Annotated in this window: 38 protein-coding genes, 3 tRNA genes and 1 pseudogene; 12 read left to right on the forward strand and 30 right to left on the reverse strand. The window is 72.1% G+C overall.

From position 1 onward, the window contains the following. Positions 1 to 93, forward strand: a pseudogene (locus ACZ6Z8_RS37430) (IS982 family transposase); the annotation flags it as partial. Between the two features lie 20 nt (positions 94 to 113). Here the strand turns inward: ACZ6Z8_RS37430 and ACZ6Z8_RS37435 are convergent. The 4 genes from ACZ6Z8_RS37435 to ACZ6Z8_RS37450 all read right to left on the reverse strand — a co-directional run bounded on the left by ACZ6Z8_RS37435 (position 114) and on the right by ACZ6Z8_RS37450 (position 4554). Continuing rightward, positions 114 to 1421 carry a serpin family protein gene (locus tag ACZ6Z8_RS37435; protein WP_465614439.1) on the reverse strand — a complete coding sequence of 436 codons (1308 nt, stop codon included), beginning with the start codon at positions 1419 to 1421 and terminating at the stop codon, positions 114 to 116. A gap of 51 nt (positions 1422 to 1472) precedes the next feature. Beyond that, entirely contained in the window at positions 1473 to 2471 is a 999-nt protein-coding gene (locus ACZ6Z8_RS37440; protein ID WP_465614440.1) for an ADP-ribosylglycohydrolase family protein, read from the reverse strand. A 28-nt stretch (positions 2472 to 2499) separates the two neighbouring features. Then, positions 2500 to 3711, reverse strand: a complete 1212-nt coding sequence (locus tag ACZ6Z8_RS37445) for a cytochrome P450 (RefSeq protein ID WP_465614441.1) — start codon at positions 3709 to 3711, stop codon at positions 2500 to 2502. A gap of 102 nt (positions 3712 to 3813) precedes the next feature. Further along, positions 3814 to 4554, reverse strand: coding sequence for an SIR2 family NAD-dependent protein deacylase (locus tag ACZ6Z8_RS37450; RefSeq protein ID WP_465614442.1), 741 nt, complete (start codon positions 4552 to 4554; stop codon positions 3814 to 3816). Between the two features lie 112 nt (positions 4555 to 4666). On the opposite strand from ACZ6Z8_RS37450, the gene ACZ6Z8_RS37455 reads away from it, so the two are divergent. After that, the gene (locus ACZ6Z8_RS37455; RefSeq protein WP_465614443.1) at positions 4667 to 5731 is read left to right on the forward strand and encodes an ATP-binding protein; all 1065 of its coding nucleotides are present in this window, start codon (positions 4667 to 4669) and stop codon (positions 5729 to 5731) included. Next, positions 5728 to 7521 (forward strand): vWA domain-containing protein, encoded by a 1794-nt coding sequence (locus tag ACZ6Z8_RS37460; protein WP_465614444.1) that lies wholly within the window; start codon positions 5728 to 5730, stop codon positions 7519 to 7521. Before ACZ6Z8_RS37455 ends, ACZ6Z8_RS37460 begins: the two co-directional genes overlap by 4 nt. A 61-nt stretch (positions 7522 to 7582) precedes the next feature. Here ACZ6Z8_RS37460 and ACZ6Z8_RS37465 read toward each other — a convergent pair whose 3' ends face one another. The 4 genes from ACZ6Z8_RS37465 to ACZ6Z8_RS37480 all read right to left on the reverse strand — a co-directional run bounded on the left by ACZ6Z8_RS37465 (position 7583) and on the right by ACZ6Z8_RS37480 (position 10966). Further along, positions 7583 to 8194 (reverse strand): hypothetical protein, encoded by a 612-nt coding sequence (locus ACZ6Z8_RS37465; protein ID WP_465614445.1) that lies wholly within the window; start codon positions 8192 to 8194, stop codon positions 7583 to 7585. A 153-nt stretch (positions 8195 to 8347) separates the two neighbouring features. After that, on the reverse strand, positions 8348 to 9028 hold the full coding sequence (locus ACZ6Z8_RS37470) for a response regulator (protein WP_465614446.1): 681 nt from the start codon (positions 9026 to 9028) through the stop codon (positions 8348 to 8350). Next, positions 9025 to 10161, reverse strand: a complete 1137-nt coding sequence (locus ACZ6Z8_RS37475; RefSeq protein WP_465614447.1) for a sensor histidine kinase — start codon at positions 10159 to 10161, stop codon at positions 9025 to 9027. The genes ACZ6Z8_RS37470 and ACZ6Z8_RS37475 overlap by 4 nt, the downstream gene beginning before the upstream one ends. A 130-nt stretch (positions 10162 to 10291) precedes the next feature. Beyond that, complete coding sequence (locus tag ACZ6Z8_RS37480) at positions 10292 to 10966, reverse strand: DUF4097 family beta strand repeat-containing protein (RefSeq protein ID WP_465614448.1); 675 nt, start codon at positions 10964 to 10966, stop codon at positions 10292 to 10294. A gap of 240 nt (positions 10967 to 11206) precedes the next feature. On the opposite strand from ACZ6Z8_RS37480, the gene ACZ6Z8_RS37485 reads away from it, so the two are divergent. The 6 genes from ACZ6Z8_RS37485 to ACZ6Z8_RS37510 all read left to right on the forward strand — a co-directional run bounded on the left by ACZ6Z8_RS37485 (position 11207) and on the right by ACZ6Z8_RS37510 (position 18069). After that, positions 11207 to 11926: a Crp/Fnr family transcriptional regulator gene (locus ACZ6Z8_RS37485; RefSeq protein ID WP_465614449.1), complete on the forward strand. Its 720-nt coding sequence runs from the start codon at positions 11207 to 11209 to the stop codon at positions 11924 to 11926. Between the two features lie 111 nt (positions 11927 to 12037). Further along, positions 12038 to 12838, forward strand: a complete 801-nt coding sequence (locus tag ACZ6Z8_RS37490) for a hypothetical protein (protein WP_465614450.1) — start codon at positions 12038 to 12040, stop codon at positions 12836 to 12838. Continuing rightward, the gene (locus ACZ6Z8_RS37495) at positions 12835 to 15045 is read left to right on the forward strand and encodes a hypothetical protein (RefSeq protein WP_465614451.1); all 2211 of its coding nucleotides are present in this window, start codon (positions 12835 to 12837) and stop codon (positions 15043 to 15045) included. The genes ACZ6Z8_RS37490 and ACZ6Z8_RS37495 overlap by 4 nt, the downstream gene beginning before the upstream one ends. Positions 15046 to 15088: 43 nt before the next feature. After that, positions 15089 to 16054, forward strand: a complete 966-nt coding sequence (locus tag ACZ6Z8_RS37500; RefSeq protein ID WP_465614452.1) for a hypothetical protein — start codon at positions 15089 to 15091, stop codon at positions 16052 to 16054. Positions 16055 to 16071: 17 nt separating this feature from the next. Next, positions 16072 to 16602, forward strand: a complete 531-nt coding sequence (locus ACZ6Z8_RS37505) for a Pycsar system effector family protein (protein WP_465614453.1) — start codon at positions 16072 to 16074, stop codon at positions 16600 to 16602. 111 nt (positions 16603 to 16713) lie between these two features. Next, positions 16714 to 18069, forward strand: coding sequence for a M48 family metalloprotease (locus ACZ6Z8_RS37510; protein WP_465614454.1), 1356 nt, complete (start codon positions 16714 to 16716; stop codon positions 18067 to 18069). 92 nt (positions 18070 to 18161) lie between these two features. On the opposite strand, the gene ACZ6Z8_RS37515 is transcribed toward ACZ6Z8_RS37510, so the two are convergent. From ACZ6Z8_RS37515 to ACZ6Z8_RS37575, 13 genes are all read right to left on the reverse strand, one after another. Continuing rightward, positions 18162 to 22055 carry a DNA-directed RNA polymerase subunit beta' gene (locus ACZ6Z8_RS37515; protein WP_465614455.1) on the reverse strand — a complete coding sequence of 1298 codons (3894 nt, stop codon included), beginning with the start codon at positions 22053 to 22055 and terminating at the stop codon, positions 18162 to 18164. 114 nt (positions 22056 to 22169) lie between these two features. Then, positions 22170 to 25646 (reverse strand): DNA-directed RNA polymerase subunit beta, encoded by a 3477-nt coding sequence (gene rpoB / locus ACZ6Z8_RS37520; protein ID WP_396242211.1) that lies wholly within the window; start codon positions 25644 to 25646, stop codon positions 22170 to 22172. Between the two features lie 660 nt (positions 25647 to 26306). Next, positions 26307 to 26690: a 50S ribosomal protein L7/L12 gene (gene rplL / locus ACZ6Z8_RS37525; protein ID WP_402812533.1), complete on the reverse strand. Its 384-nt coding sequence runs from the start codon at positions 26688 to 26690 to the stop codon at positions 26307 to 26309. Positions 26691 to 26780: 90 nt separating this feature from the next. After that, positions 26781 to 27344: a 50S ribosomal protein L10 gene (gene rplJ / locus ACZ6Z8_RS37530; protein ID WP_030290437.1), complete on the reverse strand. Its 564-nt coding sequence runs from the start codon at positions 27342 to 27344 to the stop codon at positions 26781 to 26783. Positions 27345 to 27700: 356 nt separating this feature from the next. Continuing rightward, on the reverse strand, positions 27701 to 28579 hold the full coding sequence (locus ACZ6Z8_RS37535) for an SCO4651 family lipoprotein (protein WP_465614456.1): 879 nt from the start codon (positions 28577 to 28579) through the stop codon (positions 27701 to 27703). Positions 28580 to 28710: 131 nt separating this feature from the next. Continuing rightward, positions 28711 to 29652, reverse strand: coding sequence for an SCO4651 family lipoprotein (locus tag ACZ6Z8_RS37540; RefSeq protein ID WP_465614457.1), 942 nt, complete (start codon positions 29650 to 29652; stop codon positions 28711 to 28713). 107 nt (positions 29653 to 29759) lie between these two features. Further along, positions 29760 to 30593 carry an SCO4651 family lipoprotein gene (locus ACZ6Z8_RS37545; protein ID WP_465614458.1) on the reverse strand — a complete coding sequence of 278 codons (834 nt, stop codon included), beginning with the start codon at positions 30591 to 30593 and terminating at the stop codon, positions 29760 to 29762. A gap of 103 nt (positions 30594 to 30696) precedes the next feature. Further along, on the reverse strand, positions 30697 to 31482 hold the full coding sequence (locus tag ACZ6Z8_RS37550; RefSeq protein ID WP_465614459.1) for a hypothetical protein: 786 nt from the start codon (positions 31480 to 31482) through the stop codon (positions 30697 to 30699). Between the two features lie 242 nt (positions 31483 to 31724). Beyond that, the gene (gene rplA, locus ACZ6Z8_RS37555; RefSeq protein WP_030290441.1) at positions 31725 to 32447 is read right to left on the reverse strand and encodes a 50S ribosomal protein L1; all 723 of its coding nucleotides are present in this window, start codon (positions 32445 to 32447) and stop codon (positions 31725 to 31727) included. A 104-nt stretch (positions 32448 to 32551) separates the two neighbouring features. Beyond that, positions 32552 to 32986: a 50S ribosomal protein L11 gene (rplK, locus tag ACZ6Z8_RS37560; protein ID WP_030290442.1), complete on the reverse strand. Its 435-nt coding sequence runs from the start codon at positions 32984 to 32986 to the stop codon at positions 32552 to 32554. 167 nt (positions 32987 to 33153) lie between these two features. Next, on the reverse strand, positions 33154 to 34035 hold the full coding sequence (nusG, locus tag ACZ6Z8_RS37565) for a transcription termination/antitermination protein NusG (protein WP_465614460.1): 882 nt from the start codon (positions 34033 to 34035) through the stop codon (positions 33154 to 33156). A 206-nt stretch (positions 34036 to 34241) separates the two neighbouring features. Continuing rightward, positions 34242 to 34568, reverse strand: a complete 327-nt coding sequence (gene secE, locus ACZ6Z8_RS37570) for a preprotein translocase subunit SecE (RefSeq protein ID WP_465614461.1) — start codon at positions 34566 to 34568, stop codon at positions 34242 to 34244. 150 nt (positions 34569 to 34718) lie between these two features. Continuing rightward, positions 34719 to 34791, reverse strand: a tRNA-Trp gene (locus tag ACZ6Z8_RS37575). 286 nt (positions 34792 to 35077) lie between these two features. On the opposite strand from ACZ6Z8_RS37575, the gene ACZ6Z8_RS37580 reads away from it, so the two are divergent. Together ACZ6Z8_RS37580 and ACZ6Z8_RS37585 are read left to right on the forward strand one after the other, a co-directional pair. Next, entirely contained in the window at positions 35078 to 36325 is a 1248-nt protein-coding gene (locus ACZ6Z8_RS37580; protein WP_465614462.1) for a pyridoxal phosphate-dependent aminotransferase, read from the forward strand. A 109-nt stretch (positions 36326 to 36434) separates the two neighbouring features. Continuing rightward, positions 36435 to 37481 (forward strand): adenosine deaminase, encoded by a 1047-nt coding sequence (locus ACZ6Z8_RS37585; RefSeq protein WP_465614463.1) that lies wholly within the window; start codon positions 36435 to 36437, stop codon positions 37479 to 37481. Here the strand turns inward: ACZ6Z8_RS37585 and ACZ6Z8_RS37590 are convergent. The 8 genes from ACZ6Z8_RS37590 to ACZ6Z8_RS37625 all read right to left on the reverse strand — a co-directional run bounded on the left by ACZ6Z8_RS37590 (position 37471) and on the right by ACZ6Z8_RS37625 (position 42360). Beyond that, positions 37471 to 38514 (reverse strand): UDP-N-acetylmuramate dehydrogenase, encoded by a 1044-nt coding sequence (locus ACZ6Z8_RS37590; protein ID WP_402812507.1) that lies wholly within the window; start codon positions 38512 to 38514, stop codon positions 37471 to 37473. The two genes, ACZ6Z8_RS37585 and ACZ6Z8_RS37590, sit on opposite strands and share 11 nt — an antisense overlap. 64 nt (positions 38515 to 38578) lie before the next feature. Then, on the reverse strand, positions 38579 to 40126 hold the full coding sequence (locus tag ACZ6Z8_RS37595; RefSeq protein ID WP_465614464.1) for an MFS transporter: 1548 nt from the start codon (positions 40124 to 40126) through the stop codon (positions 38579 to 38581). A gap of 93 nt (positions 40127 to 40219) precedes the next feature. Continuing rightward, the gene (locus ACZ6Z8_RS37600) at positions 40220 to 40756 is read right to left on the reverse strand and encodes a TetR/AcrR family transcriptional regulator (RefSeq protein ID WP_465614468.1); all 537 of its coding nucleotides are present in this window, start codon (positions 40754 to 40756) and stop codon (positions 40220 to 40222) included. 149 nt (positions 40757 to 40905) lie between these two features. Continuing rightward, a complete protein-coding gene (locus ACZ6Z8_RS37605; protein ID WP_465614465.1) occupies positions 40906 to 41328 on the reverse strand; it encodes a MaoC family dehydratase in 423 nt (140 codons plus the stop codon). A gap of 5 nt (positions 41329 to 41333) precedes the next feature. Then, the gene (locus ACZ6Z8_RS37610; protein ID WP_402812500.1) at positions 41334 to 41792 is read right to left on the reverse strand and encodes an FAS1-like dehydratase domain-containing protein; all 459 of its coding nucleotides are present in this window, start codon (positions 41790 to 41792) and stop codon (positions 41334 to 41336) included. A gap of 131 nt (positions 41793 to 41923) precedes the next feature. Then, entirely contained in the window at positions 41924 to 42088 is a 165-nt protein-coding gene (gene rpmG / locus ACZ6Z8_RS37615; RefSeq protein WP_006604855.1) for a 50S ribosomal protein L33, read from the reverse strand. Positions 42089 to 42171: 83 nt separating this feature from the next. Then, positions 42172 to 42244 (reverse strand) — tRNA-Met (locus ACZ6Z8_RS37620). A 43-nt stretch (positions 42245 to 42287) separates the two neighbouring features. Further along, positions 42288 to 42360 (reverse strand) — tRNA-Thr (locus tag ACZ6Z8_RS37625). Positions 42361 to 42587: 227 nt separating this feature from the next. Here ACZ6Z8_RS37625 and ACZ6Z8_RS37630 point away from each other — a divergent pair. Beyond that, positions 42588 to 43856, forward strand: coding sequence for an amidohydrolase family protein (locus tag ACZ6Z8_RS37630; RefSeq protein ID WP_465614466.1), 1269 nt, complete (start codon positions 42588 to 42590; stop codon positions 43854 to 43856). Positions 43857 to 44131: 275 nt separating this feature from the next. Here the strand turns inward: ACZ6Z8_RS37630 and ACZ6Z8_RS37635 are convergent, their stop codons facing one another. Beyond that, on the reverse strand, positions 44132 to 44806 hold the full coding sequence (locus ACZ6Z8_RS37635) for a response regulator (RefSeq protein ID WP_465614467.1): 675 nt from the start codon (positions 44804 to 44806) through the stop codon (positions 44132 to 44134). Positions 44807 to 44970 lie beyond the last annotated feature (164 nt).

A 44970-nucleotide genomic window follows, 5' to 3' on the forward strand; every position in this document is an offset into this window, starting at 1 on the left:
GGCCAGCGGCTACTGGCGATGACCTGCGCGATCTGGCACAACCGGACCACAGGCCAGCCCGTGACCCGCTCACTGATCGCCTACGACCACTGACCCACTTCGGAACTACTCGTCTAGTTCGCCTGCGGGTCGGTGACCTGGCCGAGGAACAGCGGCCGGCCGGTGGAGGTGTCCCGGATCAGGAACAGGAACGGCCGGTCGATGTGCAGCTGGGCGGGGTCGCGCGGAGCGGGCGCCGCCCCGGCGACGATCCCGACGCCGCTGCCGGCCGCCGCGACCGTGCCCTCCTCGTCGACCTGGACGGTGGCCTTCTGGACGACCATGTTGACGGCGAGCGGCTCCTTGGCGATGCCACTGAGGTCGGCGTTGTCGAAGACCGAGTGGACGCCGAGCGAACGCAGCGCGGGGGTGAGCTCGTTGGACGTGTCGAAGTGGAAGCGCGGCAGCTGCAGGTCGACGGGCCGCTCGGCGAGGGCGCCGAGGATCCGGTCGAGCTGGGGCTGGTCCAGTCCCTTGGTGAAGGCCGCGAAGCCGCCCTGCGCGGGGACGATCAGGTCCATCGCCAGGTTGCCGTCCGCGTAGGGGAGTTCGACGGCCTGCCAGGGCTCTCCGACGATCCCGCCGGAGCCGTCGGCGTACTTGAACTCGCCGGTCTGGCTCATCGTGGAGACGTTCGGGGCGGTGCCGTCCAGCTTGTGGAACGGGCGGTCGGCGGTGTGCCCGGGCTTGAACTCGGAGGCCCACTTGGCCTTGAGGTAGAGCGCGTCGGTGAGGACCAGCCGGGTGTCCGGGTTGATCGTCTTCGGGGCGAACAGGTCCTTGATCCGCCCCTCGGTGGCCTTCTCCACGGCCGCGTTGACCGCCTTGCGGCTGCCCTCGGGATCCTTCGTGAAGTCGGTGGTGTGCACCCCGGCGTCGAAGGCGGCCGCCAGCGCGGCCAGGTAGTCGGGCTCGACCGGGAAGCCCTGCTGCGTCCAGACCTCGTCGGCCTGGTGCAGGGTGAGCTGGTCCCCGTTCTTCGTCCGCTGGTCGAGCGCGCCGACGGCGAGCGCGTACTGCTTCGGGTCGAGTCCGGTGTGCAGGGCCTTGGCGAGTTCGTCGGCGGTCGCGCCGCGCGCCCCGGGCATCAGCATCCCGAGCACGGTGGCCAGCCCGACGGGCGAGACCACCGTGTTGCGGCCCGCGCCGTCCGGCGTCGTGGTGAGAGCGTGCAGGAGGTCGAGCCCGAAGGCGTCGGTGGCCTTGGCGGTAGCGGCCACCTGGGCCGGGTCCACGGCGGGCCGACTGGCCGGCGCGGCGGCTCGCAGCTCCGTGCCGGTGGCGGCGCCGGTGCTGCCGCAGCCGCCGAGCAGCGGCGCGGCGAGCACGGCGGCGAGAAGCAGGGCGGCGCGACGACGGTTTCCGGTGCGGCTGTTCGTCATGGCCCTTCGACGCGCCGCCCCGCGATCGGGTTCCGGTGCCGCCCCCGGCTCTCAGTCCCAGAGGGCGCCGAACTCCAGCAGCTCGTCCCGGTGCTCGATCCGCTCGACCCACTCCGCCGGCCAGACCGCCTCGCCGTGGTACGCGCCGGCGAAGGCGCCGGTCAGGCAAGCGAGGGAGTCGGAGTCGCCGGAGCTGTACGCGGCCCGGCGGACGGCGGCGACCGGGTCGTCCGGCAGCAGCAGGAAGCAGAGCAGGCCGGTGCCGAAGGCCTCCTCGGCGACCCAGCCCTCGCCGGTGGCCAGGCAGGGATCGGCCTCGACGTCGGGTGCGGCGAGCGCGGCCTGCAGCTGGTCGAGGACCTTGAGGCAGTCGTCCCAGCCGCGGGCGAGGACGGCCTGCGGGGACGAGCCGTACCAGCGGTCGGCGAGGTCGCCGAGCCAGAACTCGTCGTAGCGCTCGCGGCTCGCCAGCGCGTACGCCCGCAACACCGCGGGCAATCCGGCGGGCGGGACGCCCTCGGCGAGCTTGCGGACGGCGTAGGCGGTGAGGTCGCTGGCGGCGAGGGCGGTCGGGTGGCCGTGGGTGAGGGCGGACTGCAGCTGGGCGGCGCCGGAGAGCTGCCGGGCGTCCAGCTCGCGGATCAGCCCGACCGGGGCGACCCGCATGTTGGCGCCGCAGCCCTTGGAGCCGACGTCGCTGGCCTGCTGCCAGCGGTACTTGTCGTGGCTGAGCCGCTCGCAGGCGCGCAGGCAGGTCATGCCGGGGGCGCGGTTGTTCTGCGGGGAGCGCCACCAGTCGACGAACTCCTCGCGGACCGGCCGCTCCAGGCGCAGCGGGGTCAGGGTCCCGCGCGAGAGGGCGGTGCGCAGGCCGCGGGCGAGGGCGAGCGTCATCTGGGTGTCGTCGGTGACCAACGCCTTCTTCGGCAGCGGGAGCCGCCGCCAGTCCGGCTCGTCGGCGGCGATCTCCTCGACGCTCCTGAACTCGGTCACCCGGCCGATCGCGTCGCCGATCGCCAGCCCCAGCAGTGCCCCCGTAGCCTTGCCCACGGCCTTCTCCCCCCTCGGTCCTCGGTCCTCAGACCTCGACCAGCAGTTCCTTGAGCCCTCGGATCACGTAGCCCGGGTTCCACTCGGGCTCACGGACCAGCCGCAGGCCCGGGGCCCGGCGCAGCAGCGTGCCGTAGGACTCGGTGAGCTCCAGTCTGGCAAGCGGCGCGCCCAGACAGAAGTGGATTCCGGCGCCGAAGGTGATGTGCGGGTTGTCGGTGCGGCCGAGGTCGAGCCGGTCGGGGTCGGCGAAGCGCTCCGGGTCGCGGTTGGCGGAGCCGAAGAGCAGGGCGATCTCGGCGCCGCGCGGGACGGTGACGCCGCGGACCTCGATGTCCTCCAGCACCCAGCGCTCGAACATCTGCAGCGGGGTGTCCCAGCGCATCAGTTCCTCGACGGCGGTGGGCAGCAGCCCCTGCACGTCGGCGCGCAGCCGGGCGAGTTCGCCGGGGTTGCGGAACAGCGCCCACCAGCCGTTGCCGGTGGTGTTCACGGTCGCCTCGTGACCGGCGTTGAGCAGCAGCACGCAGGTGGAGACCATCTCCTGCTCGGTGAGCGCGTCGGAGCCCTCCTGGGCCTGGATGAGCGCGCTGATCAGGTCCGCACCCGGGTTCGCCCGGCGCTCGCGGATCAGGGCGCGCAGGTAGTCGGAGAACTCGATGCTCGCGGTGACGGCCCGGCGGGCGGTCTCCTCGCTCGGGTTGAGCTCGAACATTCCGGTGATGTCGGCCGACCAGGGGCGCAGCAGGTGCCGGTCCCCCTCCGGCACGCCGAGCACCTCGGCGATCACGGCGACCGGCAGCGGCTCGGCGACGGCGGCGACCAGGTCCCCGCCGCCGGCCGCGAGCAACCCGTCGACCAGTTCGCCCGCGAGGCGCCGGACGGTGGGCCGCAGCCCCTCGACCATGCGCGGGGTGAAGGCCTTGGAGACCAGGCGGCGGATCCGGGTGTGGTCGGGCGCCTCCAGGTCGAGCAGCCCGTGGTCGTTGAGGGTGTGGAAGGGCTCGTGCGCCGGGTCGGGTTCGGGGCGGCCGAACTCCTGGTGGCTGAACCGGTGGGTGTAGGTGCGGCCGAGCCGCCGGTCACGCAGCAGGGCGCTGACGTCCTCGTGGCGCGAGACGAGCCACTGGTTCGTCGGCTCGTGGTACGTCACCGGCGCGTGCTCGCGCAGTTCGGCGTACGCGTCGTACGGGTGGGCCACGAACTCGGCCGACCAGGGGTCGAACTTCGCCGTCGTCATCGCTCGATCACTCCAGGCCGTGAGGGGGAGCCGGAAGGATCATCGTATGCAGGCGGTGCGTCCCTTTCTCAGCCTGCCCGCCCTTCCAGGCCTGCTCGCCTTCTAGGCCTGCTCGGCGAGCAACTTCCGCACCAGCGCCGGGAGCGCCACCGAGATCGGCTCCCGGATCACCTCGTCCGCGGCCTCGTCGAAGGCGGTGGGCTCACCGTTCACGACGACCAGCCGGGCACCGCCCTCCAGCGCGATCTGCGGCAGCGAGGCCACCGGGTAGACCTGGAGGCTCGTCCCCACCGCGACGAAGAGGTCGCAGGCCTTGGCGATCGCGTCGGCCTGCTGGAGCACCACCGGGTCCAGCGCCTCCCCGAACATCACCGTGCGCGGCCTGAGGATCCCGCCGCAGTCCCGGCACGCCGGGTCCGGCTCGCCCGCCTCGACCCGCGCCAGCGCCTCCGCCATCGACCCGACCACCCGGCAGCGCATGCACTGCACCTCCCGTGCGGTGCCGTGCAGTTCGAGCACCTTGCGGGCGGGCAGGCCGGCCCGCTGGTGCAGCCCGTCCACGTTCTGGGTCAGCACCCGCACCGGCAGCCCGGAGCGCTCCAGGTCGACCAGCGCCCGGTGCCCGGCGTTGGGCTCGGCGGCCAGCGCGCCGGCGTCGCGGCGCAGCAGCCAGGCCCGCTTCCGCACCTCCGGGTCGGCCAGATAGGGCCCGATGGTCACGAGCTTCTGGGCCGACGGATCCCGCTGCCAAAGCCCCTGCGGGCCGCGGTAGTCGGGGATGCCGGAGTCGGTCGAGATGCCCGCGCCGGTGAGCACGGCGATCAGGGGTCGCTTGGCGTTCATGCCCCGGACGGTACGGCCGCCGACCGGCCCCCGGCCACCGAAAATCCGGTGCGCCCGGGCAACTCCCACCGCACACTGAGCCGGTAACGCACCGTTGTCACGAAGGAGCCCCGTGCAGGGAGCAGTCAGCGTCTCGCCCGCCCAGGTCCCCGAGCTTCTGCTCGGCCTGGCCACCGTCCGCCCGGTGTTCCTCTGGGGGGCACCCGGGATCGGGAAGTCCTCCCTGGTCAGGGCGTTCGCCGAGTCGCTGGGCCTGGAGTGCGTGAGCCTGGTCGGCACCCAGCTCGCCCCGGAGGACCTGATCGGCGTCCCGCAGCTCACCCCCGAGGGCCGCTCCCGGTTCTGCCCGCCCGAGCAGATCGCCCGCGACGAGCCGTACTGCCTGTTCCTGGACGAGCTCAACGCCGCCTCGCCGGACGTCCAGAAGGCCTTCTACTCGCTGATCCTGGACCGCCGGATCGGCTCGTACGAGCTGCCGCCCGGCTCGATCGTGATCGGCGCCGGGAACCGCGCCACCGACGGCGCGCTCGCCCGCCCGATGGCGTCCGCGCTGGTCAACCGCATGATCCACGTCCACCTGCGGGCCAGCTCCGAGGACTGGCTGCGCTGGGCGGCCGAAGCCGGCATCCACCCCTGGATCCTCGACCACCTCACCGACCGGCCCGACCACCTGTGGTCCGCCCCGCCGAAGACCGAGGAGCCGTTCTCCACCCCGCGCGCCTGGCACATGCTCTCCGACGCGCTGCACTCCTTCGGCCCCACCCTGGACGAGGAGACCCTCAAGGTGGTCGCGCACGGGCTGCTCACCCCGCAGCACGCGATCGCCTTCTGCGGCTACGCGAAGATCGTCCGCAACTCCTTCGGCCTGGAGGCGATCCTCAAGGGCGACGCCCGCTGGCCGCACCGGCCGGAGGACCGCGACCTGCTCTACTACCTGGCCGACTCCTTCCGCGGCCGGCTGGTCAAGGAGCTGCCCGCCAGCAAGGAGCACGCCTCCGGGGCGCAGCGGCAGACCGCGTTCCGGGCCAAGTCGCTGCTGGTGCAGCTGGCCGAGATCTCGGTGGAGGTCGCCCAGACGGTGATCGCCGACGGCGCGGACGGCAACCCGGTGCTGCCCTCCTGGTTCCTGATCGAGGCCGCCCGGGACATGCCCCGGCTGGTCGAGGCCCGCCGGTGAAGCGCGCGCCGGCCGACCGGAAGAAGCCCGACCCGGGCGCCGAGGCCTTCGCCGAGGGCGTCCGGCTGCTGCGCCTCAACCCGGCCTTCGCCGCCCTGCGGGCCGACGTCTGCCGCACCGAGGACTGCGCCACCGCCCCGCCGGACGGCTGGGCCGTGGTGGACTCCAACGGCACCCTGCACGTCAACCCGCGCCGCCGGGCCGACCCCGAGGAGTGGGCCTGGGTGCTGGCGCACGGCCTGCTGCACCTCGGCTTCGGCCACCTCCCGGCCGCCCGCGGCGCCCGGACCCAGCCCGACCCGTACCAGGCCGCCGCCCGCTGCGCCGTGGTCAACCGCTTCCTGGCCACCTTCCCGGTCGGCCGCGCCCCGGTCGCACTCCCCCAGGAGTACCCGGGCGGCGACGAGGAGGAGCTGGCCACCCGCTGGCGCCGCGACGGCCTGCCCGCGGCCGGGACCGCCGGGACGGCCGGCACCGCCGCGCGCGACCAGCTGCTGGTCGAGTGGCAGGGCCGCGCCCAGGCCCCCGAGGACTGGCAGACGGCCTTCGCGGCCGCGCTCACCCGCGCCATGTCCGCCGCCATGGACCGGGCCGGCGGCCGGGTCGACGCCGACACCGGCGAACGCCTGCCCTCGCGGCCCTGGACCAGGGCGCTCGGCTGGTTCGTCTCCTCGTACCCCCTGCTCGGCGGCATCGCGGCCGGCCTCACCGTCGTGGCCGACGCCGAACTCGCCCGGGCGCACGACATCGCCGTCGCCGCGGTCGACGCCGAGGCCGGCGAGATCTACGTCAACCCGCTGCGCCAACACTCCGACGAGGAGTGGCGGTTCATCCTCGGCCACGAGATCCTGCACGCCGCCCTGCGGCACGGCGAGCGCCGCGGCGGGCGGGACCCGTTCCTGTTCAACGTCGCCGCCGACTACGTCATCAACGGCTGGCTGCTGGAGATGGGCGTCGGCGAGATGCCCGAAGGTCTGCTGCACGACCCGCAGTTGAAGGGCCTGTCGGCCGAGGAGGTGTACGACCGGATCGCCCGCGACCAGCGCCGGATCCGCCGCCTCGCCACCCTGGCCGGGAAGAACCGCCCCGACATCCTCGGCGAGCCGCTGGGGCCGCGCCGGGACTACGTGGACCTGGACGACTTCTACCGGCGCGGCCTCCAGCAGGGTTTCGAAATGCACCAGCGCGGACGCGGCCTGCTCCCGGCCGGGCTGGTCGAGGAGATCCGCGCGCTCGCCCACCCCCCGCTGCCCTGGGACGCCCTGTTGGCGCGCTGGTTCGACGAGTTCGTGCCGAGCCCGGAGCCGCTGCGCAGCTACTCCCGCCCGGCCCGCCGGCAGTCCGCCACCCCGGACATCCCCCGGGCCGGCCGCTACCGCCCCGAGGAGGAGGTCCCGCGCTGCACCTTCGGCGTCGTCCTGGACACCTCGGGCTCGATGGACCGGACACTGCTCGGCAAGGCGCTCGGCGCGATCGCCTCGTACGCCGCCGCCCGGGACGTCCCGGCCGCCCGGGTGGTGCACTGCGACGCCGCCCCGCACGACGCCGGGTACCTCCCGGTCGAGGAGATCGCCGGGCGGCTGCGGGTGCACGGGCGGGGCGGCACCGTCCTCCAGCCGGGCATCGACCTGCTGGAGCGGGCCGAGGACTTCCCGCCCGGGGCGCCGGTCCTGGTGATCACCGACGGCGAGTGCGACGTGCTGCGGGTGCGCCGCGAGCACGCCTTCCTCGTCCCGCGCGGGGCCGCGCTGCCGTTCACCCCGCGCGGGCCGGTGTTCCGGATGAGCTGACCGCCCACCGACCGGTCGGGCCGCCGGCGGTCGGCCCACCGCCCGGTCGGGCCGCTGCCGGTCAGACCAGCGCCGGGCGCAGGGCGGTGGCCGGGCGGGTCAGCGGGGCGAGGGCGCCGAGGTAGCAGGCGGCGGCGAGCGGGATGAAGGCCAGGTCGGCCGCCGTGGCGACCGTGCCGACCAGCATCAGCACCGGGCTCCACCAGCGCAGCGTCCGGCCCGCCCCCACCGAGGCGGCGACCAGCAGGGCCAGCAGGCCGACGTAGAACAGCAGCGGGCCGACCCGGTACACGGCCGGGAGCACCCCGGGAACGTCCTGGATCCGCCCGAACAGCCGCGACTGCTCGTCCTTGGTCGCCGAGACCACGCCGACGTACAGGTCGATCCCGATCTGCACCAGCGAGGCCAGCAGGCCCGCGAACGCCGTCCCCAGCGCGGCGTTCGCGGCCGGCCGCCCGACCGCGGTGCCGCGCGGGGCGAGCAGGCCGCGCAGGGCGAGCAGCACCGGGACGAACAGCAGCAGGCCGGCGAACATCGCGGTGTGCCCGGCGGTCCAGCCGAGGCCCGGCTGCCGCGAGCCGGGCACCAGGCGGATCCCGCCGTAGAGGGCCATCAGCGCGGGGGCGCCGACGGCGGCGCAGCCGGCGAGGCGGCTGTTGCGAAGGGCGTTCATGCGGGGTTCTCCCGTGGTCTCCGGGGCCCGCGGGCACTGCCCGTGCCCGCCGGCCGGGGTCCGTTCCGACACCCCGGAGCCTTCCGTCCGAGCCCCTCGTCGCGGATCGCCCGCACCGGCGAACCCGGCCTCTCCCCCGTGCGGGGGAGTGCCTCAGGACTCCCCCGCCACCACCGCGCCGGCCTCGTACGCGAACACCACCGCGTGCACCCGGTCGCGCAGCCCGAGCTTGCTCAGCACGTTGCTGACGTGGGTCTTCACGGTGTGCTCGCTGACCACCAGTTCGGCCGCGATCTCCGCGTTGGACAGCCCGCGGGCGATCAGCCGCAGCGTCTCCTGCTCGCGCACGGTCAGCTGCTCCAGCAGCTTGGACGGCGGCCGCACCGCCCGCTCCGGGCTGCCCGGCCGGCGGGCGGCGAACTCGCCGATCAGCCGCTTGGTCACCGAGGGGGCGAGCAGCGCCTCGCCCGAGGCGACCATCCGCACCCCGTGCGCCAGGTCGTCCCGCCGGACGTCCTTCAGCAGGAAGCCGCTGGCGCCCGCGTACAGCGCGTCGAAGACGTAGTCGTCGATGTCGAAGGTGGTCAGCATGATCACCTTGGTGGCCGGGAACTCCTCGCAGACCCGGCGGGCCGCCTCCAGGCCGTCCATCACCGGCATCCGGACGTCCAGCAGCAGCACGTCGGGATTGTGCGCGCGCACCGCCTCGACCGCCTCGGCGCCGTCGCGGGCCTCGGCCACCACCTCGATGTCCGGCTGGGCGTCCAGGATCATCCCGAACCCCGCCCGCACCAGCTCCTGGTCGTCCGCGACCACCACCCGTATCGGCGTCATCCGCCCACCCTCTCCACCACGCCCGCCGGCCCCAGCGGCAGCCGGGCACTCACCAGGAAACCCCTGCCCTCCGGCCCCGGACCGGCTTCGGCCCGGCCGCCGCAGGCCGCCGCCCGCTCGCGGATGCCGACCAGCCCCCGGCCGCCGGACCAGCCGGCCACCGTACGGTCGGCGGTCAGCGGCACACCGCGGCCGTTGTCGGAGACCACCACCTCCAGCACCTCGCCGGCGCGCCGCACCCGGATCGCGGCCCGGTCGGCCCCGGAGTGCTTGACCGTGTTGGTCAGCGCCTCCTGCACGATCCGGAACGCGGCCGCCTCCACGTCGGCGGGCAACGCGCCCAGCCCGTCGGCGAGTTCGAGCTCGACCCCCAGGCCGGACCGGCGCACCCGCTCGGCCACGTCCGCGAGTTCGGCCAGCCGGGGCTGCGGCGCCAGCTCCCGGCCCGCCTCCGGATCCTTCAACACTCCGAGCACCCGCCGCAGTTGGACCATCGCGTCCCGGCCGGAATCGGCGATGGTGTCGAAGGCGCGGATCGCCCGCTCCGGGTTGTCGCGCACCACCAGCGGCCCGGCCTCGGCCTGGATGACCATCAACGAGACGGCGTGCGCCAGGATGTCGTGCATCTCCCGGGCGATCCGGGCGCGCTCCTCGGCTACCGCCTGGGCCGCCTCACTGGCCGCCCGCACCCCGGCCTCCCGCGCCCGCTCCGCCTCCACCCGGACCAACTGCCGCTGGCTGCGCACCAGGGCGCCGAAGACGAACGAGCCGACCGAGGTGAGCACGCTGAACAGCGCGCCGTTCGGCGAGTGGGTGCCGATCACGTTGGCGACCACCACCACCGCCAGCACCGTCCAGCGCTGCCGGTCCGGGAAGCGCTCCGCCACCGTGTACATCCCGATCACCGCGTACAGCGGCACCTGCGGGTTCGCCGAGTGCGCCACCACCGACAGCACCAGCGAGGGCAGGCTGCCGACGAGCAGGAGGGGCAGCGAGGCGCGTCGCCGCCAGGGCAGGAACATCGAGGTGGACGCCGCCAGCGGGTACACCCACCAGGGCCAGTCCGTGTCGTCGTTGTAGACCGACCACACCGACACCGCCACCGAGCAGACCGCCAGGAAGGTGTCCAGCACGTACGGACTCAGCCCGGCCGTCCGGCTCCGCCAACGCGCCGCGCGCTCCACGGTCTCCCCCCCGTACCCGGGGAACCCGCCCCCGCGGAGAAGATCATGCCCTACCGGCAGAATCTCCGGCACCGCCCGGTCAGACACCGCTGACCGTCACACCACCGGTTCCCGCCCGCGCGGTGATGCTGTGCGCCGCACCCGGGTGCGAGGGGATACCCACGTCCGTGCCGCCGTCCTGGGCCCGCGCGGTCACCGTGTACGCCTCCGCGGACGGGACCCCCAGCCGCACCCCGCCGTTGCCGACCTCGGCGTCCAGGATCGTCGGCGCCGCCGCGAAGTCCGCGCGCACCCCGCCGTTGGTCGCGCTCAGGTGCGCGGTCGGGGAGGTCAGCCCGATCGCCTCGACCCCGCCGTTCTCCACCGAGGCCTCCACCTCGGCGGACAGCCCGACCAGCCGCACCCCGCCGTTCTCCTCCTTGATCCGCACCTTGGTACCGGCCGGCACCCGCACCTCGTACCCGACCCCGCAGGAGGAGCAGGAGTACGCCAGGCGCAGCACGCCGTCCTTCACCTCGTGGGAGGTCCTGGGCGCGTCCCCCCGGTAGGTCTGCCGCTCGACCACCTGCACCGCGTCCCCCGTGCCGGTCACCACCACCCCGCCGTCCTCCCCCTCGACCACCAGCTCCTTGACCGGGTCGGCCACCCCGTAGCTGACCGTCCTGTGCTCGTCCGACTCCCAGAACGGCAGGCACCCCTGCATCCCCAGCACCACCGCCGCCGTGATCGCCACCGCGCCCAGCACCCGCTTCATGTCCGGCCCCTTCCGCAAGCCCCGTCGTCCCGACGCCCAGAAGCCTCCCTCGGCCGCCCGCTCCGCCGCCTCCCCCGCCGGAGCGGTTCCCGCCGCTCCCCCGCGAGGGGGAGCGGGCTCCCGAGGGGGAATTCGCGGATTCACCGGCGCGGCGGCCGCTTCGCGAGTAACTTGTGGCCCGCGCGCCGACGTTCCCGAGCCCGACCGCGCCACGGCGAACCCAACGAGGGCTGATCAGGCATGGCCAACACGCCGCCCGGCGGACCAGGTCCAGCGACCGGTCACGGCCTCGACGACCGGGTGCCCTTCCTGGCCCGGCTCGACCACGCCGACCGCACCGCGCTGCTCGCCCTCGGCCGCCGGCTCGACTACCCCGCGCGCACCACCGCCCTGCGCGAGGGCGAGCCCTCCGACCACGTCCTGCTCGTCCTGCGCGGCTGGCTCAAGGTGACCGCCGCCGCCGAGAACGGGTACGAGGCGCTGCTCGCCCTGCGGGGCCCCGGCGACATCGTCGGCGAGTCCGCCGCGCTCAGCGGCAGGCCCCGGGCGGCCACCGTCACCGCGCTGGAACGGGTCGAGACCAGCGCCGTCGACCGGGCCGCCTTCACCGCCTACCTCCAGCGCACCCCCGCGGCCTCGATGCAGTTGCTGGCGTTGTCCACCGACCGGCTGCGCGCCGCCGACCACCACCGCCTGAAGTTCGCCTCGCTCACCGTCAGCGAGCGGCTCGCCGACCTCCTGCTGGAACTCGCCCGCACCCACGGCCGGCGCACAGCCGAGGGCATCGTCGTCTCCGTCCCGCTCAGCCAGCAGGAACTGGCCGGCTCGGTCGGCGCCTCCCGGGAGGCCGTCGCCCGGCTGCTCAAGTCACTGCGGGACCGCGGCATCGTCGTCACCAGCCGCCGCTCGCTGGTCATCGCCCGCCCCGAACTGCTCCGGAGGCCCGGTCAAGTCCGCTGAACCGCACCGAGGTTCTGTGCACACCGTCACAGAGCGAGTGCCTCATCGGCGCTCACACCGACACGCCCGCAACGGGCAGGCTGAGGCCCGACGACGAACCGAGAGGCGACCATGACCGACCCGGTGAACCAGACCATCCTGCTGCTGGACATCGAGCAGTTCGGCAGGCGGGACGACGTCGAGCAGGCGTTCATGCGCCGGATGCTCTACTCCGTCCTGCACGAGACGCTGCGCAGCGCCGGTGTCGAACCCGCCGAACAGCGCCTGGAGGACCGTGGCGACTCCGTGATGGCCCTGATCAGCCCCACCGTCCCCAAGCCCCGGCTGCTGCACGCGCTGATCAACGAGACCCCCGTCCTGCTGCACGCCAACAACCGCCTCGCGGCCGCCGGCGCCCGGGTACGGCTGCGGATCGTGCTCGCCTCCGGCGAGGTCGCCGTCCAGGAACTCGGCGGGGCACTCGGCGGCGCCGTCGGCTGGGACCTCAACCAGGCCTTCCGGCTGCTGGACTCCACCGCCCTGCGCGACGCGCTGCGGCACCGGGACGGGCCCTGCGTGCTCGGCGTCTCCGACGCGCTCTACCAGGGCATCGTCCGGCACGGCCACGGCGGACTGCTGCCGGAGGCGTTCCACCGGGTCACCGTCCAGGGCAAGGAGGGCGACTTCACGGCCTGGCTGCACGGCGAACCCGCGCCCGCGCCGGTCGAAGCCCCCGGCCCCGCACCGGCCTCGGCTCCCGCCCCGGCCGCCGCCCCCGCGCCGGCCGGGAGCCGCACCCCCGCCGGCTTCCAGTTCCTCGGCGGCACCCCGACCTTCGGCGGCAACCTGATCGGCGGCGACCAGCACATCGTCTCCGGCGGCGAGGTCCACGGCGACGTCAACACCGGCAACACCGTGGGCGGCGAGCGATGACCGCCACCGCCGAACCGGACGCCGCAGCCCAGCCGCTCGACCCCGACGAGCTCCAGGAGGCCCCGCCCGAGGAGCCCCAGAACGCCCTGGAGGCCGTCCAGGAACTGCTGGAGCACGTCCCGGACGGCTTCGCCGGCCGCAACAACCTGTTCGCCGGCGGCAGTCCCCACTTCGGCGGCGACCTGATCGGCGGGGACCGGCACACCGTCTCCGGCGGGCAGGTCCACGGCGACGTCGTCACCGGCCCGAAGACCACCGTCTACCAGTTCGGCTCCGCCTTCGGCGCCCCGCCGCACGCCTCCGGCGAGGTCCCCGCCGAGGAACTCGCCGCCCTCACCACCGTCTTCCGCCCCGGCCCGGCCTTCCAGCAGGCCCTCCAACAGCTGCGCGAGCACCGCGTCCTGATCCTCACCGGCCGGGCCGACACCGGGCGGCGCTCCGCCGCGCTGATGCTGCTGCACACGCTCGGCATCCGCCGGATCCGCAACCTCGACCCCGGCGTCTCCCCCACCGCGCTGCTCACCGGCGCCGAACCGGCCCCGGGCTACCTGCTCGCCGACTACACCACCCCCCGCACCCGCCCACTGCTCCGGTCCGACCTCGACCGCCTGCGGGAGACCCTCGCCAAGCAGGACGGCTACCTGGTGGTCACCACCACCCGCTCCGCCGCGATCCGCGAACTCCCCACCGTCGACTGGCAGCCGCCCGACCCCGGGCTCGTCCTCGGCGCCCACCTGGACGCCCTGCGGGACGGCCTGCCCTCCGGCCGGCACCTGCTCTCCCTGGAACCCGTCGAGGAGTTCCTGGCCAAGTACCCGCCGATCCGCGAAGTCGCCGAGTTCGCCGTCAAGCTGGCCCGCTACTCCCCCGAGACCGACCGCCCCTCCGACCTCGCCGACTTCGGCCACGGCATCGTCCAGGAGAAGGTCGGCCGCTGGTTCGGGGACGACAAGCTCCCGCTCCAGGAGAAGGCGTTCCTGATCTCCCTGGCCGTCTTCGACCACGCCCCGTACACGCTCGCCGCCGAGTGCGCCGACAAGCTGTTCCGGCGCCTGGAGACCATCCGCACCGCCGGGGAACCGGACGGCATCCCGCCCTTCGGCAGCTCGGTCGAGGAGCGCATGGCCCTCGCCCGCGCCGAACTCACCGAGGAGACCGAACAGACCCCGTGGGGCCCGGTGCCGCAGCGGATGGCCTCCTTCCTGGACCCCCGCACCTCGCCCACCCTGCTGCGCGAGGTCTGGACGAGCCACCCCTCCGCCCGCCCCGCGATCACCGGCTGGCTCAACGCCCTGGCCACCGACTCCCGAGCCCTGGTCCGCACCCGGGTCGCCTCCACCACCGCCCTGCTGGCCTCCGTCGACCTCTCCGCCACCATGAGCGGGCTGCTCGGCCCGTGGTCCGGCGCCAAGGACTTCCGGCTCTGCCTCCAGGCCGCCAACAGCCTCGCCCTCGCCTACCACGCGGGCACCGCCGCCGTCCCGCGGATCCTGCGCAGCTGGGCCGGCGACGACAGTGCCCGCCGCCGCTGGACCGCCATCCGCTGCTACGCCCTGCTCGGCCCGCTCCTGCCCGCCCAGGCCCTGGAGGCCTTCGTGCTGGCCGCCGAACGGCTGAGCGACGGGGAGCTCGACCAGCTCGCCGCCCGGTTCCAGCACGGTGGCCCGCCCCCGGCGGCCGACCGGGCCGACCGCTTCCAGGTGCTCGGCCTGCTCGAAGCGGCCGAGCTGCTGCTGCTCTCCGCCGAGGCCGAGCAGGTGCTGCGCGCCCTGGTCCGCTGGCTCACCGGCCCGGCCGCCCTGCGGCAGCTGGCCCTGGCGGTCTTCCTGACCGCCGCCCAGCGCACCGAGGACACCGCCGTGGGCCGGCCGCTGCTGCTCGACTGGTACGCCCGCAGCCCGCGCCCCGAACCGGGGAGCGTGGTCAGCGTCACGGTGCTCGCCGCCCCCGAGGAGCCCGTCCCCGTCCGCTCGCTGCTGGTCGCCCTGTGGCGCACGGCACTGGACGACCGCCGCTACCGCGACGCGGCCCTGGGCGTGCTGCGCGGCTGGCTGATCGGCGCCGCGGACCAGCCGGAGACCACCGCCCGGCTCACCGAACTCTTCGACGACCTGGCCGTCACCGAGCGCGACCGCCAGCGGCTCGACCACCTCGTCCGCACCGTCCGCTCCGGCAGCCCGGCGACCCCGGTCCTGCCCGGCGGCTGAGGCCGAACCACCCGAACCCGTCCCGATCCTGGAGCACCCGCGCATGTCGGCACGACACCGCCCCGACTTCTCCGCCGGCGACCTCGTCGACCCGGTCCTGACGGTCCACCCGCTCGGCCGGACGCTCGGCCTGCCCAAGCGGCCGAACGCCCGGGCCGACTCCGCCCTGGTCCTGACCACGCCGTCCGGTGAGCACCAGGTCTACCTGCCGCCGCACCGCCCCGGCTTCAGCGACCTGGTGGGCCGCGGCTACCAGGCCGCCTTCGAGGTCGACCTCGGCCTGCACCACCTGCGGGCCGAGGAGCGGCTGCCCGGCCGGGACGACGTCGGCGCCTTCGAGGCCGTGGTGGAGATCGACTGGCAGGTGTCGGCGGCGGAGCTGGTGGTGGCCAGCCGGGTCCGGGACGTCCCGGCGCTGCTCGTCCCCCGGATCCGGCAGCGGATGCGGGCGGTCACCCGTAACCTCACCACCGACCAGAGCGGCGAGGCCGAGACCGCCGTCCAGCAGGCGCTGGACGAGTACCCCGTCGCCGAGGCCGAGGGCCTGCGGGTGCGCTGCGCCGTCCAGTTGGACATCGACCAGGCCGCCCGCGAACAGAAGGAGCGGCTGCGCGGCTACCACTTCGACACCCAGGCGCACCCGCACGCCCTCCGGCAGGTCGAGGAGTCCCACGAGATCCTCGCCGCGAAGGCGAAGTTCTACCAGTACCACCTGGAGCAGGGCGGGGTCACCGCCTGGGCCCTCCAGGTCGCCGCCCACCCCGAGGACCTGAAGGAGGCCCTCAAGTACCTGAAGGACGAGCAGCAGGAACTGGTCCAGGGCCAGCTCCACGTGATCGAGCGGCTGCTCGACCAGAACACCCTGGAGGAGTTCGAGCTGGAGGGCCCGCGCCAGGACGCCAGGGCCGCGCTCGAAGCCCTCCTGCGGCAGCGGCCCGCCGGTCCGGCCTCGCCCGGACCGGGCGGACCCCGGCTCGACAAGGGCCCGAACCCTCCGCTCACCCAGTGAACCCGAGGAGCCCCGCCGTGACCGGCCCACCCACCACCACCGCGTCCACCGGTACTCCGCCGGCACCTCCGCCCGGCGCCGCCCTGCTCGCCGAACTGCGCACCGAGATCGCCCGCGCGGACAGCAAGGCCGCCGTCCTGGTCGCCGCCCTCGGCGTGATCGTCGGGGTGCTCGGCGGCCTGCTGACCAGCACCGGCTGGGCACCGCAGCAGCTGTCCGGCGCCGCCAAGGTGCTGCTCGCCCTCGGCGGGCTCGGCATCGCCGTCTCCCTGGTCGCGCTGCTGTTCGCGGTGCTGCCCCGCTTCCGCCGCAGCAGTTGGCGCCCGGGCCGCCCGCTCGGCTACTTCGGGGACATCCGGCTGGCCGCCGAGCAGGGACTGCTCGCCGACGCCCTGGCCGACACCGAGCGACTGGCCGCCGAGGCCGTCCGCGCCGCGCTCGCGGAGAACAGCCTGATCGTCTCGCGGAAGCACTCCTGGGTCCGGGTCGGCATCCTCGCCTTCGGCGCCGGCCTGTTCCCGCTGGTCACCGCCCTGTTCCTGGGCTGAACCGGCGGAGCACGCCCCGTCCAGCACCGCCCGCACCGCCCGCACCGTCCTGCACAGCCCAGCACCGTACGGACGCCGCCGCGCGCGCGTCCCGTCCCCGAGGACCCCACCATGACCGAACCGAGCTACCCGGACGCCCCGCCGCCGCAGTACCCCGGCACCCCGCCCCAGTACCCGACCGTGCCACCGCAGCACCCGACCGTCCCGCCGCAGCACCCGCAGGGCGCTCCCCAGTACCCGGGCGCGACCCCGCCGCCGTACCCGGGCACGACCCCGCCCGAGTACCCCGCCACGGCCGTACCGCCCCAGTACCCGACCGCGCCCCCTCCCCAGTACCCCACCACGGCCGTGCCGCCCCAGTACCCGACCGCGACCCCGCCGCCGTACCCGGGCATGACCCCGCCGCAGTACCCGGCGGCCACCCCGCCCCCGCAGCAACCGCCCCGCATCCCCGCCCAGGGCTTCGCCCCGCCGCCCGCCCCGCCGCGGCCGCCCGTCCTCGACCCCACCGTCGACATCGACCCGCACACCGGCCGGATCCACCTGGCCGCCCGCCAGCGCGGCGCCGACGCCACCGCGATCGGCCAACTGGTGTTCCAGCTCCCGCACTTCCTGTGCAGCCTGCTGGTGATCGGGATCATCTCGCTGTTCCTGGCCGAGCCGTTCAACCTGCTGCTGATCGGCGCCTGGATCGCCTCCGGCGCGCTGGTCTTCCACCGCCCGACCGAGAAGCTCCTCGCCCGCTACCTGTTCCGGATGCGTCCGGCCCTGCACTCCGAGCTGACCAGGCTGGAGCCGATCTGGCACCAGGTGACCGCCAAGGCGGGGGTGAGCCCGGACGCGTACGACCTGTGGATCGAGGACCACAAGGCCATCAACGCCACCGCGGCCGCCGGCCACATCGTCGGCGTCACCCGCTACGCGCTGGAGACCCTCCCCGACGCCCAGCTCGCCGCCGTGCTCGCCCACGAGCTCGGCCACCACCGCGGCGGTCACGCCTGGGCGACCCTGCTCGGCTACTGGTACTCGATGCCGGCCCGGATCGCCTGGGCGGCCTTCCGGATCGCGGCGGTGATCGCCTTCCAGATCGCCTCGGTGTTCTCGCTGCTCGGCGCCCTGGTGGTCGGGCTGGTCTCGGTCGTCCTGGTGGTGGCGGTGGCCCTCTCCTTCCCGCCGCTGCTGCTGGTCCTGGTCACGCCGTACCTGCTCGCCGCGGTCGGGCGGCGCTCCGAGCTGCGGGCGGACGTCCAGGCCGCCGAACTCGGCTTCGCCGACGCCATGATCGAGGTCTTCCACGGCTTCCTGCGGGACGAGGAGCAGGCCATGGCGATCGCCGCGCGGGAGAACGGCGGCCGGGCCGTCCGCCCGGGTCTGGGGCAGCGCCTGCTCTCCACCCACCCGGACACCCACACCCGGATCCGCCGCCTGGAGGACTGGCGGGCGGCCGCGGCAGCCGCCGCCCGCTAGGGCCTGCCCCGGCCGGGAACGCCGCAGGGCGGCCACCCCGTGAGGGGTGACCGCCCTGGCGATCAGCGGCCGTCGCCGGCCGATGAGGTGACTCAGCCGGTGTACGGGCCGTAGTCGTAGTCGTCCAGCGGGACCGCCTGGCCGGAGCCGGCGCCGAAGGGCGACAGGTCGTAGTCGTCGTAGCCGACGGCCGAGTACATCGCGGCCTTGGCCTCCTCGGTCGGCTCGACCCGGATGTTGCGGTAGCGGGGAAGACCCGTACCGGCCGGGATGAGCTTACCGAGGATGACGTTCTCCTTGAGGCCCAGCAGCGGGTCCGACTTGGCGTGGATCGCCGCGTCGGTGAGGACCCGGGTCGTCTCCTGGAAGGAGGCGGCCGACAGCCAGGACTCGGTGGCCAGCGAGGCCTTGGTGATACCCATCAGCTGCGGACGGCCGGAGGCGGGGTGACCGCCCTCGGCGACCACACGACGGTTCTCCTGCTCGAAGCGGCCGCGCTCGACGAGCTCGCCCGGGAGCAGCTCGGCGTCGCCCGACTCGATGATCGTCACGCGGCGGAGCATCTGCCGGATGATGATCTCGATGTGCTTGTCGTGGATCGACACACCCTGCGAGTTGTAGACCTTCTGGACCTCGGCGACCAGGTGGACCTGGACGGCACGCTGGCCCATGATCCGCAGCACGTCGTGCGGGTTGGTGGCACCCATGGTCAGCTTCTGGCCGACCTCGACCGCCTCGCCCTCGCTGACCAGCAGCTTGACGCGCTTCGAGACCGGGTAGGCGATCTCGTCGCTGCCGTCGTCCGGCGTGACGACCAGCTTGCGGGTCTTCTCGGTGTCCTCGATGCGGACCCGGCCGGCGGCCTCCGAGATCGGGGCCACACCCTTGGGGGTACGGGCCTCGAAGAGCTCGACGACACGCGGCAGACCCTGGGTGATGTCGTCACCGGCCACACCACCGGTGTGGAAGGTACGCATGGTCAGCTGGGTACCGGGCTCACCGATGGACTGGGCGGCGATGATGCCGACCGCCTCACCGATGTCGACCAGCTTGCCGGTGGCCAGCGAGCGCCCGTAGCACATGGCGCAGGTGCCGACGGCCGACTCACAGGTCAGGATCGAGCGGGTCTTGACCTCGCTCACACCGTGGCGGATCAGCTCGTCGATCAGGACGTCGCCGAGGTCGGTGTTGGCGGTGGCCAGCAGCTTGCCGTCGACGGTGATGTCCTCGGCGAGCATGCGGGCGTACACGCTGGTCTCGACGTCGTCGGCCTTGCGCAGCACGCCGTCGGCGCCCACGGAACCGATCGACAGCTTCAGGCCGCGCTCGGTGCCGCAGTCCTCCTCGCGAATGATGACGTCCTGGGAGACGTCGACCAGACGACGGGTGAGGTAGCCGGAGTCGGCGGTACGGAGGGCGGTGTCGGCCAGACCCTTACGGGCACCGTGGGTGGAGATGAAGTACTCCAGCACGGACAGACCCTCACGGAACGACGCCTTGATGGGTCGCGGGATGGTCTCGTTCTTGGCGTTCGACACCAGACCACGCATACCGGCGATCTGACGCATCTGCATCATGTTTCCACGAGCACCCGAGTCGACCATCATGAAGATGGGGTTCGTCTTCGGGAAGTTCGCGGCCATGGCGTCCGCGACCTCGTTGGTCGCCTGGGTCCAGATGCCGACGAGCTCCTGCTTGCGCTCGTCGTTGGTGATCAGACCGCGCTCGTACTGCTTCTGGACCTTCTCCGCCTTCGCCTCGAAGCCCTCAAGGATCTGGGGCTTGCTCGGCGGGACGATGACGTCCGAGATCGAGACGGTGACACCGGAACGGGTCGACCAGTGGAAGCCGGCCGCCTTCAGGTTGTCCAGGGTCGCCGCGACGGTGACCTTGGGGTAGCGCTCCGCCAGGTCGTTGACGATCGCGGAGAGCTGCTTCTTGCCCACCTCGTAGTCGACGAACGGGTAGTCCTCGGGCAGCAGCTCGTTGAAGAGCGCGCGGCCCAGGGTGGTGGTCAGGCGGAAGGGCTCGCCCTCGAACCAGCTCGACCGGCCCTCCTCGTCCACCGGCGGGGTCCAGCCGCGCGGCGGGACGGTGCCGGCGCCGAGGCGCAGCTCGATCGGGGCCTGGACGTCCAGCTCACGGGCGTCGAAGGCCATGATCGCCTCGGCGGTCGACGAGAAGGTGCGGCCGGCGCCCTTCACGTTGTCGCGGTCCGAGGTCAGGAAGAACAGACCGAGCACCATGTCCTGGGTCGGCATGGTGACGGGGCGACCGTCGGCCGGCTTCAGGATGTTGTTCGAGGACAGCATCAGGATGCGGGCCTCGGCCTGCGCCTCCGCGGAGAGCGGCAGGTGGACGGCCATCTGGTCACCGTCGAAGTCCGCGTTGAACGCGGTGCAGACGAGCGGGTGGATCTGGATGGCCTTGCCCTCGACCAGCTGCGGCTCGAAGGCCTGGATGCCGAGGCGGTGCAGGGTGGGCGCACGGTTCAGCAGGACCGGGTGCTCGGCGATGACCTCTTCGAGCACGTCCCACACGACCGGGCGGGCACGCTCGACCATGCGCTTGGCCGACTTGATGTTCTGCGCGTGGTTCAGGTCGACCAGGCGCTTCATCACGAACGGCTTGAAGAGCTCCAGCGCCATGGCCTTCGGCAGACCGCACTGGTGCAGCTTGAGCTGCGGGCCGACGACGATGACCGAACGGGCCGAGTAGTCGACACGCTTGCCGAGCAGGTTCTGGCGGAAACGACCCTGCTTGCCCTTCAGCATGTCGCTGAGGGACTTCAGGGGCCGGTTGCCCGGACCGGTGACCGGACGACCGCGGCGGCCGTTGTCGAACAGCGCGTCGACGGCCTCCTGGAGCATGCGCTTCTCGTTGTTCACGATGATCTCGGGGGCACCGAGGTCGAGCAGGCGCTTCAGGCGGTTGTTGCGGTTGATGACGCGGCGGTACAGGTCGTTCAGGTCGGAGGTCGCGAAGCGGCCACCGTCCAGCTGCACCATCGGACGCAGGTCCGGCGGGATGACCGGGACGCAGTCCAGGACCATGCCGTTGGGCTTGTTGCTGGTCTGCAGGAACGCGGAGACGACCTTGAGGCGCTTCAGCGCACGGGTCTTCTTCTGGCCCTTGCCGGTGCGGATGATCTCGCGGAGGCGCTCGGCCTCCTCCGCCAGGTCGAAGGTCTCCAGGCGGTCCTTGAGGGCCGCGGCGCCCATCGAGCCGGAGAAGTAGGTGCCGAAGCGGTCGCGCAGCTCGCGGTAGAGCAGCTCGTCGCCCTCCAGGTCCTGGACCTTGAGGTTCTTGAAGCGGGCCCACACCTCGTCGAGGCGGTCGAGCTCGCGCTGCGCGCGGTCGCGCAGCTGCTTCATCTCGCGCTCGGCGCCCTCGCGCACCTTGCGGCGCACGTCGGCCTTGGCGCCCTCGGCCTCCAGCTCGGCCAGGTCGGTCTCGGCCTTCTTGGCGCGGGCTTCGAGGTCGGCGTCGCGGCGGTTCTCGATCTGCTGGCGCTCGACGGAGACGTGCGCCTCCAGGGACGGCAGGTCGCGCTGGCGGCGCTCGTCGTCGACCCAGGTGATCATGTAGGCGGCGAAGTAGATGACCTTTTCGAGGTCCTTCGGCGCCAGGTCGAGCAGGTAGCCGAGGCGGGACGGCACACCCTTGAAGTACCAGATGTGGGTGACCGGGGCGGCCAGCTCGATGTGGCCCATCCGCTCACGGCGCACCTTGGCGCGGGTCACCTCGACGCCGCAGCGCTCGCAGATGATGCCCTTGAAGCGGACGCGCTTGTACTTACCGCAGTAGCACTCCCAGTCCCGGGTCGGGCCGAAGATCTTCTCGCAGAAGAGGCCGTCCTTTTCGGGCTTCAGGGTGCGGTAGTTGATGGTCTCCGGCTTCTTGACCTCGCCGTGCGACCACTGGCGGATGTCGTCGGCGGTGGCCAGGCCGATGCGGAGCTCGTCGAAGAAGTTGACGTCAAGCACTGGTCGTCAAGCCCTCTTTCGTGATTCGAGAGTTTGTCTGTGGTCTGAGGGGGGCCTGGGGGCGGGCCGGCTGCGCACTCCGCTTGATCCGGAAGCGAGCCGGCCCGACCTCCGTCAGACCTCTTCGACGCTGCTCGGCTCGCGCCGGGACAGGTCGATGCCGAGCTCCTCGGCGGCGCGGAAGACGTCCTCGTCGGAGTCCCGCATCTCGATGGACTGGCCGTCCGAGGACAGCACCTCCACGTTGAGGCAGAGCGACTGCATTTCCTTGATGAGGACCTTGAAGGACTCGGGAATGCCGGGCTCGGGGATGTTCTCGCCCTTGACGATGGCCTCGTAGACCTTCACGCGGCCGAGGACGTCGTCGGACTTGATGGTGAGCAGCTCCTGCAGCGCGTACGCGGCGCCGTACGCTTCGAGGGCCCACACCTCCATCTCACCGAAGCGCTGACCACCGAACTGCGCCTTACCACCGAGCGGCTGCTGGGTGATCATCGAGTACGGACCGGTCGAACGGGCGTGCAGCTTGTCGTCGACCAGGTGGTGCAGCTTCAGGATGTACATGTAGCCGACCGAGACCGGCATCGGGAACGGCTCGCCGGAGCGGCCGTCGAACAGGCGGGCCTTGCCGGTGGAGTTCACCAGGCGCTCACCGTCACGGGTGAGGGTGGTGTTGTCCAGCAGGCCGGTGATCTCGTCCTCGCGGGCGCCGTCGAAGACCGGGGTGGCGAGGTTGGTGCCGCCCTGGACGGTGTCGGCGCCGATCGCCTGCAGGCGCTGGGCCCACTCGTCGGCGAGACCGGAGACGTCCCAGCCCTGCTTGGCGAGCCACCCGAGGTGGATCTCCAGGACCTGTCCCGGGTTCATTCGGGACGGGACACCCAGCGGGTTGAGGATGATGTCGACCGGGGTGCCGTCCTCCAGGAAGGGCATGTCCTCGACCGGGAGGATCTTGGAGATGACACCCTTGTTGCCGTGGCGGCCGGCGAGCTTGTCACCGTTGGTGATCTTGCGCTTCTGGGCCACGTAGACGCGGACCAGCTGGTTCACACCCGGGGGAAGCTCGTCGCCCTCCTCGCGGTCGAACACGCGGACGCCGATGACCTTGCCGGACTCACCGTGCGGGACCTTCAGCGAGGTGTCGCGGACCTCACGGGCCTTCTCACCGAAGATCGCGCGGAGCAGGCGCTCCTCGGGGGTCAGCTCGGTCTCACCCTTCGGGGTGACCTTGCCGACGAGGATGTCACCGGTGACGACGTCGGCGCCGATCCGGATGATGCCGCGCTCGTCGAGGTCGGCGAGGACCTCCTCGGAGACGTTCGGGATGTCCCGGGTGATCTCCTCGGGGCCGAGCTTGGTGTCACGGGCGTCGACCTCGTGCTCCTCGATGTGGATCGAGGAGAGGACGTCGTCCTGCACGAGGCGCTGCGACAGGATGATCGCGTCCTCGTAGTTGTGACCCTCCCACGACATGAACGCCACGAGCAGGTTCTTGCCGAGGGCCATCTCGCCCTCGTCGGTGCACGGGCCGTCGGCCAGCACCTGGTTGACCTCGACCCGGGCGCCCTCGTCCACGAGCACCTTCTGGTTGAAGGCGGTGCCCTGGTTGGAGCGGGTGAACTTGGCGGCGCGGTACGTGGTGTACGTGCCGTCGTCGTTGGCCACGGTGACGTAGTCGGCCGAGACCTCCTGCACCACACCGGCCTTCTCGGCGGTGATGACGTCGGCGGCGTCGACGGCGCAGCGGTACTCCATGCCGGTGCCGACCAGCGGGGCCTCGCTCTTCAGCAGCGGCACCGCCTGGCGCATCATGTTGGAGCCCATGAGCGCGCGGTTGGCGTCGTCGTGCTCAAGGAACGGGATCATGGCGGTCGCGACCGACACCATCTGGCGCGGCGAGACGTCCATGTAGTCGATCTCGGTGCCGGGGATGTAGTCGATCTCGCCACCACGGCGGCGGACCAGGACGCGCGGCTCGGCGAAGTGCAGGTCCGCGGTCAGCGGGGCGTTCGCCTGGGCGATGACGTAGCGGTCCTCCTCGTCGGCGGTGAGGTAGTCCACCTTCTCGGTGACGACACCGTCGACGACCTTGCGGTACGGGGTCTCGATGAAGCCGAAGGCGTTGACCCGGCCGTACGAGGCCAGCGACCCGATCAGACCGATGTTCGGGCCTTCCGGGGTCTCGATCGGACACATGCGGCCGTAGTGCGAGGGGTGCACGTCACGGACCTCGAAGCCGGCGCGCTCACGGGAGAGACCACCGGGACCGAGGGCGGACAGACGGCGCTTGTGGGTCAGGCCCGACAGCGGGTTCGTCTGGTCCATGAACTGCGACAGCTGGCTGGTGCCGAAGAACTCCTTGATGGAGGCGACGACCGGCCGGATGTTGATCAGGGTCTGCGGCGTGATCGCCTCGACGTCCTGGGTGGTCATGCGCTCGCGCACGACGCGCTCCATGCGGGCGAGACCCGTACGGACCTGGTTCTGGATGAGCTCGCCGACGTTGCGCAGGCGGCGGTTGCCGAAGTGGTCGATGTCGTCGACCTCGACCACGATGTCGCGGCCGGTCTCGTCACGCCACTCGGTCTCGCCCGCGTGCAGCTTCACCAGGTACTTGATCGCACCGATGATGTCGGGCTCGGTGAGCACGCCGGAGTCCAGCGACTCGGCGTTGCCCAGCTTGCGGTTGAGCTTGTAACGACCGACCTTGGCCAGGTCGTAGCGCTTCGGGTTGAAGTACAGGTTCTCCAGAAGCGTCTGCGCGGCCTCGCGCGTCGGCGGCTCGCCCGGACGCAGCTTGCGGTAGATGTCCAGCAGCGCGTCGTCCTGGCCCTGGGTGTGGTCCTTCTCCAGGGTGTTGCGCATCGACTCGTACTCGCCGAACTCTTCGAGAATCATCTCGTTGGTCCAGCCGAGAGCCTTCAGCAGCACGGTGACGGACTGCTTGCGCTTGCGGTCGATGCGGACGCCGACCATGTCGCGCTTGTCGATCTCCATCTCCAGCCAGGCACCACGCGAGGGGATGACCTTGCAGGAGTAGATGTCCTTGTCGGACACCTTGTCCAGGGTGGAGTCGAAGTACACACCCGGGGAGCGGACCAGCTGCGACACGACGACACGCTCGGTGCCGTTGATCACGAACGTGCCCTTGTGGGTCATGAGCGGGAAGTCGCCCATGAAGACCGTCTGAGACTTGATCTCACCGGTCTCGTTGTTGGTGAACTCGGCCGTGACGAAGAGCGGAGCCGCGTACGTGAAGTCGCGGTCCTTGCACTCGTCAATGGAGTTCTTCGGCGGCTCGAAACGGTGGTCGCGGAAGGTCAGGGACATCGACCCGCTGAAGTCCTCGATCGGCGAGATCTCCTCGAAGATCTCCTCCAGACCGGACTTGGTGGGGACGTCCTGACCGGACTCCAGCGCCTGCTCGACCCGGGTCTTCCAGGCCGCGTTGCCGAGCAGCCAGTCAAAGCTCTCGGTCTGCAGGGCCAGGAGGTTCGGGACCTCAAGGGGCTCCTTGATCTTCGCGAAGGAGACGCGGAGCGGGGCGGTGGATGCGGCGGAATTGTTCGAGGCGTTGCGCGGCGCGGCCAAGAGGGGGGTCCTTCCGAGGGCTCGGAGCTCACTACGCGCGTACCAGCCGGGCCTGCTTGGGCTTGGACCCGCCTTCCTCGCCACTGGCCTCCGCCGGGGTGAAATCCCAGGTCAGAGTCGCTTTGCGGAGGCGGTGCCAGACCCCTTCAGGGCAACGCAAACTCCGGGCGACGAGTCACGGAGCAGCTAACAGGCAGCGCAAAGGGACAGTGTAGCCAAAGGCCACACTGCTGTCCAGCTCTGATTCGGAAACCGAATCGGAGACTCCTCCCGGTAGCCGGGGGCGCGGACGCCCACCGGGTACTGCTCTAACTCACGTGGAGTCATTTCCCGCCCGAGCCACTGGTTATGCATCCAGCGGCGAACCAACCGGGCGGACTCGCGCCTTGAGAATCGCGCGCCCCGCCAGGTTCGTCAAGGGCCCGCCGGCGGCGCGGACCTCGACCCGTCTATCGGCCCGAAGCCCTCCGGCGTTACAGAAGCCGTGGTCGGGACCACTGTCGACGATGGTGATCACCATACTCCTCGACGCCGACAGTGCCGAGTGCGCGATCGGCCACACCGGTGGTTCCCGGACCGCTCCGGGAACGCAAAAGACCGGGCCGACCACCCGCAAGGGTGATCGGCCCGGCCTCAGGCCCCCTCAGAGGGGGCGAGAAGTCACTTGACGGTGACCTTGGCGCCGGCACCCTCAAGGGCGGCCTTGGCCTTCTCGGCAACGTCCTTGGCAACCTTCTCCAGGACCTTGGCACCAGCGGTGTCAACGAGGTCCTTGGCCTCCTTCAGGCCGAGGGAGGTCAGGGTGCGCACCTCCTTGATGACCTGGATCTTCTTGTCACCGGCGGACTCGAGGATGACGTCGAACTCGTCCTGCTCCTCGACGGCCTCGGCCGGGGCACCGGGGACACCGGCGGCGGCAACGGCGACCGGGGCGGCGGCGGTGACGTCGAACTTCTCCTCGAAGGCCTTCACGAAGGCAGCGAGCTCGATGAGGGTGAGCTCCTCGAACTGCGCGAGCAGCTCGTCCTGGGACAGCTTCGCCATGATTGGCGTCCTTCCACTAAATCGGCAGGTGGTGCCGGATGTACGGGTTGGCGGGCGTACGGGCCCGCAGCGAGGCGTGAGCCTGCCGAATTACTCGGCGGCCTCGTCCTCGGCGGCGGGAGCCGGCGTACCGGCACCGCCCTGCTCGACCTTGTCGCGCAGCGCGTCCACAGTGCGGACGAGCTTCGACGGCAGGGCCTGGAAGAGCGCGGCAGCCTGGGACTGCTTGGCCTTCAGGGCACCCGCCAGCTTGGCGAGCAGCACCTCGCGGGACTCAAGGTCCGCGAGCTTCTTGATCTCATCGGCGGACAGCGCCTTGCCGTCAAGGACACCGCCCTTGATGATGAGAGCGGGGTTCTCCTTGGCGAAGTCACGCAGAGCCTTCGCCGACTCCACCGGGTCACCGGTGACGAAGGCAACAGCCGTCGGACCGTTGAACAGGTCGTCGAGCTCGGAGATCCCGGCCTCGTTGGCCGCGATCTTGGTCAGCGTGTTCTTCACCACGGCGTACTCGGCGTTGTCGCCGAGCGAGCGACGCAGGGTCTTGACCTGCTTCACCGAGAGACCGCGGTACTCGGTGAGCAGCGCCGCGGAGGAGCCACGGAACTTGTCCGTGATCTCGGCGACGGCAGCAGCCTTGTCGGGCCTGGCCATAGGCTTACGCCTCCTTCCGTGATGTCGAAGTCCGGCCGACCGCGAAAGTCGACCATTCACGCCTCGAACCGACCGGACGGAAGGAAAGCCCTTGCGAAATGCAATGAGCCCCGGTGCGCAGGCGCACGGGGCTCTCAGCGACCTCAACGGACGAAGCGCGAACGCGTCACCCGGAGGTCGAAGCTCCAGACACACCTGCGCGGGCTGTCTGCGACGAAGCGCAGATCCTTCGGCCGCCTGCTCCCTGACGGGCGCGGCGACAACCAGCGGTCTTTGGCTTCCGCAACAGTAACCGGAGCCGTCCGCACGACGCAAATCGCCCTCGGACGGGTGAACCCGGGCGGGCCGGGAGCGGCTCAGCGGGCCAGCGGGGAGACCGTCCGGACCCCGGTGTCCACGGTGTCCGTCTCGGCCGGGGCCTGGGCCGAGAGCAGCGGGCCGGCGGGGTCGGAGTAGACGACCGAGTCGTCCGCCCGGCCGCTGTCGCCGTTGCCGGTGCGCTGGAGCCGGACCAGCTGGTCCTTGTCGTTCAGCCAGAGGTCCAGGGTGAGCGAGATCGAGCCGCCCGGGGCCAGCGCGGCCCGCAGGTTGTCCCGTCGGGCCTGGGGCAGCCCGGTCTGAGCCGCCGCGTACTTCTCGGCGGTGGTGGTCACCCGGTAGTGCTCGACGGTCGAGTCCTCGTACTTCTCCTCGCCGACGAAGGTGCCCTCCACCCCGTCCGCGGTGGCCGCGGTCAGCGCCTCGACCGGGTTCAGCAGGTCGATCAGCCCCGCGTACGGGATCTCCTTGTGTCCGTCCGGGTCGGCCGGGACGGTGAAGCGCTCCCAGTGCCTGCCGCCGTTCCTGGCCGCCGTCGCGGCGTCGCCGCCCTGGTAGGCGACGGTGTCCACGACGATCAGCTGCTCGGCCTCCGCCGGGGTGGAGCGCTTGATCTGCAGCGCCGTCTTGGGCGCCCAGAACAGCGGACCGGAACCGGCGTCCGCGCCCAGCCGGTAGCTGACCTTGGCCCGGCGGGCGGTCTGCATGGCCAGCTCGGCGGAGAGCAGCACTCCGTGCGGCGAGCGGTCGGTCGGCTTGGCCGGACCGGTCGGGGTGGCGGTGATCGGGGAGGCGCTGCTCGTGCTCGACCCGGCGGACGGCGTGGCGGGCGCCACGTCGCCCCCGCTGCAGCCGGTCAGTCCGCTCGCGAGCACGGCGACGACGGCCAGTGCCGCCAGCCGTTGCCGTCCCGGCATCGTCCGTTCCTCTCTCACCGGGCCACCTTGCCATCCGGACCCGGATCCGCCGGTGGCGGCCCCCTGGCCGGACCCCACCCGCCCCGGCCCGTCCACCGGTCGGACGAGTCGGGGCCGGGACGGGGACCGGGTCAGCTGTCGGTGCCGGCGGCGTTCCTGCCGAGCTTCGCCAGCTCGGTGATCTCGATCGTGTCGGACCGGTCCGGCGCGGTCGTGTTGACCGCGGTGCCGTAGTCCGAGTAGGTGACGGTGACCTTCATCGCGCCGGCCTTGGTGTCGGCCTGCTCGGTCCGCTTCACCACGAGCTGGTCGGCGTCCACCCAGACGTCGATGGTCTCGCTGGTGATGCCCATGGCGGCCAGCGACTTCTTCAGCTGGTCGACCTGCTCGGGGGTCAGGCCGCCGTTGGCCTTCGCCATGTTGGCCACGTTCAGCACACCGGTGTAGTGGGTGGCCGGCTTGCCGTTCACCGTCTCCTGCCCGACCTCGCTCACGGCGCCGGAGGCGATCAGGGTCCGCACGCCCTCCACGGGGTCGGCCTTCTTGAACTGGTCGGCGGTGCCCGCGCCGGCCGCGGCGCCGCCCTGCATCTTGGCGACGTCGTCGAAGCCGATGTGCACCCAGTGCCGCCCGTCGGACGCGTTCAGGGCGTCGCCGCCGAGCTTCATGTACATGCCGTCCGGAACGAACCGGTAGACGAACGCCGTGCCGCCCATGCTCTGGGTCATCTTGTCGGCGTTCGGCGTGCCGGACAGGTCCATCGTCATGTCGCCCTGGAGACCGCCGCCCCAGCCCATGGCACCGTCGGCCTTCATGGTGATGCTGCCGATGGTGATGTCCTCGGTGACCTTGGCGGACTTGGCCGCGCCGGTCTTCTTGGTGACCTGCTCCAGGAAGACCGCCGGGCTCACCTTGGCCGGCGGGGCCGCCTGGGTGGTCGCGGCGGCGGCCGTGGTCGGCGCGGCCGGGGCGGCGTTCTTGCCGGCGGAGTCGTTGTTGTCGTTGCAGGCGGTCGCGGTCAGCGCCAGCGCGCCGAGGACGACGGCGACGGCGGCCTTGCGGGTTCCAGCCATGGTGTTCCCCCCTTGAGAACTCCCCGGGCGCACGGTGCGCCCGGGGCGGTAGCCGGTGGTCGCTGCGGACGGTTCCGGCGCAGCGCCGGTTCGGGTGTCGGGCCGGGTCAGCCGAACAGCTTGAGGAGGTCGGCCTGGGAGCCGAGGTCACCGGCGGCGGGCGCCTCGACCTTGCCGCCCTTGCCCAGGTCGGAGTACTTGACGGTGACGGCCTTCGCCTGGCCGTTGGTGTCGCCGTACTCCTGGTACTTGACGAGCTCCTGCTTGTCGTTCAGCCAGAAGTCGATGGTGAGGGTCTTGCCGTCCTCCTCCAGCGTCTTCTGGACGGACTGGCGCTGCTCCGGGGTGAGCGTGGTCATCCCGGCCACCAGAGTGGCGGTCTCCTCGACCGCCCGCAGGTGGGTGGTCTGGACGCCGTCCACGCTCTCCTGGCCGACCTTGGTCAGCTTGCCGCTCGCGGCCGCGATGGTGAGCTGGGCGACCGGGTTGGTCATCTGGCCCATCACCATGAAGGCGCCGCCCATCTCCTCCGTGGAGGGCACCTTGACCCAGTGCTTCCCCTGCAGGGCCGCGGCGTCGTCGCTGCCGACGTAGGCGTCGGCCCCGATCACCCGGATCTTGAGCTTCTTGCCGTCCATGTCGCTGGACACGTCCAGGGCGACCTTGCCCGGGTCCTTCCAGTCGACGGTGCCCGAGCCGCCCGGGCTGGTCGGGTCCGGGGAGGTCATGGCGACCTTGCCGCTGCCGGCCTTCTGCATCACCAGGGCGGCGGCGGTGAGGGCGGCCTTCGGGTCCGCGGTCAGCCCGGCGGGGACCGACCCGGCGTCCTTGGTGTCAGCGGCCGCCTTGTTGTCGCTGCCGCCCTTGCTCCCGCAGGCGGTGGCGCCGGCCAGCAGGACGGCGGCGGTCGCGACGGTGGCGGCGAGACGCACGGCGCGCATGGAAGTACCCCCGTAAGTTCTTCGGAAGAGCTGATCCTCAGCTCCTTCTCCTGCGGACTCTAACGGATCGCCCGGACGGACCAGCACCGGATATCCCCTCCGCTCATCCGGCCGCCGGGGCCGGCGTCGGGTCCCCCGGTCCGGGGGCTGAGACGTCCGTGGTGGTCACCGTGGTTCCGGCGCTCCCCTGCGCCGTCTCCCGCAGTTTCAGCAGCCGCGGGCCGGGTCCGACCCAGACGTCGTAGCCGATCTGCGCGACCCCGCGCTGCCGGTACCAGTCGACCACCGCGGCCAGCCGCTGGGGGCTCAACTCCCCGTCCGCACCGAAGTAGTCGGCCACCGGGGCGGTGCCCTGGTAGTGGGCGGCGGTCACCCCGGCCAGCTGCTCGCCGCCGAGCGAGCCGAGCCGGTCCGTCCGGGCCATCGCGTACGCCCGGCTGCCCGGGCCGGTGACCAGTGTGCTCATCCAGCCGCCCGCGTAGCCGCCGGGGTCGATCCCGGCCTTGGGGTCGAGCGACTCCGCGGTGGCGCGGTCCGCGTGCTTGGGCGCGACGGCCTGGTAGACGAGGTCGATGGCGCCGTCGTGGAGGGTCAGCCGCCCCGTGCCCAGTTCGTCGGTGACGGCCAGTGCGGCCTCGTCGCGGTCCCCCCAGACCAGCGTGCCGCCCGCGGTGCGCCGGCCGTCCGGGCCCTCCCGCACCACGTCGATCCGGGCGCCGCCGGTGTCGTCCAGCGCCTGGGCGGCCGCGAGCACCACCTGCCTGGGCGGCACCGGCGCCGGCTCACCGGGGACCCGGCTGCCGGGGGCGGCCAGCATGCTGCAGCCGGTGGCGGTCCCGAGCAGCAGCAGGGCCGCCGCGAGCGCGGTGGGGCGAAGGGCGGGCGGCACGGCACACTCCGGCGGTCACAGGTTCTCCACATGAACTGACCGGCAGAGCGTACGACGACTCGGTCAACCGTTCCCATCCGCCCGTGTCCCGATCCCGCAACCGTTTCCCGCGGCCGTCCGCACCGCCGGGGCCGGACGAGGTCGGACGGAGCCGGACGGGCCGGGAACGAACGACGGCGGGCCCGCACCCCCGGTGAAGGGGGTACGGGCCCGCCGTACGGACTGCTCTGGAGCGCTGGGGCTCAGACCGCGGCCGGGTCCTCCTCGACGAGGAGGTTGCGGGTGCGGTTCGGGTCCACCTGGATGCCGGGGCCCATGGTGGTCGAGAACGCGGTCTTCTTGATGTAGCGGCCCTTGGCGGCGGACGGCTTGGCGCGGAGCACCTCGTCCAGCGCGGCGGCGTAGTTCTCGACCAGCTGCTCGTCGGTGAAGGAGGCCTTACCGATGATGAAGTGCAGGTTCGAGTGCTTGTCGACGCGGAACTCGATCTTGCCGCCCTTGATGTCGTTGACAGCCTTGGCGACGTCCGGGGTCACGGTGCCGGTCTTCGGGTTCGGCATCAGACCACGGGGACCGAGCACGCGGCCCAGGCGGCCGACCTTGCCCATGAGGTCCGGGGTGGCGACGACGGCGTCGAAGTCCAGCTTGCCCTTCGCGACCTCGTCGATCAGCTCGTCGGCACCGACGATGTCGGCACCCGCAGCACGCGCGGCCTCGGCACGCTCGCCGGTCGCGAAGACCAGGACCCGAGCGGTCTTACCGGTGCCGTGCGGGAGGATCACGGTGCTGCGGACCATCTGGTCGGCCTTGCGCGGGTCGACGCCCAGACGCATGGCGACCTCAACGGTGCCGTCGAACTTGGTGGTGCTGGTCGCCTTGGCGAGGCGGACGGCCTCAAGCGGGGCGTAAAGGCGCTCGCGGTCGACCTTGGCGTCCGCGGCCTTCAGAGCCTTGCTGCGCTTCACTGCTGCTCCTGAATGGTGATGGGAGTTGTGGTGATCAACGGGCCTGCGCAGGCCCTACCACGGGGGACGGCTGAGCCGTTCTGTCCCTGACGGGACGGGGGTGATCAGCCCTCGACGGTGATGCCCATCGACCGGGCGGTGCCGGCGATGATCTTCTCCGCCGCGTCCAGGTCGTTGGCGTTCAGGTCGGGCATCTTGGTGGTGGCGATCTCGCGGACCTGGGCGCTGGTGAGCTTGGCGACCTTGGTCTTGTGCGGCTCGCTGGAGCCCTTGTCGACACCGGCGGCCTTCAGGATGAGGCGCGCGGCCGGCGGCGTCTTCGTGATGAAGGTGAAGGAACGGTCCTCGTAGACCGTGATCTCCACCGGCACGATCATGCCGCGCTGCGACTCGGTCGCAGCGTTGTAGGCCTTGCAGAACTCCATGATGTTGACGCCGTGCTGACCCAGCGCGGGGCCGACCGGCGGCGCCGGGTTGGCCGCACCGGCGTTGATCTGGAGCTTGATAAGCCCCGTGACCTTCTTCTTCTTGGGAGGCATGTCTCTCCGGGTCCTTCCGAGAGGTGATTGCTGGTGCGTGCGGAACCGGGGCGACACCCGGTCGCCAGCACACACATCGGACCAGGCTAACGCGTCGGCGCCGCTGGACCAAAACGGATTCGGGGCGGGGGCCCTCGGCCCCCGCCCCGGATCCGAAGACCGTGGGACTAGTTCTTCTGGATCTGGTCGAAGGAGAGCTCGACCGGGGTCTCCCGGCCGAAGATCTCGACCAGGCCCTTGACCTTCTTCGAGTCGGGGTTGATCTCGTTGATGGTCGCCTGGAGGGTCGCGAACGGGCCGTCGGTGACGGTGACCGAGTCGCCGACCTCGAAGTCCAGCACCTGGATCTCGGTCGGCTTGACCGGGGAGGGCTTGCCGGCCTCCTTGGCGGCCTGGCGCTCGACGTCCGGGGCGAGCATCTTGACGACCTCGTCCAGGGTCAGCGGGTACGGGTCGTAGGCGTTGCCGACGAAGCCGGTGACACCGGGGGTGTTGCGCACGACGCCCCAGGACTCCGGGGTGAGGTCCATGCGCACCAGGACGTAGCCGGGGAGCTTGTTCTGGCGGATGGTCTTGCGGTCGCCGTTCTTGATCTGGACGACCTCTTCCTGCGGCACCTCGGCCTGGAAGATGTACTCCTCGACGTTCAGCGAGACGGCACGCTGCTCCAGGTTCTGCTTCACCCGGTTCTCGTAGCCGGCGTAGGTGTGGATCACGTACCACTCGCCCGGCATGAAGCGCAGGTCCTCGCGGAACTTGGCGACCGGGTCGACCTCGACCTCGGCCTCGGCCTCGGCGGACTCCTCGGCCTCCTCGGCCTCGTCGGCGGCGAGCTCCTGGTCGTCCTCCACGTGCAGCGCGGACTCCTCGGCGGCCTCGCCGGCCTCGGCCTCGTCGTACGCCTCGACCTCGTCCTCGTCGCTGTCCGCGGCGTCGACGATCTGCTCGGCGGACTCGGCGTCGTCAGCCAGCTCGGCCGCGTCCAGCTCGGCGGCGACATCCGCCTCGCGGACGGTCTCGTCGGCGTCGTACAGGGGGGACTCAGACACGGTGGCTGCTTCTTTCCTGGAGATGGTGAAGGTGGCGCGCTCCGAAACCGGACCGGCGCGCGGCCGCTCGCGCGGGCGCCAGGAGAGGTCTCGGAGACTTCAACAGTACCGAGTCCACGGTACGCGCGCGTACGTCCGCCGCCGACAGCTCGACCCGGACCGATGAATCGGCCCGGGTCGGGAGGTGGTTCGGAGGTGGGGCTCGATCAGCCGAAGACCAACAGGCTCAGCTTGGCGAAGCCGTAGTCGAGGCCGTAGACGAAGCCCATCACGACCACGACGAAGGTCACCACGACGGCGGTGTAGTTGGTGAGCTCGCTCCTGGTGGGCCAGACGACCTTGCGCAGCTCGGCGATGATCTGGCGGTAGAAGAGGCCCATCCGCGCGAAGAGGCCCTTCTTGGCCCGCTTGCCGGACTTCTTCTGCTTGCCGGACTTCTTGTCGCCCTCGACAGCAGCGTTCTCGGCAGCGCCGTCGGTCCCCTCGGGGTTGCCGCTCTCAGGCGTTGCGGTGGAGCCCGTGGTCTCCGTCACTCGTCCTCACCTGAATCCGGGTCCGGCCGAACATCGCCTGCGTACCCGTTTCAGGCACGAGCGGTCGGCTTAAGCGGTGCTGATCGGTGCCCTCTCCGCATCAAGCCCGCTCGCTCTGTGGAGCGAACGGGCTGAGTACGGATCAAGCAGCAGGGCAAGAGGGACTCGAACCCCCAACCGCCGGTTTTGGAGACCGGTGCTCTACCAATTGAGCTATTGCCCTACGGAACCTCTCGGCCCCTGGTGGCGACCAACCTACCGCATCTCCCCCCGCCGTCTGTACAGGCGGTGAAAGCTCCGGTCTTTTTCGGCGGGCCGTCGAGGAGCGAGTGTACGTGGTCGGAGGCTGTTTGGTCGAACCTCTTCTTCCGGGGCCGCCGCCCGCCCGGCGGATGTCCGGCCGGGCGCGGCGGTCACCGGCGGATCGTCGGGGGTCGCGATGCGGACGGAGCCGTACGGATGGTGAAACGGCGATGACCGGTCCGTCCCGGTTCTGCGACGATGCAGGCATGAGCGCTTCCACCCCGCAGCCCGACCCTTCCATCCGCCCCGCCGACCGCCGGGTCTCCGCCCGGATCGGCGCGATCGCCGAGTCCGCGACCCTCGCCGTGGACGCCAAGGCCAAGGCCCTCAAGGCGGCCGGCCGTCCGGTGATCGGCTTCGGTGCCGGCGAGCCCGACTTCCCCACGCCGGACTACATCGTCGAGGCGGCCGTCGAGGCCTGCCGCGACCCGAAGAACCACCGTTACACCCCGGCGGGTGGCCTGCCCGAGCTGAAGGCCGCGATCGCCGCCAAGACGCTGCGCGACTCGGGCTACGAGGTGGACGCCTCCCAGGTGCTGGTGACCAACGGCGGCAAGCAGGCGATCTACGAGGCCTTCGCCGCGATCCTGGACCCGGGCGACGAGGTCATCATCCCGGCCCCGTACTGGACCACCTACCCGGAGTCGGTCCAGCTGGCCGGCGGCGTCCCGGTGGAGGTCGTGTCCGACGAGACCACCGGCTACAAGGTCTCGGTCGAGCAGCTGGAGGCCGCCCGCACCGAGAACACCAAGGTGGTGCTCTTCGTCTCGCCGTCCAACCCGACCGGCGCGGTGTACACCGAGGCCGAGGCCGAGGAGATCGGCCGCTGGGCGCTGGAGCACGGCCTCTGGGTGCTCACCGACGAGATCTACGAGCACCTGGTCTACGGCGACGCGAGCTTCACCTCGCTGCCGGCCCTGCTGCCCGAGCTCGCCGACAAGTGCATCGTGGTCAACGGCGTCGCCAAGACCTACGCGATGACCGGCTGGCGGGTGGGCTGGGTGATCGGCCCCAAGGACGTGATCAAGGCCGCGACCAACCTCCAGTCGCACGCCACCTCGAACGTCTCCAACGTGGCGCAGCGCGCCGCGCTGGCCGCCGTCGCGGGCGACCTGGACGCGGTGGCCGAGATGCGCGAGGCCTTCGACCGCCGTCGCAGGACCATCGTGCGGATGCTCAACGAGATCGAGGGCGTCCTGTGCCCCGAGCCCGAGGGCGCGTTCTACGCGTACCCGTCGGTCAAGGGCCTGCTGGGCAAGGAGATCCGCGGCCGTCGCCCGCAGACCTCCGGCGAGCTGGCCGCGCTGATCCTGGACGAGGCCGAGGTCGCGGTCGTCCCGGGCGAGGCCTTCGGCACCCCCGGCTACCTGCGGCTCTCCTACGCGCTCGGTGACGCCGACCTGGTCGAGGGCGTCAGCCGGATCCAGAAGCTGCTCGGCGAGGCCCGCGACTGACGTCAACCCGACGTTCGGGATTCACCCGGCACACCGCCCTCTTTCACCCCTTCGGGGGACGGAAAGAGGGCGGTTCCCGTTTGGGGGCCGCATACGGCAGTATCGGAAAATGGAACGCCTGTTGAACCCGCGAGACGTCAGGGGCCTCCCGAAGGCCCACCTGCACCTGCACTTCACCGGCTCGATGCGGCCCGCCACCCTGCTGGAGCTGGCCGACAAGCACGGCGTCCGGCTGCCGGAGGCCCTCAGCTCCGGCGAGCCGCCCAAACTGCGGGCCACGGACGAACGCGGCTGGTTCCGCTTCCAGCGCCTGTACGACACCGCCCGCTCGGTGCTCCGCGACGAGTCGGACATCCGCCGGCTGGTCCTGGAGACCGCGGAGGACGAGCGGCGGGACGGCTCCCGCTGGCTGGAGATCCAGGTCGACCCGACCTCCTACGCGCCCCGGCTGGGCGGACTGATCCCCGCGCTGGAACTGATCCTGGACGCGGTGGAGCACGCCGCCGCGGCCACCGGGGTGGGCATCCGGGTGCTGGTCGCGGCCAACCGGATGAAGTCCCCGATGGACGCCCGGACGCTGGCCCGGCTGGCCGTCCGCTACGCCGACCACGGCGTGGTCGGCTTCGGCCTCTCCAACGACGAGCGCCGCGGCCTGGCCCGGGACTTCGACCGGGCCTTCGAGATCGCCCGCAAGGGCGGCCTGCTGGCCGCCCCGCACGGCGGCGAGCTGGCCGGCCCGGAGTCCGTCCGGGACTGCCTGGACGACCTCGGGGCGGGCCGGATCGGCCACGGCGTCCGGGCCGCCGAGGACCCGCGGCTGATGGCCCGGCTGGCGGACCGCCAGATCACCTGCGAGGTCTGCCCCGCCTCCAACGTCTCGCTCGGCGTCTACGAGCAGCCCGAGGAGGTGCCGCTGCGCCGGCTGTTCGACGCCGGCGTGCCGCTGGCGCTCGGCGCGGACGACCCGCTGCTGTTCGGCAGCCGGCTCGCCGCCCAGTACGACCTGGCCCGGGACGCCCTGGGCTTCAGCGACGCCGAACTCGCCGAGCTGGCACGGCAGTCGGTGCGCGGCTCGTGCGCGCCGGAGGACGTCCGCAAGGAACTGCTGGCGGACATCGACGCCTGGCTGGTGGACGGGCACGCCCCTACAGCTTGACGCCCACCATCACCGGCTCGTTCACCAGCTCCACCCCGAAGGCCTCGCGGACCCCGTCCCGGATCTCCCGGGCCAGGGCCAGCAGGTCCTCGGCGGTGGCCGAGCCGCGGTTGGTGAGCGCCAGGGTGTGCTTGGTGGAGAGCGTCGCCGGGCCGTCGCCGTAGCCCTTGCCGAATCCCGCCCGGTCGATCAGCCAGGCCGCCGAGGTCTTGGTGCACCCCTCCGGGGCCGGGTAGGCGGGGGCGTTCTCGGTGCCCGGGCGGGTGCGGAAGGACTCGTACTGCGCCGCCGTGAGCACCGGGTTGGTGAAGAAGGAGCCGGCCGACCAGGTGTCGTGGTCCGCCGGGTCCAGCACCATCCCCTTGCCGGCCCGCAGTCCCAGCACCGCCTCGTACGCCTCGACCAGCGGCACCGGCTCGCCCTGCTCGACACCGAAGTGCCTGGCCACCTCGGCGTACTTGACCGGGGTGGAGAGCCCGGCGCGGTCCGCCAGGGCGAAGCGCACCCGCAGCACCACGTAGCGGTCCGGCTCGGCCTTGAAGCGGCTGTGCCGGTAGGAGAACGCGCACTCGGCGTTCGTGAGGGTGACCACCTCGCCGGCCGCGCGGTCGTACGCGACCACCTCGGTGACGGTCTGGGCCACCTCCTGGCCGTACGCGCCGACGTTCTGCACCGGCGTCGCACCGGCCGAGCCGGGGATGCCGGCCAGGAACTCGATCCCGGCCAGGCCGTGCTCGCGCACCGCGCGGGTGACCGCCTCCGACCACACCTCGCCGGCCGCCAGCTCCAGCACCGTGCCGTCCAGGGCGAAGCCGGTGGTGGCGATCCGCAGCACGGTGCCGGGGAAGCCGGCGTCGCCGATCACCAGGTTGGAGCCGCCGCCGAGGACCAGCAGGGGCTCGCCCGCCGCGTCCGCCTCGCGGACGGCGGCGATCACCTCGTCATCGGTGTGGGCGGTCACCAGGCGGCGGGCCGGGCCGCCGAGCCGCAGCGTGGTCAGCGGGGCGAGGGGGGCGTCGTTTTCTACCAGCACGCCCACCAGCGTAAGGGGACGGGGGGCGGCCGCCCGGCCGCCCCCGGTGGACCGCCCCCGGCACTCAGGCCTTCGAGGCCTCGGCCGGGACGGGCTGCCCCTCCCCGACCGCCGCGGACCGCTCGATCACCGCGGCCTGCTCGGTCACCGCGGCCTGCTCGGCCTGCCCGGCGGGGACGGCCCCGGACGCCTTCGTCCGGCGCGGCAGCACCAGCGCGCAGACCGCACCCGCCAGCACCAGAGCAGCGCCGACGTACAGCGCGGGCACCATCGCGTGGACGAAGGTCCCCGCCGAACCGTCGCCGCCGCGCGCCGAGAACACCGCCGACAGCACGGCCACCCCGAGCGCGCCGCCGACCTCGCGCAGCGCGTTGTTGGCACCGGAGGCGATGCCCTGCTCCTCGGGCCGGACGCTGTCCATCACCATGGCGGCGGTCGGCGCGAAGTACATCGCCATCCCGACGCCGCACATCACCACGGCGGGCACCACCGGGGAGTACTCGTAGTGCCCGAGCCCGTCGTTGATCGCCGCGTACAGCGCCAGGCCGACGCCCTGGAGCGTCAGTCCGAGGAGCACGATCGGACGGCCGCCGAAGCGGTCCGCCAGGATGCCGGCGACCGGCGCGACGACCAGCCCCACCCCGGTCCACGGGAGCATCCGGATGCCGGCCTCCTGCGGGGTGTAGCCGCCCACGGTCTGGAGGTGCTGGCTGATCAGGAAGATCGACCCGAACATCCCGAGGAACATCAGCAGGCCGGAGGCGTTGACGGCGGCGAAGGTCCGGTTGCGGAACAGCCGCATCGGCAGCATCGGGTGCCTGGCGCCGCGCTGCTCGTACCGCACGAAGGCGATCAGCAGCACCAGGCCGCCGGCCAGCGCGGCCAGCACCAGCGGGCTGGTCCAGCCGTCCGGGTTGCCGCGGATCAGGCCGAGCACGACGCCGAACAGGCCGAGGCTCACCAGCACCGTGCCGACCGCGTCCAGGGCCGGGCTGGCTCCGTGGCTCTCCCGCAGCCGCAGGGCGGCCAGCGGCACCAGGGCGACGCCGACCGGGACGTTCACCCAGAAGATCCACTGCCAGGAGAAGTGCTCGGTCAGGGCACCGCCGATCAGCGGGCCGGCCGCGATGGCGAGGCCGTTGACCCCGGCCCAGATGCCGAAGGCCATCCCGCGCTTGACCGCCGGTATCGCGGCGGTCAGCAGGGTGAGGGTGAGCGGCATCGACACCGCCGCGCCGACGCCCTGGAGGGCGCGGGCGGCGATCAGCGCGCCGATGCCGGGCGAGAGCGCGGCCGCGGCGGAGCCGGCGGTGAAGAGGCTGAGGCCGACCAGGAACATCCGGCGGCGGCCGAAGCGGTCGCCGAGCGCCGCGCCGAACATCAGCAGCACGGCGAAGGACAGGGTGTAGGCGCTGACCGTCCACTCCAGGTCGGACAGTCCGCCGCCGAGTTCCTCCCGGATGGACGGCAGCGCGGTGGTGACGACCAGGTTGTCCAGGGCCGCCATGAAGCCGGCGAGGCTGGTGATCACCAGGGTCCAGACTCCGGTGCGTCCGAGGCCCGGTTTCTCGGTCGCGAGCTCCGTCGCGTTCTTCGTCGTGATCTCCGTCATGACTCCACTTCCCCCAGAGTTTCCCAGATAGTTATTGATCACTAACTTTCGAGCGCCGAAAAAAGGGCCGCACGGACCCCACCGCGCGACCCGCTACTCCTCGCGCTCGCCGAAGCCGTCCCAGATCCGGTGCTCCCGGGGGAAGCCCAGCGCCACCAGGGTGTTGATCAGCATCCCGTACGCGAAGAACTCCGTGGTGCCCTGCACGTCACCGCCGACCCGCTCCCGGACCCGCTCGAACAGCTCCCCCCACAGCTGCCGGGCCATCGCCCCGATCTCGTCCTCGCCGGCCATCCGGGAGGCGAACACCGAGACGTAGAGCTGCATCTGCATCATGAGCTGCTCGCGGTCCTCGACCAGGCCCATGTACGCCTCGGACATCGCCGCGGCGGCCTCCTCCCCGGTCAGCCCGACGGACGCCTCGTCGAAGACCCGCCAGGTCTCCTCGATGCAGCGCTCGGCGGCGGCCGTGAAGATCGCCTGCTTGCCCGGGAACAGCCGGAACAGGTACGGCTGCGAGACACCCACCCGGCGGGCGATCGCCTCGGTGGACGTGCCCCGGTAGCCGTGCCTGGCGAACTCGATCACCGCGGCCCGGACCACGCTCTCGCGCCGCTCCTCCGCACTCATCCGCATGCTCGTCTTCGCCACGGGAACCAAGTTAGTGACCAATCACTAGCCCTGCAAGCCCGAAAAAACCGCCCCGGAGCCCGTCGAACGGGCCCGGGGCGGCTGACCTCGGAGAACGGCCCCGGGAAGGGGCCGAGGAGTTCGAGGCCTCAGGCGAGCCGGACGACCGCCTTGGCCATCCCGAGCACCTTCTGCCCGCCGGAGGTGGCCAGCAGGTCGATCTGCACCTTGCGGTCGTCCAGCTTCTTGGCGACCTTGGCCGAGACCTCGATCACCGCGCCGACGCCGTCGTTGGGCACCGGCACCGGCCGGGTGAAGCGGACGCCGTACTCGACCACCGCGGCCGGGTCGCCGACCCAGTCGGTGACCACCCGGATCGCCTCGGCCATGGTGAACATGCCGTGCGCGATGACGTCCGGCAGGCCGACCTCCAGCGCGAACTTCTCGTTCCAGTGGATCGGGTTGAAGTCGCCGGAGGCGCCCGCGTAGCGCACCAGTGTGGCGCGGGTCACCGGGAAGGACTGCGCCGGCAGCTGGGTGCCGACCTCGACCTCGTCGTAGTTGATCGCCATCGCGCTCACTCCCCCGCCTCGTCGGCGGCCCGGGCCACCAGCGTCATGATCGCCGTCACCACGTGCTCACCGGTCTCGTCCGCCACCTCGCCACGTACGGTGAGCACGTCGTTGCCCGCCAGCGACTTGATGTTGTCGATGGTGACCGCGACCGTCAGCCGGTCGCCGGCCCGCACCGGGCGGGTGTACCGGAACTTCTGGTCACCGTGCACCACCCGGCTGTAGTCGAGGCCCAGCTCCGGGTCCTCGACGACCTGGCCGGCCGCCTGGAAGGCGATCGCGAACGGGAAGGTCGGCGGGGCGATCACGTCCTGGTGGCCCAGCGCCTTCGCGGCCTCCGCGTCGGTGTACGCCGGATTGGCGTCGCCGATCGCGATCGCGAACTCGCGGATCTTCTCCCGGCCGACCTCATAAGGATCGGTGGGCGGGTAACTACGCCCGATGAAGGACGGGTCGAGCGCCATGGCAGCTCCTCGGAACGCGGGTGGAAACGCGGACGGGTACGAAAAAAGACCCCGGGCCGCACCCCCTGTTGAGGGATACGGCCCGGAGTCGAAGACCTGAATTCACACAGGCCCGGCGCCCTGCGACAGGGTCAGCGGGTCTCGCGGTGCGCGGTGTGCGAGTTGCAGCGAGGGCAGTGCTTCTTCATCTCAAGACGGTCCGGGTCGTTACGCCGGTTCTTCTTGGTGATGTAGTTCCGCTCCTTGCACTCCACGCAGGCCAGCGTGATCTTCGGGCGGACGTCGGTGGCAGCCACGGGAGTGCCTTCCTTGGACAACGAATAAGAACACAACAAGAGTAGCCGACCGGGAGTGCGATCTCCCGACCGACTACGCGGGGTAGCGGTGACCGGACTTGAACCGGTGACACAGCGATTATGAGCCGCTTGCTCTACCAACTGAGCTACACCGCCACAGTGATCAGCAGCACAGCCGAAGCTGACTGCCTTTCACCAGAGCCCCCATGCGGAATCGAACCGCAGACCTTCTCCTTACCATGGAGACGCTCTACCGACTGAGCTATAGGGGCGAACGAGGAAGAGATTACACGTTCCGCGCCCAGAGGTGAAATCCGTATCCCGGGGCGAAGACCGCAGGTCGGCGAGGTGCACGGACGACCGATCCAAGGCCGGTCGTTCGATCGCCCCCCGAGCCGCGCGCCCCGAGCCGATACGACTATTGCCCGCCTCCCGGCGGCCCGCCCCCGTGCGCCATAGGCTCGACGCTCATTGGCCGGGGCACGAGAAGGAGCCGTCGATGGACAGCGCAGCCGCCGACGGGCCGCACTCCGGGCCCGGCCCGGCGGCCAACCCGCTCGGACACGGCCCGGTCCTGCTCCTCACCGGGGCCCGGCTGGCCGACGGGCGGGTGGTGGACGTCCGGATCAGCGGAGACCGCATCCAGGCGGTCGGCACCGCCGGCAGCCTCGGCCCGCTGCCCGCCCTGCCCGGCGCCCCCACCGTCACCACCGGCGCCCGGATCGACCTCCGGGGCTACCTGCTGCTCCCGGCCCCCGCCGAGGCGCACGCCCACTACGACACCGCCTTCTCCGCCGCCCTGCCCACCCCGCCGCCGGACACCCCCGCCGACCTCACCCGCCGGATCACCGAGGCCGCGCTCACCTCGCTCGGCTACGGCGCCACCGCCCAGCGCACCCACGTACGGATCGGCGACGTGCACGGGCTGGGCCGGCTGGAGGCGGTGCTCACCGCCCGCCAGGCCCTGCGGGGGCTGGCCGAGCTCCAGGCGGTGGCGATGCCCCGGCTGCTCACCGGCCGGGCCGGCGCGGACGGGCGCGCCCAGCTGCGCGAGGCCCTCAAGCTGGGCGCGACGGCGGCCGGCGGCTGCCCGGAGCTGGACCCGGACCCGGCCGGGTACGTGCAGCTGCTGCTGGAGGCCGCCCGGGAGGCGGACTGCCCGGTGGACCTCCACACCACCGCCGCGGACGCGGCCCAACTCGCCCGACTGGCGAGCGCATTGGCGCCGCTGCGACCGCGGGTGACGCTCGGCCCGTGCGGGGCGCTGGCCCGCGGCGCGTCCACCGTGCTGGCGACCAGCGGGGTGCGGGTGGTCTGGCTGCCGCAGAACGGCGGCTGCACCGGACTGGAGGGCCGGCCGTCCGGCCTGCGTCCGGGCCTGGTGGGGGAGTTGACCGCGGCCCGGGTGCCGCTGGCGGCGGGCAGTGGCGCCCTGCGGGACCAGTCCAACCCGGTCGGCCGGGCCGACCCGCTGGAGTCCGCCTATCTGCTGGCGGCGGGCGGGGAGTTGGAGCCCGAGGCGGCGTACGACGCGGTGGCGAACCAGGCCCGGGCGGCGCTCGGGCTCCCTCCCGTCCGGGTGGACGCCGGATTCCCGGCGGAGCTGCTGGCGGTGCGCGGGGACAGCCTCGCCGGGGCGCTCGCGGGCGGGCACAGCCGGCTGGTGGTGCACAGCGGCCGGGTGGTCAGCCGGACCAGCGCGGTCCGGGAGTTCGCGGACACGGTGGCGCTGGCGCTGCCCCGGCAGTGCGGCGGCACGGACTGCTGAGGCAGCACGGGCCGCTGAGCGTGCGGGCCGAAGGGGCGCAGGCCAGAGGGGCGCAGGCCAGAGGGGCGCGCGCCTTGCGTCGCGCGCCCCTCCCCCACCTGCTGGCCGTCCTCGGGGACGGCGGCCGGAGCGGTCCCGGGCTTCCCCCACACGGAGCGGGAACCGCTCGTTCCGGCACCGACCCTACGACCGCGGACCACCGCGGCCGACCGGCCTTGACGCTCTCCTGTCGCTCGACGAACCACTCCTGACGGTTCGTTGACACACCACGGGCGCTACGGCACGTACCGGTACCCGATCCCCGGCTCGGTGATCAGGTGGCGCGGGCAGGCCGGGTCGCGCTCCAGCTTGCGGCGCAGCCCCGCCAGGTAGACCCGCAGGTAGTTGCCGCGCGCCTCCTGGGCCGGCCCCCACACCTCGCGCAGGATCTGCCGCCCGGGCACCAGCCGGCCGGGGTTGGCGAGCAGCAGGCCGAGGATCCGCCACTCGGTCGGGGTGAGCCGTACCGGGCCGCCCGGGCCGAGCACCGTGGTGGCCGCGAGGTCGACGGTGTGGTCGCCGATCACCGGCCGTTCCGGCGGGACCCCGCCCAGCGGCCGGCGCAGCACCGCCCGTAGCCGGGCCAGCAGTTCCTCCATCACGAACGGCTTGGTGAGGTAGTCGTCGGCGCCCGCGTCGAGGGCGCCGATCTTGTCGGCGGCGTCGGAGCGGCCGGACAGCACGATGATCGGCATCGGGCTGCGGGTGCGCAGTCCGCGCAGCACCTCCATGCCGTCGAGGTCGGGCAGGCCGAGGTCGAGCAGGACGGCGTCCGGGGCGGAGTGCGCGGCCCGGTCGAGCGCCTCCCCGCCGCTGGCGGCGGTGCGGACGGCGTACCGGCGGGCGCTGAGGTTGATCCGCAGGGTGCGCAGGATGGCCGGTTCGTCGTCGACGATCAGGATCTCGCTCATCGCGGTGGCTCCTCCACGGTGACGGAGTGCTCGGAGGCGAAGGGTTCGGCGGCGGCGTGCCCGGCGGCCGCGGGCAGGGTGAGCAGCATGGTGGTGCCGCCGCCGGGGGTGTCCTCGACCTCCAGGCTGCCGCCCATGGCCTCGGCGAGGCCGCGGGAGAGGGC

The organism is Kitasatospora sp. NPDC101108, from assembly GCF_055584725.1.

Bases quoted from the DNA above. Each gene is read 5' to 3' on its own strand.
- rplL (WP_402812533.1), bottom strand. From the start codon at position 26,690: ATGGCGAAGCTGTCCCAGGACGAGCTGCTCGCGCAGTTCGAGGAGCTC.
- ACZ6Z8_RS37630 (WP_465614466.1), top strand. From the start codon at position 42,588: ATGGACAGCGCAGCCGCCGACGGGCCGCACTCCGGGCCCGGCCCGGCG.
- ACZ6Z8_RS37480 (WP_465614448.1), bottom strand. From the start codon at position 10,966: ATGAAGCGGGTGCTGGGCGCGGTGGCGATCACGGCGGCGGTGGTGCTG.
- rplK (WP_030290442.1), bottom strand. From the start codon at position 32,986: ATGCCTCCCAAGAAGAAGAAGGTCACGGGGCTTATCAAGCTCCAGATC.
- ACZ6Z8_RS37540 (WP_465614457.1), bottom strand. From the start codon at position 29,652: ATGGCTGGAACCCGCAAGGCCGCCGTCGCCGTCGTCCTCGGCGCGCTG.
- ACZ6Z8_RS37580 (WP_465614462.1), top strand. From the start codon at position 35,078: ATGAGCGCTTCCACCCCGCAGCCCGACCCTTCCATCCGCCCCGCCGAC.
- ACZ6Z8_RS37445 (WP_465614441.1), bottom strand. From the start codon at position 3,711: ATGACGACGGCGAAGTTCGACCCCTGGTCGGCCGAGTTCGTGGCCCAC.
- ACZ6Z8_RS37485 (WP_465614449.1), top strand. From the start codon at position 11,207: ATGGCCAACACGCCGCCCGGCGGACCAGGTCCAGCGACCGGTCACGGC.
- ACZ6Z8_RS37610 (WP_402812500.1), bottom strand. From the start codon at position 41,792: ATGGCGCTCGACCCGTCCTTCATCGGGCGTAGTTACCCGCCCACCGAT.
- ACZ6Z8_RS37495 (WP_465614451.1), top strand. From the start codon at position 12,835: ATGACCGCCACCGCCGAACCGGACGCCGCAGCCCAGCCGCTCGACCCC.
- ACZ6Z8_RS37465 (WP_465614445.1), bottom strand. From the start codon at position 8,194: ATGAACGCCCTTCGCAACAGCCGCCTCGCCGGCTGCGCCGCCGTCGGC.
- ACZ6Z8_RS37600 (WP_465614468.1), bottom strand. From the start codon at position 40,756: ATGAGTGCGGAGGAGCGGCGCGAGAGCGTGGTCCGGGCCGCGGTGATC.
- ACZ6Z8_RS37595 (WP_465614464.1), bottom strand. From the start codon at position 40,126: ATGACGGAGATCACGACGAAGAACGCGACGGAGCTCGCGACCGAGAAA.
- ACZ6Z8_RS37500 (WP_465614452.1), top strand. From the start codon at position 15,089: ATGTCGGCACGACACCGCCCCGACTTCTCCGCCGGCGACCTCGTCGAC.
- rplJ (WP_030290437.1), bottom strand. From the start codon at position 27,344: ATGGCCAGGCCCGACAAGGCTGCTGCCGTCGCCGAGATCACGGACAAG.
- ACZ6Z8_RS37635 (WP_465614467.1), bottom strand. From the start codon at position 44,806: ATGAGCGAGATCCTGATCGTCGACGACGAACCGGCCATCCTGCGCACC.
- ACZ6Z8_RS37490 (WP_465614450.1), top strand. From the start codon at position 12,038: ATGACCGACCCGGTGAACCAGACCATCCTGCTGCTGGACATCGAGCAG.
- ACZ6Z8_RS37585 (WP_465614463.1), top strand. From the start codon at position 36,435: ATGGAACGCCTGTTGAACCCGCGAGACGTCAGGGGCCTCCCGAAGGCC.
- ACZ6Z8_RS37435 (WP_465614439.1), bottom strand. From the start codon at position 1,421: ATGACGAACAGCCGCACCGGAAACCGTCGTCGCGCCGCCCTGCTTCTC.
- ACZ6Z8_RS37605 (WP_465614465.1), bottom strand. From the start codon at position 41,328: ATGGCGATCAACTACGACGAGGTCGAGGTCGGCACCCAGCTGCCGGCG.
- ACZ6Z8_RS37510 (WP_465614454.1), top strand. From the start codon at position 16,714: ATGACCGAACCGAGCTACCCGGACGCCCCGCCGCCGCAGTACCCCGGC.
- ACZ6Z8_RS37450 (WP_465614442.1), bottom strand. From the start codon at position 4,554: ATGAACGCCAAGCGACCCCTGATCGCCGTGCTCACCGGCGCGGGCATC.
- ACZ6Z8_RS37535 (WP_465614456.1), bottom strand. From the start codon at position 28,579: ATGCCGGGACGGCAACGGCTGGCGGCACTGGCCGTCGTCGCCGTGCTC.
- ACZ6Z8_RS37545 (WP_465614458.1), bottom strand. From the start codon at position 30,593: ATGCGCGCCGTGCGTCTCGCCGCCACCGTCGCGACCGCCGCCGTCCTG.
- ACZ6Z8_RS37470 (WP_465614446.1), bottom strand. From the start codon at position 9,028: ATGACGCCGATACGGGTGGTGGTCGCGGACGACCAGGAGCTGGTGCGG.